55 protein-coding genes and 1 pseudogene (2 of these 56 only partly in view) are annotated in these 55,525 nt (G+C 57.0%); 14 read left to right on the forward strand and 42 right to left on the reverse strand.

What is annotated here, in order from left to right; genetic code table 11:
• Positions 1-1,024: the 5' portion of an alanine racemase gene (gene alr, locus INF73_RS05070; protein ID WP_193540829.1), read on the reverse strand. It extends 56 nt beyond the left edge of the window; the window shows 1,024 of its 1,080 coding nt (coding positions 1-1,024); it begins with the start codon at positions 1,022-1,024; its stop codon lies off the left edge, out of view.
• Positions 1,025-1,040: 16 nt separating this feature from the next.
• A complete protein-coding gene (gene dnaB, locus INF73_RS05075) occupies positions 1,041-2,453 on the reverse strand; it encodes a replicative DNA helicase (RefSeq protein ID WP_008503375.1) in 1,413 nt (470 codons plus the stop codon).
• A 66-nt stretch (positions 2,454-2,519) separates the two neighbouring features.
• Here dnaB and INF73_RS05080 point away from each other — a divergent pair, with 66 nt between their 5' ends.
• Entirely contained in the window at positions 2,520-3,503 is a 984-nt protein-coding gene (locus INF73_RS05080) for a quinone oxidoreductase (protein ID WP_193540831.1), read from the forward strand.
• A 184-nt stretch (positions 3,504-3,687) separates the two neighbouring features.
• On the opposite strand, the gene pspG is transcribed toward INF73_RS05080, so the two are convergent.
• Positions 3,688-3,930 (reverse strand): envelope stress response protein PspG, encoded by a 243-nt coding sequence (gene pspG / locus INF73_RS05085; RefSeq protein WP_028015168.1) that lies wholly within the window; start codon positions 3,928-3,930, stop codon positions 3,688-3,690.
• Positions 3,931-4,065: 135 nt separating this feature from the next.
• Positions 4,066-5,061: a tRNA dihydrouridine(20/20a) synthase DusA gene (gene dusA / locus INF73_RS05090; RefSeq protein WP_126327278.1), complete on the reverse strand. Its 996-nt coding sequence runs from the start codon at positions 5,059-5,061 to the stop codon at positions 4,066-4,068.
• 147 nt (positions 5,062-5,208) lie between these two features.
• Here dusA and INF73_RS05095 point away from each other — a divergent pair, with 147 nt between their 5' ends.
• Both INF73_RS05095 and INF73_RS05100 read left to right on the forward strand, forming a co-directional pair.
• Positions 5,209-5,472 (forward strand): type II toxin-antitoxin system HicA family toxin, encoded by a 264-nt coding sequence (locus tag INF73_RS05095; protein WP_072163882.1) that lies wholly within the window; start codon positions 5,209-5,211, stop codon positions 5,470-5,472.
• The gene (locus tag INF73_RS05100; RefSeq protein WP_222423582.1) at positions 5,469-5,804 is read left to right on the forward strand and encodes a type II toxin-antitoxin system HicB family antitoxin; all 336 of its coding nucleotides are present in this window, start codon (positions 5,469-5,471) and stop codon (positions 5,802-5,804) included. The genes INF73_RS05095 and INF73_RS05100 overlap by 4 nt, the downstream gene beginning before the upstream one ends.
• Before the next feature lie 32 nt (positions 5,805-5,836).
• Here the strand turns inward: INF73_RS05100 and traF are convergent, their stop codons facing one another.
• Together traF and INF73_RS05110 are read right to left on the reverse strand one after the other, a co-directional pair.
• Entirely contained in the window at positions 5,837-7,096 is a 1,260-nt protein-coding gene (gene traF / locus INF73_RS05105) for a conjugal transfer protein TraF (protein ID WP_227412991.1), read from the reverse strand.
• A gap of 223 nt (positions 7,097-7,319) precedes the next feature.
• Positions 7,320-7,808 carry a cupin domain-containing protein gene (locus INF73_RS05110; RefSeq protein ID WP_045260944.1) on the reverse strand — a complete coding sequence of 163 codons (489 nt, stop codon included), beginning with the start codon at positions 7,806-7,808 and terminating at the stop codon, positions 7,320-7,322.
• Positions 7,809-7,923: 115 nt separating this feature from the next.
• Between INF73_RS05110 and zur the strand changes: the two genes are divergently transcribed.
• Positions 7,924-8,436, forward strand: a complete 513-nt coding sequence (gene zur / locus INF73_RS05115; RefSeq protein ID WP_193540835.1) for a zinc uptake transcriptional repressor Zur — start codon at positions 7,924-7,926, stop codon at positions 8,434-8,436.
• 47 nt (positions 8,437-8,483) lie between these two features.
• Here the strand turns inward: zur and INF73_RS05120 are convergent, their stop codons facing one another.
• The 5 genes and pseudogenes from INF73_RS05120 to INF73_RS05135 form a co-directional block, all read right to left on the reverse strand.
• Positions 8,484-8,693 carry a CsbD family protein gene (locus INF73_RS05120; RefSeq protein WP_024906712.1) on the reverse strand — a complete coding sequence of 70 codons (210 nt, stop codon included), beginning with the start codon at positions 8,691-8,693 and terminating at the stop codon, positions 8,484-8,486.
• Positions 8,694-8,742: 49 nt separating this feature from the next.
• A pseudogene (locus INF73_RS22260) lies at positions 8,743-8,817 on the reverse strand (hypothetical protein); the annotation flags it as partial.
• Positions 8,814-10,151, reverse strand: coding sequence for an MATE family efflux transporter DinF (gene dinF / locus INF73_RS05125; RefSeq protein ID WP_193540837.1), 1,338 nt, complete (start codon positions 10,149-10,151; stop codon positions 8,814-8,816). The pseudogene INF73_RS22260 and the gene dinF, both read right to left, overlap by 4 nt.
• 63 nt (positions 10,152-10,214) lie before the next feature.
• Positions 10,215-10,823 (reverse strand): transcriptional repressor LexA, encoded by a 609-nt coding sequence (gene lexA / locus INF73_RS05130; protein ID WP_028015162.1) that lies wholly within the window; start codon positions 10,821-10,823, stop codon positions 10,215-10,217.
• Positions 10,824-10,931: 108 nt separating this feature from the next.
• Complete coding sequence (locus INF73_RS05135) at positions 10,932-11,300, reverse strand: diacylglycerol kinase (protein ID WP_014830281.1); 369 nt, start codon at positions 11,298-11,300, stop codon at positions 10,932-10,934.
• 154 nt (positions 11,301-11,454) lie between these two features.
• Here INF73_RS05135 and plsB point away from each other — a divergent pair, with 154 nt between their 5' ends.
• Entirely contained in the window at positions 11,455-13,875 is a 2,421-nt protein-coding gene (gene plsB, locus INF73_RS05140; protein ID WP_028015161.1) for a glycerol-3-phosphate 1-O-acyltransferase PlsB, read from the forward strand.
• A 103-nt stretch (positions 13,876-13,978) separates the two neighbouring features.
• On the opposite strand, the gene gntU is transcribed toward plsB, so the two are convergent.
• The 5 genes from gntU to INF73_RS05165 form a co-directional block, all read right to left on the reverse strand.
• Entirely contained in the window at positions 13,979-15,319 is a 1,341-nt protein-coding gene (gntU, locus tag INF73_RS05145) for a gluconate transporter (protein WP_047366855.1), read from the reverse strand.
• Positions 15,320-15,322: 3 nt separating this feature from the next.
• Positions 15,323-15,850 (reverse strand): gluconokinase, encoded by a 528-nt coding sequence (gene gntK, locus INF73_RS05150; protein WP_045260947.1) that lies wholly within the window; start codon positions 15,848-15,850, stop codon positions 15,323-15,325.
• A gap of 126 nt (positions 15,851-15,976) precedes the next feature.
• The gene (gene gntR, locus INF73_RS05155) at positions 15,977-16,972 is read right to left on the reverse strand and encodes a gluconate operon transcriptional repressor GntR (RefSeq protein ID WP_014882133.1); all 996 of its coding nucleotides are present in this window, start codon (positions 16,970-16,972) and stop codon (positions 15,977-15,979) included.
• Between the two features lie 91 nt (positions 16,973-17,063).
• Entirely contained in the window at positions 17,064-17,759 is a 696-nt protein-coding gene (locus INF73_RS05160) for a pirin family protein (protein ID WP_003861565.1), read from the reverse strand.
• Positions 17,760-17,882: 123 nt separating this feature from the next.
• A complete protein-coding gene (locus INF73_RS05165) occupies positions 17,883-18,920 on the reverse strand; it encodes an oxidoreductase (RefSeq protein WP_045260948.1) in 1,038 nt (345 codons plus the stop codon).
• Positions 18,921-19,176: 256 nt separating this feature from the next.
• Here INF73_RS05165 and yhhY point away from each other — a divergent pair, with 256 nt between their 5' ends.
• Positions 19,177-19,665 carry an N-acetyltransferase gene (yhhY, locus tag INF73_RS05170; protein WP_028015158.1) on the forward strand — a complete coding sequence of 163 codons (489 nt, stop codon included), beginning with the start codon at positions 19,177-19,179 and terminating at the stop codon, positions 19,663-19,665.
• A gap of 48 nt (positions 19,666-19,713) precedes the next feature.
• On the opposite strand, the gene ggt is transcribed toward yhhY, so the two are convergent.
• Positions 19,714-21,459, reverse strand: coding sequence for a gamma-glutamyltransferase (gene ggt / locus INF73_RS05175; protein WP_074171895.1), 1,746 nt, complete (start codon positions 21,457-21,459; stop codon positions 19,714-19,716).
• Between the two features lie 123 nt (positions 21,460-21,582).
• Here ggt and INF73_RS05180 point away from each other — a divergent pair, with 123 nt between their 5' ends.
• Entirely contained in the window at positions 21,583-21,954 is a 372-nt protein-coding gene (locus INF73_RS05180) for a DUF2756 family protein (protein WP_182034401.1), read from the forward strand.
• Here the strand turns inward: INF73_RS05180 and ugpQ are convergent.
• From ugpQ to livK, 10 genes are all read right to left on the reverse strand, one after another.
• Complete coding sequence (gene ugpQ, locus INF73_RS05185) at positions 21,944-22,684, reverse strand: glycerophosphodiester phosphodiesterase (RefSeq protein WP_069733686.1); 741 nt, start codon at positions 22,682-22,684, stop codon at positions 21,944-21,946. The genes INF73_RS05180 and ugpQ overlap by 11 nt on opposite strands.
• Complete coding sequence (locus INF73_RS05190) at positions 22,681-23,751, reverse strand: sn-glycerol-3-phosphate import ATP-binding protein UgpC (RefSeq protein WP_193540839.1); 1,071 nt, start codon at positions 23,749-23,751, stop codon at positions 22,681-22,683. The genes ugpQ and INF73_RS05190 overlap by 4 nt, the downstream gene beginning before the upstream one ends.
• 1 nt (position 23,752) lies before the next feature.
• Positions 23,753-24,598 (reverse strand): sn-glycerol-3-phosphate ABC transporter permease UgpE, encoded by an 846-nt coding sequence (gene ugpE, locus INF73_RS05195; protein ID WP_193540841.1) that lies wholly within the window; start codon positions 24,596-24,598, stop codon positions 23,753-23,755.
• Positions 24,595-25,482 carry a sn-glycerol-3-phosphate ABC transporter permease UgpA gene (gene ugpA / locus INF73_RS05200; protein ID WP_193540843.1) on the reverse strand — a complete coding sequence of 296 codons (888 nt, stop codon included), beginning with the start codon at positions 25,480-25,482 and terminating at the stop codon, positions 24,595-24,597. Before ugpA ends, ugpE begins: the two co-directional genes overlap by 4 nt.
• A gap of 106 nt (positions 25,483-25,588) precedes the next feature.
• Positions 25,589-26,905 (reverse strand): sn-glycerol-3-phosphate ABC transporter substrate-binding protein UgpB, encoded by a 1,317-nt coding sequence (gene ugpB / locus INF73_RS05205; RefSeq protein WP_023310025.1) that lies wholly within the window; start codon positions 26,903-26,905, stop codon positions 25,589-25,591.
• Between the two features lie 256 nt (positions 26,906-27,161).
• Positions 27,162-27,875 (reverse strand): high-affinity branched-chain amino acid ABC transporter ATP-binding protein LivF, encoded by a 714-nt coding sequence (livF, locus tag INF73_RS05210; protein ID WP_008500102.1) that lies wholly within the window; start codon positions 27,873-27,875, stop codon positions 27,162-27,164.
• 1 nt (position 27,876) lies between these two features.
• Positions 27,877-28,644 carry a high-affinity branched-chain amino acid ABC transporter ATP-binding protein LivG gene (gene livG, locus INF73_RS05215; RefSeq protein WP_046886787.1) on the reverse strand — a complete coding sequence of 256 codons (768 nt, stop codon included), beginning with the start codon at positions 28,642-28,644 and terminating at the stop codon, positions 27,877-27,879.
• Positions 28,641-29,918: a high-affinity branched-chain amino acid ABC transporter permease LivM gene (locus INF73_RS05220; RefSeq protein ID WP_045631383.1), complete on the reverse strand. Its 1,278-nt coding sequence runs from the start codon at positions 29,916-29,918 to the stop codon at positions 28,641-28,643. Before INF73_RS05220 ends, livG begins: the two co-directional genes overlap by 4 nt.
• Positions 29,915-30,841, reverse strand: a complete 927-nt coding sequence (gene livH / locus INF73_RS05225) for a high-affinity branched-chain amino acid ABC transporter permease LivH (protein ID WP_028015147.1) — start codon at positions 30,839-30,841, stop codon at positions 29,915-29,917. The genes INF73_RS05220 and livH overlap by 4 nt, the downstream gene beginning before the upstream one ends.
• A 46-nt stretch (positions 30,842-30,887) precedes the next feature.
• A complete protein-coding gene (gene livK / locus INF73_RS05230) occupies positions 30,888-31,997 on the reverse strand; it encodes a high-affinity branched-chain amino acid ABC transporter substrate-binding protein LivK (protein ID WP_028015146.1) in 1,110 nt (369 codons plus the stop codon).
• Positions 31,998-32,421: 424 nt separating this feature from the next.
• Here livK and panM point away from each other — a divergent pair, with 424 nt between their 5' ends.
• Positions 32,422-32,811: an aspartate 1-decarboxylase autocleavage activator PanM gene (panM, locus tag INF73_RS05235; protein ID WP_155026468.1), complete on the forward strand. Its 390-nt coding sequence runs from the start codon at positions 32,422-32,424 to the stop codon at positions 32,809-32,811.
• A 95-nt stretch (positions 32,812-32,906) separates the two neighbouring features.
• Here panM and livJ read toward each other — a convergent pair whose 3' ends face one another.
• The 6 genes from livJ to ftsY all read right to left on the reverse strand — a co-directional run bounded on the left by livJ (position 32,907) and on the right by ftsY (position 39,892).
• Entirely contained in the window at positions 32,907-34,007 is a 1,101-nt protein-coding gene (gene livJ / locus INF73_RS05240; protein WP_072201786.1) for a branched chain amino acid ABC transporter substrate-binding protein LivJ, read from the reverse strand.
• A gap of 197 nt (positions 34,008-34,204) precedes the next feature.
• A complete protein-coding gene (locus tag INF73_RS05245) occupies positions 34,205-35,470 on the reverse strand; it encodes a 4-aminobutyrate--2-oxoglutarate transaminase (RefSeq protein WP_069733688.1) in 1,266 nt (421 codons plus the stop codon).
• 136 nt (positions 35,471-35,606) lie between these two features.
• Entirely contained in the window at positions 35,607-36,464 is an 858-nt protein-coding gene (gene rpoH / locus INF73_RS05250) for an RNA polymerase sigma factor RpoH (protein WP_028015143.1), read from the reverse strand.
• A 251-nt stretch (positions 36,465-36,715) separates the two neighbouring features.
• The gene (gene ftsX, locus INF73_RS05255; RefSeq protein ID WP_028015142.1) at positions 36,716-37,771 is read right to left on the reverse strand and encodes a permease-like cell division protein FtsX; all 1,056 of its coding nucleotides are present in this window, start codon (positions 37,769-37,771) and stop codon (positions 36,716-36,718) included.
• Positions 37,758-38,429 (reverse strand): cell division ATP-binding protein FtsE, encoded by a 672-nt coding sequence (ftsE, locus tag INF73_RS05260; protein ID WP_003861525.1) that lies wholly within the window; start codon positions 38,427-38,429, stop codon positions 37,758-37,760. The genes ftsX and ftsE overlap by 14 nt, the downstream gene beginning before the upstream one ends.
• 2 nt (positions 38,430-38,431) lie before the next feature.
• Positions 38,432-39,892: a signal recognition particle-docking protein FtsY gene (gene ftsY, locus INF73_RS05265; RefSeq protein ID WP_193540845.1), complete on the reverse strand. Its 1,461-nt coding sequence runs from the start codon at positions 39,890-39,892 to the stop codon at positions 38,432-38,434.
• Positions 39,893-40,019: 127 nt separating this feature from the next.
• Here ftsY and rsmD point away from each other — a divergent pair, with 127 nt between their 5' ends.
• Positions 40,020-40,622, forward strand: coding sequence for a 16S rRNA (guanine(966)-N(2))-methyltransferase (gene rsmD / locus INF73_RS05270; protein WP_028015140.1), 603 nt, complete (start codon positions 40,020-40,022; stop codon positions 40,620-40,622).
• Complete coding sequence (locus INF73_RS05275) at positions 40,606-40,887, forward strand: DUF1145 family protein (protein WP_014882110.1); 282 nt, start codon at positions 40,606-40,608, stop codon at positions 40,885-40,887. The genes rsmD and INF73_RS05275 overlap by 17 nt, the downstream gene beginning before the upstream one ends.
• 60 nt (positions 40,888-40,947) lie before the next feature.
• Here INF73_RS05275 and INF73_RS05280 read toward each other — a convergent pair whose 3' ends face one another.
• The gene (locus tag INF73_RS05280) at positions 40,948-41,304 is read right to left on the reverse strand and encodes a DUF2500 domain-containing protein (RefSeq protein WP_028015139.1); all 357 of its coding nucleotides are present in this window, start codon (positions 41,302-41,304) and stop codon (positions 40,948-40,950) included.
• 129 nt (positions 41,305-41,433) lie between these two features.
• On the opposite strand from INF73_RS05280, the gene INF73_RS05285 reads away from it, so the two are divergent.
• Positions 41,434-42,060 carry a lysoplasmalogenase gene (locus INF73_RS05285; protein ID WP_193540847.1) on the forward strand — a complete coding sequence of 209 codons (627 nt, stop codon included), beginning with the start codon at positions 41,434-41,436 and terminating at the stop codon, positions 42,058-42,060.
• Between the two features lie 76 nt (positions 42,061-42,136).
• A complete protein-coding gene (zntA, locus tag INF73_RS05290) occupies positions 42,137-44,308 on the forward strand; it encodes a Zn(II)/Cd(II)/Pb(II) translocating P-type ATPase ZntA (protein ID WP_193540849.1) in 2,172 nt (723 codons plus the stop codon).
• Between the two features lie 93 nt (positions 44,309-44,401).
• Here the strand turns inward: zntA and INF73_RS05295 are convergent, their stop codons facing one another.
• The 8 genes from INF73_RS05295 to malK form a co-directional block, all read right to left on the reverse strand.
• The gene (locus INF73_RS05295) at positions 44,402-45,688 is read right to left on the reverse strand and encodes a TRAP transporter large permease (RefSeq protein WP_126327287.1); all 1,287 of its coding nucleotides are present in this window, start codon (positions 45,686-45,688) and stop codon (positions 44,402-44,404) included.
• A 10-nt stretch (positions 45,689-45,698) separates the two neighbouring features.
• A complete protein-coding gene (locus INF73_RS05300) occupies positions 45,699-46,208 on the reverse strand; it encodes a TRAP transporter small permease (RefSeq protein WP_045260961.1) in 510 nt (169 codons plus the stop codon).
• 12 nt (positions 46,209-46,220) lie between these two features.
• Complete coding sequence (locus INF73_RS05305) at positions 46,221-47,192, reverse strand: TRAP transporter substrate-binding protein (protein ID WP_028015134.1); 972 nt, start codon at positions 47,190-47,192, stop codon at positions 46,221-46,223.
• Between the two features lie 200 nt (positions 47,193-47,392).
• A complete protein-coding gene (gene ubiA, locus INF73_RS05310) occupies positions 47,393-48,262 on the reverse strand; it encodes a 4-hydroxybenzoate octaprenyltransferase (RefSeq protein WP_028015133.1) in 870 nt (289 codons plus the stop codon).
• Between the two features lie 12 nt (positions 48,263-48,274).
• Complete coding sequence (ubiC, locus tag INF73_RS05315) at positions 48,275-48,772, reverse strand: chorismate lyase (protein WP_014882105.1); 498 nt, start codon at positions 48,770-48,772, stop codon at positions 48,275-48,277.
• A gap of 181 nt (positions 48,773-48,953) precedes the next feature.
• Entirely contained in the window at positions 48,954-49,907 is a 954-nt protein-coding gene (malM, locus tag INF73_RS05320) for a maltose operon protein MalM (RefSeq protein ID WP_045631390.1), read from the reverse strand.
• Between the two features lie 113 nt (positions 49,908-50,020).
• Positions 50,021-51,364 carry a maltoporin gene (locus tag INF73_RS05325; protein WP_028015131.1) on the reverse strand — a complete coding sequence of 448 codons (1,344 nt, stop codon included), beginning with the start codon at positions 51,362-51,364 and terminating at the stop codon, positions 50,021-50,023.
• 71 nt (positions 51,365-51,435) lie between these two features.
• Positions 51,436-52,545 (reverse strand): maltose/maltodextrin ABC transporter ATP-binding protein MalK, encoded by a 1,110-nt coding sequence (gene malK, locus INF73_RS05330; RefSeq protein WP_028015130.1) that lies wholly within the window; start codon positions 52,543-52,545, stop codon positions 51,436-51,438.
• Positions 52,546-52,915: 370 nt separating this feature from the next.
• Between malK and malE the strand changes: the two genes are divergently transcribed.
• Together malE and malF are read left to right on the forward strand one after the other, a co-directional pair.
• Positions 52,916-54,106: a maltose/maltodextrin ABC transporter substrate-binding protein MalE gene (malE, locus tag INF73_RS05335; protein WP_032644952.1), complete on the forward strand. Its 1,191-nt coding sequence runs from the start codon at positions 52,916-52,918 to the stop codon at positions 54,104-54,106.
• A gap of 120 nt (positions 54,107-54,226) precedes the next feature.
• On the forward strand, positions 54,227-55,525 hold the 5' portion of the coding sequence (gene malF, locus INF73_RS05340; RefSeq protein WP_193052749.1) for a maltose ABC transporter permease MalF. Its footprint extends 246 nt past the window's final position; only the first 1,299 of its 1,545 coding nucleotides appear in the window; the start codon lies at positions 54,227-54,229; its stop codon lies beyond the right edge, outside the window.

Here is a 55,525-nt window from a genome sequence, read left to right on the forward strand (position 1 = left end):
CACTCACTTTTGTAATCTCAGCAATGCGTTCAACGGGCAGACCTTCACCCCACATCACCGCATCGTCGCCCGCTTTATCCTGCGCGCCGGGCCCAAGATCCACGCAAATCATGTCCATCGCCACGCGGCCAACAATTTTCACTTCACGACCATTGACCAGCACTGGCGTGCCCGTTGGTGCCGCGCGCGGATAGCCGTCGCCGTAGCCCATCGCCACCACGCCAAGCCGCGTGTCGCGCTCGCTGGTCCAGGTACCGCCGTAACCCACCGGCTCGCCCGCTTTGTGCCCCCGCACGGCAATCAGCTTTGATACCAGCGACATCACCGGCTTAAAGCCTAAGTCCGGCCCCCAGGGTTTATTCTCAAGCGGGGAAACGCCATACAGGATAATCCCCGGACGCGCCCAGTCGAAGTGGGATTGCGGCCACAGCAGAATGCCGCCGGATGCCGCAATGGAGCGCATTCCCGGCTTGCCTTCGCAGAAGGTGTTGAAGATATCAAGCTGCTGCTCGGTTGCGCCACATTCGGGCTCATCGGCACGGGCGAAGTGGCTGACGATATTGACCGGCTGACGCACATTTTTGCACTGGCACAAACGCTGATAAAACGCCTCCGCGTTTTCCGGACGCACGCCCAGCCTGTGCATGCCCGTGTCGAGCTTCATCCAGACGGTGACCTGCTCGCTCAGTTCAGCCGTTTCCAGCGCGGCCAGTTGTTCTTCGTTGTGTACCGCCGTGTGCAGCTGCTGGTCTGCAATGGTCGGCAGATCCGAGGCTTCAAAAAAGCCTTCAAGGAGCAGAATCGGTTGCGTAATGCCGCCTGCGCGCAGGCGGAGAGCTTCTTCGAGACGGGCGACGCCAAAGGCGTCGGCATCGGGGAGCGTTCGCGCGGTCTCAAGAAGACCGTGTCCGTAAGCGTTCGCTTTCACGACTGCAACGAGCCTGCTGGCGGGTGCCAGTTCACGCAGACGTTGCAGGTTGTGTCGCAGAGCGCGGCGGTTAATCACAACAGTTGCCGCTTGCATTTGAATTCCTTAGAAATTACTCATCATCATATTGAGGACCGGCATAGTTGTCGAAACGCGACCACTGTCCGTTAAAGGTCAGACGTACCGTACCGATGGGGCCATTACGTTGCTTACCAATAATAATTTCGGCGATCCCTTTCAGGTCGCTGTTCTCGTGATAGACCTCATCACGGTAGATGAACATGATTAAGTCGGCATCCTGCTCAATGGAGCCGGATTCACGCAGGTCGGAGTTGACCGGGCGTTTGTCTGCACGCTGTTCCAGGGAGCGGTTAAGCTGCGACAGCGCCACTACCGGCACGTGCAGCTCTTTGGCTAACGCCTTGAGCGAGCGGGAAATCTCTGCAATTTCCAGCGTACGGTTGTCGGAGAGCGACGGGACGCGCATCAGCTGAAGGTAGTCGATCATGATAAGGCCGATGCCGCCGTGTTCACGGGCGATGCGGCGCGCGCGGGAGCGCACTTCCGTCGGCGTCAGGCCGGAGGAGTCATCGATGTAGATGTTCCGTTTTTCCAGCAGAATGCCCATGGTGCCGGAGATGCGCGCCCAGTCCTCGTCGTCGAGCTGGCCGGTACGGATGCGGGTCTGATCCACGCGCGACAGGGATGCCAGAGAACGCATCATGATCTGCTCAGAGGGCATCTCAAGGCTGAAAATAAGTACGGGCTTATCCTGCAACATCGCCGCATTTTCGACGAGGTTCATCGCAAATGTCGTTTTACCCATCGACGGACGCGCCGCGACGATAATTAAATCCGACGGCTGTAAACCGGCAGTTTTTTTGTTCAGATCGTCATAGCCTGTGTTCACCCCGGTCACACCGTCGTGCGGCTGCTGGAAAAGCTGCTCTATACGCGCAACGGTGGCGTCGAGCACGTCGGCGATGTTTTTCGGGCCTTCATCTTTGTTGGCACGGCTTTCGGCGATTTTAAAGACGCGGGACTCAGCAAGGTCGAGCAGGTCTTCGCTGGTGCGGCCCTGCGGGTCGAATCCGGCTTCGGCGATTTCGTTCGCTACCGAGATCATCTCGCGAACGACGGCACGTTCGCGCACGATGTCGGCGTAAGCGCTGATGTTCGCCGCACTTGGCGTGTTTTTTGACAGCTCTGCCAGGTAGGCAAAGCCGCCGACGCTGTCCAGCTGCCCCTGACGCTCCAGCGACTCTGCGAGCGTAATCAGGTCAATCGGGCTGCCGGACTCCTGCAGGCGCGCCATTTCGGTAAAGATATGGCGGTGCGGACGGGTGTAGAAATCTTCAGACACTACGCGCTCGGCGACGTCGTCCCAGCGTTCGTTATCCAGCATTAAACCGCCCAACACCGACTGTTCCGCTTCAATCGAGTGCGGCGGGACTTTTAACCCTGCGACCTGGAAATCACGCTCGCGAGGTTCAGTCTGTTTGTTGAAGGGTTTGTTTCCTGCCATAGTGAATGGAGTTACCGAGATAAAGAGTGGGTCGAAAGATTACCATATTTTTCTTACGGAGGGAGCATGGCAACGCGCATTGAGTTCCAGAAACACGGCGGTCCTGAAGTGCTGAAAGCGGTGGAGTTCACCCCCACCGCGCCTGGCGAAAACGAAGTGCAGGTGGAAAACAAAGCCATCGGCATAAACTACATCGATACTTATATTCGCGGCGGGCTCTACCCGCCTCCGTCAATGCCGAGCGGCCTGGGCACTGAAGCGGCCGGTATCGTCAGCAAAGTGGGCAGTGCGGTTAAGCACATCAAAGAAGGCGATCGTGTGGTGTATGCACAGTCTGCCCTGGGCGCCTATAGCTCCGTCCACAACGTCCCGGCGGACAAAGCCGCCCTGCTGCCTAACGCCATCTCCTTTGAGCAGGCGGCGGCCTCCTTCCTGAAAGGCTTAACCGTTTACTACCTGCTGCGTAAAACCTACGAGATTAAACCCGACGAGCAGTTCCTGTTTCATGCCGCGGCGGGCGGCGTCGGGCTCATCGCCTGCCAGTGGGCGAAAGCCTTAGGCGCGAAGCTGATCGGCACCACAGGCAGTGCGCAAAAAGCCCAGCGTGCGCTGGACGCGGGCGCGTGGCAGGTGATCAACTACCGGGAAGAGAGCATCGTCGAGCGGCTAAAAGAGATTACCGGCGGCAAAAAAGTACGCGTCGTGTATGACTCGGTGGGGAAAGACACCTGGGAAGCGTCGCTGGACTGCCTGCAGCGTCGCGGGCTGATGGTGAGCTTTGGTAACGCCTCAGGCGCTGTCACCGGCGTCAATCTCGGCATTCTGAATCAGAAAGGGTCGCTGTACGTGACGCGCCCTTCTTTGCAGGGTTACATCACCAACCGGGAAGAACTGGAGGAAGCCAGCAACGAGCTGTTCTCGCTAATAGCCAGCGGCGTGATTAAGGTGGATGTGGCGGATGCACAGAAATACCCGCTAACCGATGCGCAGCGCGCGCATGAGGTGCTGGAAAGCCGGGCGACGCAGGGTTCAAGTTTGCTAATTCCCTGACCCCCAAAAAGAAATTGGGCTTCCCGTGGGAAGCCCTTTCTTTTTTTAGTTCGGCTGTATGTAGGGTACAGCTCGATGAATTCTGTAGCGGCAGCCATAGTGACAGATTCGATAAGTAAATCCTATTCTGTTCTAAGCCATGCTGCCGGAAAAGTTACAAGTATGTGACGAACCCCTCAATACCTTAGTAACGGAAGCGGTTATTGCGCTGATAAGTCGGCAGTTTTGGCGCTTTAATCGCCCGTATTACCCACACCACGGCGATAGCCAGCAGCAGCCACGGCAGCAGTTTGATCGTCAGGGCAAATAATCCGCCGATAAACATAACCACCGTGGCCACAACGAGCGCGGCCAGAATGCCGAGCAGCGAAACGCCCGTGACCATCAGCATGACAAAAAAGCCAATCACAAAAAGTAGTTCAAGCATGGTGCTCTCCCACGAGTTCCCGAATGATGCTGCAATCATTACAAGAATCATGCCAAAGCTAACGTATTGTTCTTAAAGCAAAACGCCCCGCGAGGATTCGCAGGGCGTGGTGAATTTGACGATCTTTTAGCGAAATTATTGCTTATCCGCCACCAGCCGCAGCGCATGTTCCAGCACCTCAATATCGGCACCGGCTTTATGCGCGTTCTCACTGAGGTAGCGACGCCACTGGCGTGCGCCCGGAATACCCTGGAACAGGCCAAGCATATGTCGGGTGATGTGGCCAAGATAGGTACCATTGCTCAACTCGCGCTCAATGTAAGGGTACATGGCACGCACGACGGCAACCGGGTCGGTGTCTGCGCCTGCAACGCCAAAGATTTCGCGGTCGACGGTCGCCAGAATGCCCGGATTTTGATACGCCTCGCGCCCGACCATCACGCCATCCATATGTTCAAGGTGCGCTTTGGCCTCTTCCAGAGACTTGATGCCGCCGTTGATTGACATCGTCAGGTGCGGGAAATCACGTTTCAACTGGTACACGCGCGGGTAGTCCAGCGGCGGGATCTCACGGTTCTCTTTCGGGCTAAGGCCTGAAAGCCAGGCTTTGCGGGCGTGGATGATAAACATCTCACACTCGCCTTTCCCTGACACCGTATTGATGAAATCGCACAGGAATTCGTAGCTGTCCTGGTCGTCAATGCCGATACGGGTTTTGACCGTCACCGGAATGGAGACTACATCGCGCATCGCCTTGATACAGTCCGCCACCAGCTGTGCGTTGCCCATCAGACAGGCGCCGAACATGCCGTTTTGCACGCGGTCGGAAGGGCAGCCGACGTTCAGGTTGATCTCGTCGTAGCCGCGTTCTTCCGCCAGCTTTGCGCACTGGGCCAGCGCGACCGGATCGCTGCCCCCCAACTGCAGCGCAACCGGATGCTCTTCTTCACTGTATGCCAGGTAGTCGCCCTTCCCGTGGATGATTGCGCCCGTGGTCACCATTTCGGTGTACAGCAGCGTATGGCGGGAGAGCTGGCGCAGGAAGTAGCGGCAGTGTCTGTCCGTCCAGTCGAGCATCGGCGCAATGGAGAAACGGTGTGCAGGGAAAGCGGTCTGGTGTTCTGACGACATGGCGAAGTTTTAAGCATCTGGTGGAAAAGGGGCGCTACTATAGCACAGGCTCAAAAAGGATACGATCCGGCTTGATATGATATCAAAAAGTGATATCATCCATTTTAGCTTTGGCGGGGAAGAAAATTAAAATGGAATCTATCAGCTATGAAAACATTGAACGCCCGCCACCAAAAAACATTGCAGTTGATTTTCTCTGTGCCAACGCCCAGTTCTCTGGAATGGCGCAGGATTGAAGCGCTTTTTATCGCATTGGGGGCGAAAGCCTCAGAAGGTAACGGCTCAAGGGTAAGATTCGAAATCAATGGAGTTGTGGCTTCGTTTCATCGTCCTCATCCGGATAAAGAAGCGAAGGTTTATCAGGTTCGCGACGCAATGGCTTTTCTCATCGCAACAGGGGTATCTCCATGATTAATACTATGACTTATAAAGGCTATGCCGCAAAAATAGATTACAGCGACGAAGATCTTTGCTTCGTTGGGCATGTTGCTGGCATAAGAGATGTTATCGGTTTTCATGCTGATAACGTCGCTGCCCTGCGTAAAGCGTTTGAAGAAGCCGTTGATGACTATCTGGCTTATTGTTCTGAGCAGGGCCGAGAGCCTCTGCGACCCGCAAGTGGAAAAATCAGTCTGCGCATCTCGCCTGAGGTCCATTCCGCAATTAACATTGCCGCTGAAGTGTCAGGTAAAAGCGTGAATCAATGGATCAACGATACACTGGCTAAAGCAGCACACGGATAAGTATAAAGGGCACCAGCAGGGTGCCCTTTATGTTAGAACGTCATGCTCAGCTGAGCCCCTGCGCCCCAGGTTTCGTCCTCGCCATACAGACCCATCAGGTCAACATGAACGGTATTGAACGGCGCGAAACCGACACCGCCGGTAAAGACGTTGCTGTCGTTCCCTTTCATATCCGCACGATAACCGGCACGCACCGCCAGCCAGCTCAGCGGAGTCACTTCAGCACCGACCCCAACATACTGCGACGTATCTTCGCTCTTAAAGCCTTTGGTTTCGGTCAGATCGCCATCGGCGGTCAGGGTCACCAGATCGTTGTGCCAGGCAGCGCCCGCGGTCACCAGCGGACGGATCTGGTAGGTGTCTTTATAGCTCACCACTTCCCCCGTACGCCCGTTGCGGATGCGGATATCTTTGGTGTCGATATCGCGCGACATCAGGTTTTGCCCGCTCACGCCGACCGTCCAGTTTTCGCCAAAATCAGCGGCAATACCGGCATCGACGTTAAAGCCGGTATCGTCTGTACGGTAGCGGCTATCGTTCCACTTATTACTGTCGTAATCGTAGATCGAGGTGGTGTAGTTATAGAGCCAGGTTTTTTGCAGTTTTGGCGTCACGCCCACGGAAACCGGAACGCCGCCAAGGTCAAACTGGCGGGCAACGGCAATACCGTAGTCGGAAACAATCGCCGCCCGGCCAGACGCCGTTGAGTTAAGGTTTTGAGTGATCTGGTCCGTGCCGTTTAGCGCCGCATCCAGGGCTACACCGGCAGCAAACACATTGTTTCTTTGAATACGACGCAGATAATCAATATCCTGCTGGTCGATAGACGAGCTCACCCGGCCATGGGCGTACCCTTTTGCCATAAAGGCCACGGAAAGCACATCGTTAGGGATACTCACCGCAAGCCCTGCCCCTGCCGTCGCGCGAGCGGTTTTGCCCTTGAGATAGTCCAGCTCATCAGCCAAATCTTTGGCCGCGCCCTGGAACTGGTTGATGGAGCCTAAAGGATTAGTGATGACCTGAATTGGCGTAAGATTATCAACCACATCCTTGTAGTGATTGATTTTGTCGTTGATGGTATCAATCTCATCCTGAAGATTGTCCTCATCCGTTACCTGCACCCCAACGGACGGCAAAATGACCGTCACGTCATCGTCCGGCTTTGCCTTTGCCAGCAGCGCGGGGTTGATTAACGCCCCACTGCCATAACTGCCCGAAGCAACGCCGGTGCCGCCCATGGCGTCGCTGCGTGATTCTGTCCAGGTATTGGCTGCTCCCGCCTGATTTGCCATAAACACAGAGACGGCAATGCTAACCACCGAAAATTTAAAATGTTTTTTCACAGTATGCCCGTTATAGTCTGTTATGAAATAACCCCTGTCTGTTATCACCCAAACAGGAACGAACTATTGCTGTGAATAAGGAGTAAAAGACCCGCTATTTCTTTCCCTAAGTAAAACTCCCTTACGGCCTGTTATATTTTGTGACGGCCCTCAATATTTATAGAAGAGGAAATTATTTTTTCCCAGGTTTTCCATCGTGCGGCCCAAAAAACTGTGGCGGATGGTCTACCCAGCGATCTTCCCGCGTGGCGGCATAAACCGGATTGAGCGGATAGTAGATGCGGTTGTGCTTCTTGTTGGCCTCCCCCACCACCAGTAGCCGAACCTCTTCCTCGGTGTTGTTGATAAAGGTGTGGCAGACGCCGGTCCCGGCGGGAAAGCCCACGCTGTCTCCGGGTTCGAGTTTCCACAAATAGCCATTAATCCAGGCTTCAGGATAGCCCTCAAGCACGTAGATAAACTCTTCTTCGTCACTTTCTGCATGGGGATAGGACGTCCGACGCCCCGGCGGTAAACGTTCATGATGAATGCCTATACGCCTGAGGCCCAGGCTGCGCGCCAGCGGCGATCCGATGGAAAAAAGCTCGTTACTGTCGGGGTAGGTGGCGTCATCTGGCCCTTCTACGTCGCGCCAGTGCTTGATACAGTCTGGTTTTTTCATGGTTACATTCCCGGTTTGCGATGCGTCAGGTATAGCACAGCCTGGCGGATATCGGTGTTTTTGCCAGAACATGATAAAGTGAGGGTTTTACTTCCCAGAACATCCGAGGTGCTAAATGGATAAGTCCACAAAAGAGCTGTTAGCGCAGGCCGAAAAGCTATGCGCGCAACGCAATGTGCGCCTGACCCCGCAGCGCCTTGAAGTCTTGCGCCTGATGAGCCTGCAACAGGGGGCGATCAGCGCCTACGATCTGCTCGACCTGCTCCGCGAAAGCGAGCCGCAGGCTAAACCGCCCACGGTGTATCGCGCGCTGGATTTCCTGCTGGAACAAGGGTTTGTGCATAAAGTCGAATCCACAAACAGCTATGTCCTGTGCCATCTTTTCGATCAGCCAACGCATACATCGGCCATGTTTATCTGCGATCGTTGCGGCGTAGTGAAAGAAGAGGGAGCGGAAGGCGTAGAGGACATTATGCACACGCTGGCGGCAAAAATGGGTTTTGCCCTGCGTCATAACGTGATTGAAGCGCACGGGCTGTGTTCAGGCTGTGTAGAGGTGGAAGCCTGTCGACATCAGGATGCGTGTCAGCACGACCACTCTATTCTGGTGAAGAAAAAGCCGCGCTAAGGGCAAAAAAAAGGCGGCTTAGAGCCGCCTGTGTGGGTCATTCAGCGCTACCAGCGGTAGTCGTTACGGGTTTCCCAGTCTTTGACTTCGTTTTCCGCCTGATCTTTTGCGTAGCCGTAACGTTCCTGAATTTTACCGACAAGCTGATCGCGCTTACCTTCAATGACGGTCATATCGTCATCAGTCAGCTTACCCCACTTTTCTTTCGCTTTACCTTTGAACTGCTTCCAGTTGCCGCCGATTTCGTCTTTATTCATCATCGTGTCCTCTTAGTTAAGCGTCGGGTCGTAACGTCCGTTACGTTCTTTTCTGCTGGACGTGATAATAATTGTAGCTAAGGATTCGGCGGTTGATTTCATATTCGGAATCTTTAACCGTCACGATATATCGTGACGGGAAGGAAGCCAGGTATTATTTTGCCAGTGGCGATGCCAGATAAAGGCAAGCGAGAGGCCGCGCAGCGAGAGAAAGACCGCAAGCGCCAGCCACAAACCGTGATTACCCAGCCACGGAAGCGTCAGCAGCGTCAAACCAAACCCCGCCGCCGCAACCGCCATACTGTTGCGCATTTCCGCTCCGCGCGTCGCACCGATAAACATGCCGTCCAGCAGATAACACCACACCCCCACCACCGGCAAGGTAACCTGCCAGATGATGTAGTGGTCCGCCAGTTCGCGTAAAGCCGGGATCGAAGTGAGTAATGCAATAATGTCACGGCCAAAACAGGCATAAATCAGTGCAAACGCCAGCGCGACCAGTCCCGCTTGTCGACAGGCTGCCCGCCAGACATCCCTAAGCTGGCCACTTTCCCGCGCGCCGTACGCCTGCCCGGAATGCGCCTCAACGGCGTAGGCGAAGCCGTCCAGCGCGTAGGCGGTAAACGTCAGCAATGTCATCAGGACCGCATTCACCGCGACGATCTCAGGCCCAAGACGGGCACCAAAAACCGTCAATGCGCCAAAACAGAGTTGTAGCAGAAGCGAGCGCAGCATGATGTCACGGTTGAGCGCCAGCAGTTTACGGATATTGCCGCGCCATGCGGTTTTCAGCATTACGAGGGATATCCCGCGCAGAGCCAGCACGCGCCAGACCATCCACAGCCCAATGAGTAAGGTTCCGTATTCGGCAATCGCCGTCGCCAGTGCCGCCCCGCGCACGTCCATATGCAGGCCCATCACCAGCCAGAGATCGAGCACAATGTTGAGAAGGTTTCCCACGACCAACAAAATCACTGGCGCACGGGCGTATTGCACACCCAGTAACCAACCCAGCAGAACCAGGTTTGCCAGCGAAGCGGGCGCGCTGAGCCAGCGGATTTCCAGGAAGCGACGCGCCTGCTCCAGTACCGCCTCGCTGCCACCAACAACATGGAGCGCAAGGTCTATCAGGGGCGTGCGCAGTAAAACAATGAGTACCCCCGCGCCAAGCGCCAGGATCAGCGGCTGCACCAGCGCACGCGCCAGACGTAACGGATCTTTCGCACCATACGCCTGTGCGGTGAGCCCGGTGGTGCTCATACGCAAAAAGAGCAGCAGCATGAACAGAAAGCTGGTTGCCGTCGCGCCAATCGCCACGCCGCCAAGATAAACAGGGGAATCGAGATGACCAATAACGGCCGTATCGACCAGACCCAGCAAGGGCACGGTGATATTGGAGAAAATCATCGGCAGGGCAAGACGCCACAATGCCTTATCAGATGCCGTCAGCAGTGACATGAGAGATACCGGGAAGGGTAAATGAAGCAGGCTACAGCGGAAGCGTAGCCTGTCAGGAAGAGATTACAGCCATTCGCCGTTACGAATCACGCCAACAGCCAGACCTTCAATAGAGAAGCTCTGTTCGCGGAGGTCGACCACAATCGGGGTGAACTCGTTGTTTTCGGGCAACAGCTGAACAGTGTTACCCTGTTTTTTCAGGCGCTTAACGGTCACTTCGTCATCAATGCGCGCAACCACCACCTGGCCGTTTCGCACATCCTGCGTTTTGTGAACGGCCAGAAGGTCGCCATCAAGAATGCCGATGTCTTTCATCGACATCCCGCTAACGCGCAGCAGAAAATCAGCGCTCGGCTTGAACATACCAGGATCGACCTGGTAGTGACCTTCAATATGCTGTTGTGCCAGCAGCGGTTCACCTGCAGCAACGCGGCCTATCAGCGGAATGCCCGTCTCTTCTTCCACCAGCAGGCGGATACCACGCGACGCGCCTGACACAATCTCAATCACACCCTTACGCGCCAGCGCTTTCAGGTGTTCCTCGGCAGCATTCGGAGAACGGAAACCCAGACGCTGCGCGATTTCCGCACGCGTGGGTGGCATACCCGTCTGGCCGATATGATCCCGAATGAGATCAAACACCTCTTGCTGCCTGGTCGTTAATGCTTTCATTCCGCCCCCTGGGTGTATATACAGTTATGCTGTGAGTATATACAGTCAAAGGCGATTTTGGAACCAAAAACTGCACAAAAAACCAGGGACTTAATTATTCCTCGAGCATCATCGGAAATGTGACCAAAGCAGCGTGACCCAGGTAATGGCTGCGGTGATAATCGCCAGCAGGACAGCGGCGGAGCCCATATCCTTCGCGCGGCCAGAGAGCTCGTGAAAATCAGAGCCGATCCTGTCGACCACGGCCTCAATAGCGCTATTGAGAATTTCCACTATCATCACCAGAAGTACGGAACCGATGAGAAGCACGCGGGTAATGGCATCTACATCAAGGAAACAGGCGATGATAACCGCGACGATAGCGGCGACACCTTCCTGGCGAAAAGCAGCTTCATTAACCCACGCGGCACGGAAACCTTTCCATGAATAGCCGGCGGCTTTGATGATACGCGTCAACCCAGTGGTATTATTGGCCATTAAAAGAACCTTTTTTAAAAAAGAGCGTCAGTAACAGGAGCTGCAGCGCGTTTCGCTGCCGCCTGAAGTATGACGGGTAACAACAGAAATTTTGCGCGCTTTCTGTTATCCTTGCGCCGCAATTGCATTATTAACCAGAGGCTTTACATCGTTTATGTCCGGCTGGCCACGAATTTACTACAAATTACTTAATTTACCATTAAGCATACTGGTAAAAAGCAAGTCTATCCCAGCAGAACCCGCGCTGGAACTGGGGCTCGATACCTCGCGCCCTATTATGTACGTTTTGCCTTATAACTCTAAGGCAGACCTGCTAACGCTTCGTGCCCAGTGTCTGGCGCATGATTTACCCGATCCGCTTGAACCACTGGAAGTTGACGGCACTTTGCTGCCGCGCTACGTGTTCATTCACGGCGGGCCGCGCGTGTTTACCTATTACACACCGAAAGAAGAGTCCATCAAGCTGTTCCACGACTATCTCGACCTGCACCGCAGCAATCCTGACCTGGATGTGCAGATGGTGCCGGTATCGGTGATGTTTGGTCGCCGTCCGGGCCGTGAAAAAGGTGAAGAGAACCCGCCGCTGCGCATGCTTAACGGCATCCAGAAGTTCTTCGCGGTCTCCTGGCTGGGACGCGACAGCTTTGTGCGCTTCTCCCCTTCCGTCTCCCTTCGCCGAATGGCGGACGAGCACGGTACTGACAAGATCATCGCGCAAAAACTGGCGCGCGTGGCGCGTATGCACTTCGCCCGCCAGCGCCTGGCGGCCGTAGGGCCACGTCTTCCGGCGCGTCAGGACCTGTTCAACAAGCTGCTGGCCTCCAAAGCGATCGCCCGCGCCGTTGAAGACGAAGCGCGCAGCAAGAAAATTTCCCATGAGAAAGCCCAGCAGAACGCCATTGCGCTGATGGAAGAGATTGCCGCGAACTTCTCTTACGAGATGATTCGCCTGTCCGATCGTATTCTCGGCTTTACCTGGAACCGCCTCTATCAGGGCATCAACGTCCATAACGCCGAGCGCGTGCGTCAGCTGGCGCACGATGGTCATGAGATTGTCTATGTCCCCTGCCACCGCAGCCACATGGACTACCTGCTTCTCTCCTACGTGCTCTATCACCAGGGGCTGGTACCACCGCACATTGCCGCCGGTATTAACCTGAACTTCTGGCCAGCAGGCCCGATTTTCCGCCGCCTGGGTGCGTTCTTTATTCGTCGTACCTTCAAGGGCAACAAGCTCTACTCCACCGTGTTCCGCGAGTATCTCGGCGAGCTGTTCAGCCGCGGCTACTCCGTAGAGTACTTCGTGGAGGGCGGGCGCTCCCGTACCGGTCGTCTGCTCGATCCGAAGACCGGCACGCTGTCAATGACCATTCAGGCGATGCTGCGCGGCGGTACGCGTCCAATCACGCTTGTGCCAATTTACATTGGCTATGAGCACGTGATGGAAGTGGGCACCTACGCGAAAGAGCTGCGCGGTGCGACCAAAGAGAAAGAGAGCCTGCCGCAGATGCTGCGCGGCCTGAGCAAGTTACGCAACCTGGGTCAGGGCTACGTAAACTTTGGCGAGCCGATGCCGCTGATGACGTATCTGAACCATCATGTTCCGGATTGGCGCGAGTCTATCGATCCTATCGAAGCGGTGCGTCCGGCCTGGCTGACGCCAACGGTGAACGGTATCGCGTCCGAGCTGATGGTGCGCATTAACAACGCCGGTGCGGCCAATGCGATGAACCTGTGCTGTACGGCGCTGCTGGCTTCACGTCAGCGTTCCCTGACCCGTGAACAGCTCACGGAGCAGCTGGACTGCTATCTGGACATGATGCGCAACGTGCCATACTCGGTTGATTCGACAGCTCCTTCTGCTACCGCCAGCGAGCTTATCGATCACGCGCTGCAGATGAACAAGTTCGAAGTCGAGAAAGATACGATCGGCGATATCATCATTCTGCCGCGCGAGCAGGCCGTACTGATGACGTACTACCGCAACAACATCGCTCATATGCTGATGCTGCCATCGCTCATGGCGGCCATTATCACCCAGCATCGCCGTATTTCACGTCAGGAGCTGTTGCGCCACGTTGAGACGCTCTACCCGATGCTTAAAGCGGAGCTATTCCTGCGCTGGAGCAAGGAAGAGCTGGCCGTTGAGCTGGATAAACTGACGGAAGAGCTGCGCCGTCAGGGGCTGATCACCGTTGCGAACGACGAGCTGCACATCAATCCGTCACGCTCCCGCACCCTGCAGCTGCTGGCGGCCGGTGCGCGCGAAACGCTGCAGCGCTACGCCATTACGTTCTGGCTGCTGAGCGCGAACCCGTCCATCAACCGCGGCACGCTGGAGAAAGAGAGCCGGACGCTGGCACAGCGTCTGTCCGTGCTGCACGGCATTAACGCCCCGGAATTCTTCGACAAGGCGGTATTCAGCTCGCTGGTGCTGACGCTGCGTGACGAAGGCTTCATCAGCGATACGGGCGATGCCGAGCCGGAAGAGACGCTGAAGGTTTACCAGATGCTGGCTGAACTGATTACCTCAGACGTGCGCTTGACGATTGAGAGCGCCACGCAGGGCGAGTAACACAATGCCGGGTTATGGCCCGGCCTGATGCCCTGGATAATAAAAAAGGCCCGGTAAGCGCTGACGCTACCGGGCCTTTTTTTGCCTTGTTAAATCATTGCATTCAGCTCAGCAGCGTAAAGGCAATCATCCCGACAATCGCACCCGTCGTGCCGAGGATGGTTTCCATCAGCGTCCAGGTTTTCAGCGTTTGCGCTTCGGTGGCGCCGGTAAACTTACCGAACAGCCAGAAGCCGGCGTCGTTAACGTGCGAGACGACAATCGAACCGCCCGCGATGCAGATAGACAGCGCGGCCATCTGGGCACCGGAGTAGTTCAGCTGTTCAATCACCGGCATCACCAGACCCACGGCGGTTAAGCACGCCACGGTGGCGGAACCCTGAATGATACGCACCGCCGCAGCCAGCACGAAGCAGGTTACCGCAATCGGCAGGCCCATTCCGGTCAGTGCTTCACCCAGAGCCGGGCCCACGCCGGAATCCACCAGCACCTGCTTGAACACGCCGCCGGCACCGATCACCAGCAGGATAATACCCGCAGGCTGCAGCGCGGCACCACAGATCTCCATCACGCGGTCTTTCGGCATACCCTGGCGCATCGCCAGGCCGTAAATCGCCACCAGACACGCCACCAGAATCGCCGTGAACGGGTGACCGATGAACTCAAACCATTCGTACGCGGCAGAACCGACCGGCACAAAGCGCGCGGCGATGGTTTTCAGGCCCACCAGCACCAGCGGGAGCAGGATCAAAGAAAGGCTAAAGCCGAATGACGGCATTTTGCCTTCGCCCAGGTGCGGCTCGGTGATGTCGTCCGGGATGTGCAGCTCAACGTAACGGCTGATGAAATTGCCCCACAGCGGACCGGCGATAATCATCCCCGGGATGGCCGCACACAGGCCAATCAGGATCATCCAGCCAAAGTCCGCGTGCATCTGGGAGGCCAGCAGCATCGGCGCCGGCCCTGGCAGCAGAAACGCCGCAGCCGCCGCCACGCCCGCAAACAGCGGAATGACCAGCTTCACGAGGTTAGTGCCGGTATGGCGCGCCATGGAGAAGGCGACGCTGATGAGCAGCACCACCGCCACTTCGAAGAACAGCGGCAGTGCGCAAATCAGACCGGCCAGGCCAATCGCGTAGTGCGCGCGGCTGTGGCCGAAGGATTTGAGCATTTTGACGGCAATCTGGTCGACCGCGCCCGTCTCATGCAGAATCTTGCCAAACATCGCGCCCAGCGCGACCACAATCGCCAGGAAGCCCAGCGTGCCGCCCATCCCTTTTTCCATCGTCGCGGCGATCTTGTCGAGCGGCATACCGGAAAAGAGACCTGCACCAATAGAAACCACCATCAAAGCAACGAAGGCGTGCATACGCGCCTTCATCACTAAAAACAGCAGCAGCAATACCGAACCCACTGCTGTCAAAACTAGCGTTAATGTACTCAAAACTTACTGCCTTTTGTTAATGACCTCGATGGTGCTGGCTACAACACCTTCCAGCGGCTGATCGATATCAACCACTAAGACGTCTTTTTCATCTTCACCCGGCTCCTGAAGCGCTTCGAACTGCGTCACCAGCATCTGGGTTTTAAAGAAGTGGCCTTTACGCGCTTTCAGACGGCTTTCAATCACCCCAAAATCGCCTTTCAGATAGATGAACGAGAGGTTCGGATTGCCGTCGCGCAGCAGGTCGCGGTAGGTTTTTTTCAGCGCGGAGCAGACGATCAGGGAAACTTTGTTGGTGCGCTGCATCGCGAACGCGGCGTCATTCAGCGCCTGCAACCACGGTTTGCGGTCGTCATCGTTCAGCGGTTCGCCGGAGGCCATTTTCATGATGTTGCTGCGCGGATGGAGGAAGTCACCATCAAGAAACGCAGCCTGAAGTTGATGCGCCACTTCGCTCGCCACGGCAGATTTACCGCTACCGGACACGCCCATCAGGACGTAAACGTGGTGATCGTGATTAGTCGTGCTCAAAGGGTGTCCCTCAGTCAATTGTTACGGGTAACAGTTATCGGTAACATTGTCCTGCTGGGGCAAAAGAGAAGCAATATCCAAACGTGCGCGAAGTGAATAAGTGTGAGCTACTTCAAATTTGTCAGTTCAAATAGATCCACCCGGTGACAAGGTGAAACCTAAATCTAACATTTTAGGGGTAACCGTCTCTCCACGAATGCGCGCCAGCAGGCGTTCTGCGCCAATGCGGCCCATGCGTTCACGCGGTGTCAGAACGCTCGCCAGACGCGGCTCCATCACCTGACCAATATCGTGGCCGTGGAAGCCGGCAATCGCCATATCCTCAGGGATCTTCAACCCCAGACGCTGGCATTCGAACGCTGCACCGACCGCAAGGTCATCGTTGGTACAGAAAATACCGTCCAGTTGCGGATACTCGCGTCGTGCCTGACGCATCAGCTCAATACCCGAGGTGTAAGATGAGGACTGCTCCACCATCACGCTGTACGGGGTTAAATTTGCGTCGAGCATCGCCTGCTCGTATCCCTTCTGTTTGATGATAGTACGTTCATCAAGACGCGCACCCAGATAGGCAATATGACGATGACCGCGGGCGATGATCGCCGCTGTCATCTGACGAGCCGCTTCAAAGTTATCGAACCCAACGGCGATGTCGAGGCATGGCGACTGGCTGTCCATGAGCTCCACCACCGGAATACCGGCGACTTCAATCATTTTGAGCGTGCGGGCAGTGTGGGTTCGTTCGGTTAAAATCAGGCCGTCAATGTTCCAGGAAAGCATTGATTCAAGACGTTCCTCTTCCAGTTCCGGCTTGTACCCATAGTGAGCGAGCATGGTCTGGTAGCCAAACGCATCGGTGACGCTTTCAATGCCGCGCAGAACTTCAGCGAAAACCTGGTTGGTCAGGGAAGGAAGCAGAACGCCCACCGCACGGCTGGTCGCATTGGAGAGAATATCGGGTGCGCGGTTGGGAATATAACCCAGTTCATCAAGGGCGGCGGCAATCTTGCCACGCAACGCCACGGAAACCTGTTCCGGGTTACGTAAAAAACGGCTGACCGTCATTTTGGTCACACCGACGCGATCGGCGACATCCTGAAGTACGGGGCGTTTCTTTTTCATCGTCCTGAGAAATCTTGAAGTGAGAGATTTGCTCAGTTTATCACGGACAAAGCTCAACCTTCCCCGTTTAAAGGGAAGGTTGAGAAATTATTTAGACCGGAGGCAGGTCAAACAGCAGGATTTCGCTTTCGCTGTCGGCGTGCACGGAGAGCGCCTGCTCATCCCAGACGGCCAGACCATCGGCGGTGGTGGCTTTGGTGCCGTTGATAGACACTTCCCCTTTCACCACCTGGATCCAGACGCGGCGGTTGGCGGCAATCTGGTGCACGGACTGTTCGTCTTTCGCCAGCGCCCAGCGGTACAGCTCCATATCCTGATGCACTTTCAGGGAACCTTCACGCGCGTCCGGGGACAGCACCAGCTGTTTGCCCTGTTTCGCGTCGAAGCGGCGCTGCTCGTAGCGTGGCGTGATGCCGGTCTCTTCTGGAATGATCCAGATTTGATACAGGTGCAGTTTTTCCGTTTTGCTCGGGTTGTACTCAGAGTGACGCACCCCGGTACCCGCGCTCATAATCTGGAACTCGCCCGCCGGCACCTGCTCTTTGTTGCCCATGCTGTCCTGGTGCTCAACCGCCCCTTCCAGCACATAGGTCAGGATTTCCATGTCTTTGTGCGGGTGGGTACCGAAGCCCTGGCCTGCATCAATCACGTCGTCGTTAATCACGCGCAGCGCGGAGAAGCCCATGAAGTTCGGGTCGTAGTAGTCGGCAAACGAGAATGAATGCCATGAGTCCAGCCAGCCATGATTTGCGTGACCGCGTTCGTTTGCTTTGCGTAAGTAGATCATTGTTTTCACCCTCAGTTCGTTTCGATGGAGTAAGTGTGGACTCAAACGGTCGGGGATCATAGAGGGTGAAAATTGACTCCTCTGTTCAAAAATTATGAACAAGCCCAGAGGAGCCGTTTTTGCTTATTTCGCGAGGGTTACCGTGGCAGGAGAAGCCTGCTCGAATGCCCGTTCAAGGATTTCCAGGTTGGTCAGAACGTCAGATTCCTTGACGTAATTCGGCGCGCCGTTGATTAGGGTTTCATATAGCGCATCGTAGACGCGGCCATAGTCGCCGGTTTCCGGTTTCAGCTCTTCTTTGACCGTTACGCCCTCATCGTTCACGTACTCCAGCACGCCCACGGAATCGTCCGCCGCAAAGCCCGGTTCGCCCGGCATGATGTTGGCCTTCAGGCTGGTCTCCTGCTGGTCAATGCCGTACTTAATGAACGAGCCTTTGGTGCCATGAACGATAAATTTCGGGTAGTCGATTTTCACCAGATGACTGGTTTTAACGATAGCCTTAAGGTCGCCGTAGAACAGCTGCGCCTCGAAGGTGTCGTCCGGGTTGGCTTTATTGCGCAGGCTGCGGATGTCGTAAGCCACGTGGTCCGGGCGGCCAAACAGGGAGATGATCTGGTCCATGGTGTGCACGCCCAGACCATAGAACGAGCCGTCCTGCGGCAGGCCGGGCTGGGTTTCCGCCACCGGGCGGTAGTAATCGAAGTGGCTTTCGATTTCCACAATGTCGCCAAGCTTGCCGCTCTCAATCGCCTTTTTCGCCGTCAGGAAACAGCTGTCAAAGCGACGGTTCTGATACGGGGTAACGGTCAGCCCTTTGCTTTTCGCCAGCGTAAACAGCGCTTTCGCTTCGGCAATGGTCGGGGTGAACGGCTTTTCCACCAGCACGTTCTTGCCCGCTTCGAGCGCGCGTTTCGCATAGTCAAAATGGCTGTCGGCGTGGGTGCAGACAACCACCAGCTTTACCTGCGGGTCATTCAATACTTCATCGAGATCGCTGGTGAAGTGAATGTGGGAGTACTGCGGGGATTGCTCTTCCGGCTTCGCGCGGCGGCGGTAAATATGGGCCACATGCCAGGTGTCTTTACGGTGGAGGACATACGGAAGGTGGTAACGCGTGGTGCTTTTGCCAAATCCAATAAATGCGCAATGTAGTGTCATGGCTCAGTCCTTTTGGAAGGTTACTGAGTTTAACCATAACAAAAAAAAAGCCAGCGAGAAGCTGGCTAAAGTAATACTGGAAGCAATGTGAGCAATGTCGTGCTTTCAGGTTCCCGTAGGGGTCCTCCTGAATGCAAAGCAATAATAATCATTCTCATTCGCACTTGTCCAATACTTTTTGCAAAAAATAGCGGTTGACTCAAATTTTAAAGTCATTGATGTTGGAGGGGACTTTTAACCGACTGAGGAACAAGGAATGAGTGAGATAGTGATACGCCACGCGGAACCGAGAGATTACGATGCCATTCGTCAGATCCACGCCCAGCCGGAGGTGTACCACAACACGCTACAGGTTCCTCATCCCTCAGAGCAGATGTGGCATGACCGGCTAACCGATCAGCCCGGCATTAAACAGCTGGTGGCTTGTATCGACGGGACCGTCGCCGGGCACCTGTGCATTGCCGTCGCACAACGCCCGCGTCGCAGCCACGTTGCCGATTTCGGTATTTGTGTGGGTGCGCAATGGCAAAATCGGGGCGTTGCCAGCGCGCTGATGCGAACCATGATTGATATGTGCGACAACTGGCTGCGCGTCGATCGCATTGAGTTAACGGTATTTGTTGATAACGAACCGGCAATCGCGGTGTACAAAAAGCACGGGTTCGAAATTGAAGGCACCGGCAAGCGCTACGCCCTGCGCAACGGCGAATATGTGGACGCGTACTTCATGGCGAGAATGAAGTGACACACTCCCCTCTCCCCTATGGGGAGAGGGTTAGAGTGAGGGGAATAATCAGTACCCCGCCGTCAAATCATCCACCGAACGCGGATCCGACGCGCCAAACAGCGCGCCGTCTGGCCCCACCATAATGCTCTGGGTGCTGCCCATCGCCTCTTTCACAGCCACCTTCTGTCCGCGCTGCTCCAGCAGCTTGATGGTGTCCGGGCTAAAGCCCTTCTCCACGCGCAGCTCGTCCGGCAGCCACTGATGATGGAAACGCGGCGCATTGGTCGCCTCGGCGACGTTCATGCCAAAGTCGATGCTGTTCACCACCATCTGTAGCACGGTAGTTATGATGCGGCTCCCGCCAGGGCTGCCGGTCACCAGCCAGGTTTTCCCGTCTTTCACCACGATGGTTGGCGACATGGACGACAGCGGACGCTTCTTCGGCCCCACCGCATTCGCATCGCCGCCGACCAGTCCGTAGACGTTCGGCACGCCCGGCTTAGCGGAGAAGTCATCCATCTCGTTGTTCAGCAGAATGCCGCTGTTGCCCGCTACGATCCCGGTACCAAAGGTAGTGTTGAGCGTGTAGGTCACCGCCACCGCATTGCCGTCTTTATCCACCACCGAGAAGTGGGTGGTCTGGTTGCTTTCATACGGCGCCAGCTTGCCGGGGCGGATCTCGCTCGACGGCTTAGCCTTGTTGATGTCGATCTGATCGGCAATGGATTTTGCATACGCCTTGTTGGTCAGCGCCTGCCACGGCACCTTCACGAAGTCCGGATCGCCGAGGTATTCCGAACGGTCGGCATAGGCGCGTTTTTCCGCCTCCGCCATCACCTGCATGGCATCCGCGCTGCCGAAGCCGAACTTGTGCATATCAAAGTTTTCAAGAATATTGAGGATCTGCACGATGTGAATGCCCCCGGAGGACGGCGGCGGCATGGAGAACACCTCGTAGCCGCGATAGGTGCCGCTAATCGGCTCGCGCTCCACCGCCCTGTATTCCGCCAGATCCGCTTTGGTGATAAGCCCGCCGTTCTTCTGCATCTCTTCGGCAATCTGGTCGGCAATCGCCCCTTTGTAGAAGGCGTCCGGGCCGTGCTCCGCAATCAGCTCCAGGCTTTTGGCGAGATTCTTCTGCACCAGCTTATCGCCCTTCTTCAGCGGTTCACCGTCCTTCCAGAAGATCGCCTTGCTGTTTTCGTGATTGGGAATGACTTCACTGCCGTAGGTCTTGAGGTCGTCCGCCAGGGCGTCATTGACCACAAATCCCTCCCGCGCCAGCCTGATGGCAGGCTGCACCACCTTGTTCAGCGGCATCGTGCCGTATTTTTCCAGCGCCAGCGAGAAGCCCGCAACGGTGCCCGGCGTGCCGGAGGCGAGGTGCGAGGTCAGGGATTTTTTGCTGTCCGGGTTCCCCTGGTCGTCGAGGAACATATCGCGGGACGCCTGAGAAGGCGCCATTTCGCGGAAGTCGATGGCCGTGGTTTTACCGTCTTTGGTGCGCAGCATCATAAAGCCGCCGCCGCCCAGATTCCCCGCCTGCGGATGCGTTACCGCCAGCGCATAGCCGACGGCGACCGCTGCATCCACCGCGTTACCGCCCTGCTTAAGAATATCGACGCCCACTTGGGTCGCCAGCGCGTCAACCGAGGCCACCATGCCGTGCGTGGCCCGCACGGGGTGAAAAACATCCTCCTCCACGCCGTAAGAGACGGGAGGAGCGGCGGGCGGGTTGGCCGCCACGGTAAATGTGCCGCCTGCCATCAGCGCGGCGATGGCGACCCAGCGCAAGAAGGTTGGTTTCATCATTATTGTTCTCCAGGTGAAGGGATCCATATTCCCCGCTTAAGCCTGGTTCACAACTCCTAAAAAATCATCGTCATGGTGAAATCAGAGTAAACTTAAGAGAGGCCTCAAGAGGAGGAAATGACAATGAAACGCTTGATGATTCTTGCGGCGCTGATCCCGTTTGCCGCGCTCGCACAGCCACTCAACACCATGAATAACCCGAACCAGCAGGGTTATGTCATCCCGAGCCAGCAGCGTATGCAGACCGAGATGATGAGCCAGCAACAGCAGCAGAAAGGGATGCTCAATCAGCAGCTGAGAACGCAGACCCAGATGCAGCAGCAGAGCCTGCAAAACCAGATGAACGCCAACACCCAGCGCGTGCAGCAGGGACAGGTGCGCGAGCAGCCGCTGCCAAATAAAAACGGCGGGATGTTAGGGGGCGGGATGTCGCAAAGCAGCGGTCAGCAGCATATGCTGCCGACCCAGCAGAACGGCAGTATGCTCAATAAATAAATTTCGGGCCGATCTGGTCAATCGCATCGGTACAGATACTGTCCACGCCCCAGCGCAGCAGCTCGGCTGCGCGCTGGGGTTTGTTAACGGTGTAGACCAGAATATGCAGACCCGCGTCTTTCAGCATTTTCACCCGCGCCTCATCCAGCAGCTTGTGGTTCAGATGGATAGAGACGCAGCCTAAGCGGCCCGTCAGTTCACGCCAGTCCTCACGCCACTCGTCCAGCAGCAGCCCGCGCGGCAGCTCAGGTACAGCTGCCTGTGCGGCCTCCAGCGCGTCGATGTCAAACGACGACAGCAGCGGCGCGGTCATGCCTTCCCACAGCTCGCGCGCGGCAAGGGCAATCACTTTGCCCGTCAGCGGCCCGGTGCCGGTGGTCGGTTTGATTTCGATGTTCGCCATCATGCCGTGCTGGCGACAGCGATCGGCCACTTCCGCCAGCAGGGGCAGCGGTTCGCCTTTGAACTCGCCGCTATACCAGCTTCCGGCGTCCACCTTCAGCAGATCGCGCCACGGCAGTTCACCCGCCACGCCCCAGCCGTTGCTGGTGCGTTCAAGATTGTCGTCATGCAGCAGGAAAATTTCGCCGTCCTTCGACAGCTTGGCGTCGAACTCGATCATCGTGTGGCCGTAGCGCGCGCCGACATCGATCGCCGCCAGGGTGTTTTCCGGGGCCAGCTTACCGCCGCCGCGGTGGGCGACGACGTGGGGGTAAGGCCAGTTGCTCATACTCGTTGTCCTGTTTCACCGTCAAAAAGGTGCAGATGGTTTTCCGGCAGGTGGAGCCACAGCGTGCTGCCCGCTTTCGGGCGCTCCTGATGCGCCAGGCGCACCACAATTTTTTGCTCGCCCCAGCGCCCGTGCGCCAGGTTATCTGCACCCAACATCTCCAGCGTGTCCATCACCAACGGCACGCCGCCGTCCGCCTGAGACGTTAAGCCAATATGCTCCGGGCGGATGCCGAGCGTCATCTTACGCCCGGCGTAGCCACGATAGTACCAGTTGATCGGCAGCGCCATCCCGCTTTCCAGTTCAAAGTGGGTTCCCGCAGCATTGATCCGCCCGTCCAGCAGGTTCATCGCCGGGCTGCCGATAAAGCTCGCCACAAAGCGGGTGGCCGGTTTTTCGTACACTTCCACCGGGGTGCCAATCTGCTCGGCAACGCCTTTGTTCATCACCATTACGCGCTGGGCGAGAGTCATGGCTTCGACCTGATCGTGGGTCACGTACAGTGACGTGGTTTTCAGACGACGGTGCAGCTGCTGCAATTCGAGGCGCATCTGCACGCGCAGCTTGGCGTCGAGGTTAGACAGCGGCTCGTCGAACAGGAATACCGCCGGGTCACGCACGATAGCGCGCCCCATTGCCACGCGCTGGCGCTGGCCGCCGGAGAGCTCGCGCGGGCGGCGCTTCAGCAGGCCGTCGAGTTCCAGAATGCGGGCGGCTTCTTTCACGCGCTCCTCGATATGGCCTTTGCCCATGCCGCGAATTTTCAGCCCCCAGGCCATGTTCTCTTCCACGCTCATGTGCGGATAGAGAGCGTAGTTCTGGAACACCATCGCGATGCCCCTGTCTTTCGGCTCCATCTCGGTGACGCGCTGACGGTCAATCCAGATGTCCCCCGAGGTTACGCGCTCCAGCCCCGCCACCATGCGCAGCAGCGTGGACTTCCCGCAGCCGGACGGGCCGACCATCACGATAAATTCGCCGTCCGCCACGTCGAGCGTCAGCGGCTGAATGACCTGGGTTTTACCGTCCCAGCTTTTGGTAACTGCCTGAAGTTTTAAACCTGCCATCTTATTTCTCGCTATCGACCAGGCCGCGGACAAACGCGCGCTGCATGGCTAAAACAATGACTACGGGTGGGATTAGGGTGAGCAGCATCGCCGCCATCACCTGGTTCCAGAGGGTGGTGCCTTCGCCGGTGGCAATCATGCCTTTGATGCCCGCCACGGCGGTGCCGAGGTTGACGTCCTGAATAATCAGCAGCGGCCACAGGTACTGGTTCCAGCCGTAGATAAAGGTGATCACAAACAGCGCCGCAAGGTTGGTTTTCGACAGCGGCAGCACGATGTCGCGGAAGAAGCGCATCGCCGAGGCGCCGTCGATGCGCGCGGCCTCAATCAGCTCGTCCGGCAGGGTCATAAAGAACTGGCGGAACAGGAAGGTGGCGGTCGCCGAGGCCATCAGCGGCAGGGTTAAGCCCGCGTAGCTGTCCAGCATCTTCAGGTTGGCGATCACCTCCACCGTCGGGAAGATACGCACCTCCACCGGCAGCATCAGGGTGATGAAAATCATCCAGAAGAACAGGTTACGCAGCGGAAAGCGGAACCAGACGATGGCGAAGGCCGACAGCATCGACACCGTGATTTTGCCCACCGTAATGCCGAACGCCATGATGAAGCTGTTGAGCATCATCAGCCAGAACGGCGCGCTGTTGGCGCCCACGCCCTGGGTCCAGATGGTTTTCATGTTCTCGAAAAGATGCCCGCCCGGGATCAGCGTCATCGGCGTGTCGAACACCGCTTTGGTGTCCAGCGTGGCGGCGACAAAGGCCACGTACAGCGGGAACAGGATGACGATAATCCCTAAAATCAGCATGGTATGGCTGAAAATCGTCAGCCCGCGACGGTTCTCAATCATTGGTAGCGCACCTTACTTTCAACATAGCGGAACTGCACCACCGTGAGGATGATGACGAGGAACATCAGCACGACGGACTGCGCGGCAGAAGCAGAGAGATCCAGCCCCGCAAAACCTTCGCGGTAGATCTTATAAATAAGCGTCGTTGTCGCCTGCACCGGGCCGCCCGCGGTGGCCGCGTCAATCACCGGGAAGGTGTCGAAGAAGGCGTAGACGAGGTTAACCACCAGCAGGAAGAAGCTCACCGGGGCGATCAGCGGCAGCGACAGCCTGAAGAAGCGCCGAATCGGCCCTGCGCCGTCAATCGCGGCGGCCTCCACCAGTGAACGCGGGATGGACTGCAGCGCGGCAAAGAAGAACAGGAAGTTATAGCTGATCTGCTTCCACACCGAGGCGAACACCACCAGGAACATCGCCTGACCGCTGTTCTGGGCGTGGTTCCAGTCGTAGCCGAACTCTGCCATGAAGTGAGTAATCAGCCCGCGTCCGGGGTTAAACAGGAAGATCCACAGTACGGCGGCGACGGCGGGGGCCACGGCGTAAGGCAACAGCATCAGGGTCTGATACAGGCGGCTGCCGCGCACCACGTAGTCCACCAGCGCGGCGAAAAACAGCGAGGCAACAAGGCCGCTGACGGTCACCAGCGCGCTGAACCTGATCGTCGTCCAGAAGGAGTCCAGGTAGTAGCTGTCATGGAATAGCGCGGTAAAGTTGTCCAGCCCGACGAACTGGCTGGAGAGCCCGAACGGATCGACGCTTTGTACCGAGTACCACAGCGCTTCGCCCGCAGGCCAGATAAAGAAGATAACGGTGATGACCAGCTGAGGCGCGACCAACAGGTACGGCAGCCAGCGGGAGCGAAACACCGGACGGGATGAGGACATGGAGATTGGGTTCCTGAACAATGCCGGGTGGCGGCTGCGCCTTACCCGGCCTGGATGGGGCACGTCGTAGGCCCGGTAAGCGCAGCGCCACCGGGTGAATCACAAATTACGATTTCGTCGACTGCTCAAAGCGGCGCAGCAGCTGATTCCCGCGCTCTACTGCGGAATCCAGCGCCTGCTGTGGCGTTTTCTTCCCGGTCCACACGCTTTCAAGCTCTTCATCCACGATGGTGCGGATCTGCGGCATGTTGCCCAGACGGAGGCCTTTAGTGAACGGCAACGGCGGCTTGTTCAGCATCTGACGCGTCGCGATGTCCGCACCCGGGTTTTTGCTGTAGAAGCCCTGCTCGCGGGTCAGATCGTACGCGGCTTTGGTGATCGGCAGGTAGCCGGTCTTCTGGTGCCACTCGGCGGCATTTTCCGGCTTCGCCAGGAAGTCGAGGAACTCGGCGACGCCTTTGTAGGTGCCCTTATCTTTACCCTGCATCACCCACAGGCTCGCCCCGCCGATGATGGCGTTCTGCGGCGCGCCTTTTACGTCGGCGTCGTACGGCATCATGCCCACGCCGTAGTTGAATTTGGCGTAGTGGCGGATATCCGCCAGCGAGCCGGACGAGGCGGTGGTAATGGCGCAGTCGCCGTTGTAGAACTTCTCGGTGGATTCGTCTTTACGCCCGAAGTAGCTGAAGTCGCCCTTCTTGTTCAGATCGGCAAGCAGCGCAATGTGCTTCACCTGCTCCGGTTTGTTGAACTCGAGTACCGCATCGGTGCCGTCGAAGCCGTTGTTTTTGGTGGCAACCGGCAGGCCGTGCCAGGCGCTGAAGTTCTCAATCTGGATCCAGCCCTGCCAGCCGCTGGCGTAGCCGCACTTCATGCCCGCCGCTTTCAGCTTCGCGGTGTATTCGGCCAGGTCCTGCCAGGTTTTTGGCGGCTGCTCCGGATCTAAACCGGCTTTTTTGAAGGCGTCTTTGTTGTAGTACAGCACCGGTGTGGAGCTGTTAAACGGCTGGGACAGCAGGTGACCGGTTTTGGAATCGGTATAGTAACCCGCTACGGTCGGCACGAACTGGGATTCATCGAAGTTGATGCCCGCCTCTTTGAACACTTCATACACCGGCTTGATGGCTTTGGAGGCCATCATGGTGGCGGTGCCCACTTCATAAACCTGTAACAGTGCAGGCGCGTTGCCGGTACGGAAGGCGGCGATGCCCGCGCTCAGGCTCTGCTCGTAGTTACCTTTGTACACCGGCACAATTTTGTAATCCGGATGGGTGTCGTTGAAACGCTGCGCCAGGGAGTCAACCTCTTTACCCAACTCCCCTTCCATGGAATGCCAGAACGGAATGGTGGTCACAGCCATTGCGTTCGTCGCAAAAGCCAGACCCAGTGCCAGACCCAAAGCTGTGTGTCGTAACGATGTCATTGTCATCTCTCTTATTGTGCCGGATGCGCGATATCACGCGTTTTATGCTCGCGAGGTAACATGACATGCTCGAATGACAGAAAAATAACTGTTTGTTTACAGATAAGTGACAGTAAAGGGTCAGGGGGATGATGGTTGTGTGAAGGGAATTAGGTGCTTCATTGGGTGCGGTCTGGTGCCCTCACCCCGGCCCTCTCCCACAGGGAGAGGGAGAAAACACTAAAAAAGGCAACTTGCGTTGCCTTTTTGCTTTTATCTAACCGCCTAAATACGCGCTCCGCACCGCTTCGTTCGCCAGCAGCGCGTCGCCGGTGTCTTCCAGCACCACGCGGCCGTTCTCCAGCACGTAGCCACGGTCAGCGAGCTTCAGCGCCTGGTTGGCGTTCTGCTCGACGAGGAAGATGGTCATCCCCTCTTTACGCAGCTGTTCGATGGTGTCGAAGATCTGCTGGATGATGATCGGCGCCAGGCCGAGCGACGGCTCGTCCAGCAGCAGCAGGCGCGGCTGGCTCATCAGCGCGCGGCCAATCGCCAGCATCTGCTGTTCACCGCCGGACATGGTGCCCGCACGCTGAATGCGGCGCTCCCACAGGCGCGGGAAGAGTTCGTACACCCACTTGATGCGGGTCTGGTATTCATCGCGGTGAGCGAAGAACCCGCCCATCGCCAGGTTCTCTTCCACCGTCATACGCGAGAAGACGCGACGCCCTTCCGGGACAATCGCCACCGCCTCACGCATGATTCTGGCCGTCTGCCAGTCGGTAATGTCCTTACCATCGAACACAATCCGCCCGCTGGTGGCGCGCGGGTCGCCGCACAGGGTGCCGAGCAGCGTGGTTTTACCCGCGCCGTTGGCGCCAATCAGGGTAACGATTTCACCCTGATTGATGTGCAGGCTGACGTCGTGCAGCGCCTGGATCTTGCCGTAGTGCGCGTTGACCTTGTCGAACGTTAACATCGCTTTTTCCATCTTATGCCTCACCAAGGTATGCGCGGATCACGTCCGGGTTGTTGCGGATCTCTTCCGGCGTGCCGTTTGCCAGCGGCGTGCCCTGGTTAACCACGTAGATACGGTCCGAAATACCCATCACCAGCTTCATGTCGTGCTCAATCAGCAGGATGGTGGTGTCGTGATGATCGCGCAGCTCGGCAATCAGCTCGTCCAGCTCTTTGGTCTCTTTTGGGTTGAGGCCGGCCGCCGGTTCGTCGAGCATCAGGATCTCCGGCTGGGTCACCATGCAGCGCACGATCTCCAGTCGACGCTGGTCGCCATAGGCCAGGTTGCTCGCCTGACGGTTGGCGTGCTGGAGCAGGCCGATACGGTCGAGCCAGGTGGCAGCGCGATCGAGCGCCTCCTCCTGCGCGCGGCGGAAGGCCGGGGTTTTCAGCAGGCCGGAGAACAGGCCGGTTTTCAGCTGCTGATGCTGTGCCACCAGCAGGTTCTCAATCACCGTCATCTCGCGGAACAGGCGCACGTGCTGGAAGGTACGTACCACGCCCATGCGGGCAATCTGCTGGCCCGGCAGCCCTTCAAGGTGCTGTTCGCGCAGCATGATGGTGCCGCCCGTCGGCTTGTAGAAACCGGTCAGGCAGTTAAAGACCGTGGTTTTCCCCGCGCCGTTCGGGCCAATCAGGGAGACGATCTCTTTTTTATGCAGGTCCAGGTTCACGTTGTTGACCGCCAGCAGGCCGCCAAAACGCATCATCAGACCGTTTACGGATAATAATGGCTGACTCATGCCTGCTCTCCTTTCGCTTCCACATTCTTAAGCTTCAGCTGTGGACGCGTCATCGGCAGCAGACCCTGCGGACGCCAGATCATCATCAGCACCATCAAACCACCCAGCATCAGCATGCTGTATTCGTTAAAGTCGCGCATCAGCTCGCGGGAGACCACCAGCAGGATGGCCGCGAGGATAACGGCGAACTGCGAGCCCATTCCGCCGAGTACCACAATCGCCAGCACAAAGGCCGATTCGGCAAAGGTGAACGACTCGGGGCTGACGAAGCCCTGACGCGCGGCGAACAGCGTGCCGGCGAAACCGGCAAACGCGGCGCTGATGGTGAACGCGGTCAGCTTGATGCGGGTCGGGTTCAGGCCCAGAGAGCGGCAGGCGATCTCATCTTCGCGCAGCGCTTCCCACGCTCGGCCCAGCGGCATGCGCAGCAGGCGGTTGATCACGAACAGGGTGATGACCACCAGCAGCAGCGCCACCAGATAGAGCCAGATCACGCGGTCGGACGGGTCATATTTGATGCCAAAGAAGTTGCTGAAGGTATCCCAGCCGCCTTCGCGGGCGGTACGGCTGAACTCCAGGCCAAAGAAGGTCGGTTTTGGGATCTGGCTGATGCCGTTCGGGCCGCCGGTCACTTCGGTGTTGTTGAGCAGCAGGATACGGACGATTTCACCGAAGCCTAAGGTCACAATCGCCAGGTAGTCACCGCGCAGGCGCAGCACCGGGAAGCCGAGCAGGAAGCCTGCGGCGGCAGAGACCAGCCCCGCCAGCGGCAGGCAGGTCCAGAAGCCCAGGCCGTAATAGTGGTTCAGCAGCGCAAAGGTATAAGCGCCGATAGCGTAGAAACCGCCGTAGCCCAGCACCAGCAGGCCGGACAGCCCCACCACCACGTTCAGACCGAGGCCGAGGATCACGTAAATCATGGTCAGGGTGGCGATGTCCACCGTGCCGCGCGACACCATAAACGGCCACGCCACGGCAGCCACCAGCAGCGCCACGAGGAACAGCTTCTGTTTTACCGTTGTACCGTCGATCGCCGGCAGGACGAATTTCGGTCCGGAGACATTTTTCAGCGTCTTCTGGAACAGCGGGCGCAGCAGCTGGAACAGGAACACCACGGCGGTGCCGATAAAGACCCACTGCCAGCGAATATCAGCTGCAGTATCGACAACGAGTTTGGTGCCATTCAGCTCAAGCTGGACGCCCATAAAGACGCTGGCCAGCACGAAGAACATGGCGGCAGAGAGCAGCGCCATTGCAAAATGCATCGGTTTCATACTTTCTCTACCTCCGGACGGCCCAGAATACCAGTAGGCATCACCAGCAGAACCAGAATCAGCAGGGCAAACGACACCACGTCTTTATATTCGGTGCTCAGGTACGCCGAGGAGAGCGCTTCCGCCACGCCCAGGATCAGGCCGCCAATCATCGCGCCAGGGATACTGCCGATGCCGCCCAGTACCGCCGCGGTGAAGGCTTTCATCCCGGCCATAAAGCCGATGTACGGATTAATTACGCCGTAGAACTGGCCGAGCAGCACGCCAGCCACCGCCGCCATCGCCGCGCCAATCACGAAGGTCAGGGCGATTACGCGGTCGGTGTTGATGCCGAGCAGGCTCGCCATCTTCAGGTCTTCCGCACACGCGCGGCAGGCGCGTCCCATGCGGGAGTAGCGGATGAACAGGGTCAGGGCGAGCATGGCGACAAAGGTCACGACCCAGATCACCAGCTGCATCGTGGTAATAGAGGCAGAGAAGTTTTCGCTGGCCCCCACAATCCACTGGCCGTTAAACAGGCTTGGCAGCGCCACGTCGCGCGAACCTTCGGTCAGGCTGACGTAGTTTTGCAGGAAGATCGACATCCCAATCGCGGAAATCAGCGCAATAAGACGCTTGGAGCTGCGCACCGGCCGGTAGGCCACGCGCTCGATGCTCCAGCCGTAGGCGCTGGCGATCACAATCGCGCCAACAAACCCGGCGGCGACCAGCAGCCAGCTGCTGTCGATGCCCATCATCATCAGCGCGGCGATAATCATAAAGGAGACGTAGCTACCGATCATGTACACCTCGCCGTGGGCGAAGTTGATCATGCCGATAATGCCGTAAACCATCGTATAGCCGATGGCGATCAGCGCGTAGGTGCTTCCCAGCGTGACGCCGTTAAACATCTGCTGCAAAAAGTAGAGAAACTGCTCGGACATATGCAAACCTTTTTATACCCGCCCGGTGAGCCGGGCGGTGGGATAATTATTTGGCGACCGAGGACGAACCGTCGGCGTGCCACTTAAAGACACCAAACTCAAATCCCTTCAGATCGCCTTTCTCATCCCAGTTCAGCGGCCCAATCACGGTGTTCGCCCCGTGTGCTTTTAAATCTTTCACCAGATCCAGCGGCTCTTTGCTGCCGGTACGCTCCAGCGCGGTTGCCAGAGACTGCACGGCCGCGTAGGTGATCCAGACGTATGGACCACTCGGATCTTTCTTCTGCGCCTTGAGCGCATCCACGATAGCCTTGTTGGCCGGATCCTGGTCATAGCGTTTTGGCATCGTCACCAGCATGCCTTCGGCAGAATCCCCTGCGATGTTCGACAGGGAGGCGTTGCCCACGCCCTCTGGCCCCATAAACTGGGTTTTCAGACCGGTGGCGCGCGCCTGGCGCAGCATCTGGCCCATTTCCGGGTAGTAGCCGCCGTAGTAGACGAAGTCGATGTTCTCTTTTTGCAGACGGGCGATCAGCGCGGAGAAGTCTTTTTCGCCTGCGGTAATGCCGTCGAAGAAGACGATGTTCGCGCCGCCCTTTTTCAGGCCGTCCTGCACGGAGCGCGCCAGGCCTTCGCCGTACTGCTGCTTGTCATGAATGATGGCGATACGCTGTGGCTTAACGGTCTCGAGGATGTATTTGGCCGCGGTTGGCCCCTGGGAGGAGTCCAGCCCGGCGGTACGCATGATGTGCTGGTAACCGCGCTGGGTCAGCTCCGGGTTGGTGGCGCCCGGAGTGATCATCAAAATACCTTCGTCTTCGTAGATATCGGACGCGGGCTGGGTGGAGGATGAGCACAGGTGGCCGATGACGTACTGAATCCCGTCGTTGACGATTTTGTTGGCGACCGCAACGGCCTGTTTCGGATCGCAGGCGTCGTCATACTCCACGCCTACCAGCTTGTCGCCCTTGATGCCGCCTTTGGCGTTGATGTCTTTGATGGCCTGACGCGCGCCGTTAAACTCCATGTCACCCCACTGGGCAACAGGGCCGGACATCGCACCGACTACCGCAACTTTAATCTCTTCCGCCATGGCCGCATGCGAGATCGCCAGTGCAACCATTCCCGCGATAAATGTCTTCGCGTTCCTTTTCATCTCAGAATCCCCATTCGTGATGTCGTGTTTATATTTTGTTTTATTATGGTTAAAAAGCATTCTGTACTTTTAATGAACAACGCTATTTTTACCAGTGCCTTTAATGGTTTAGCGCAGTTTTTTGTCAAAAACCAGACTAAAATCTCTATTTTTCAGGAGATTAAGGAAAGATAATATTCTGAAATCAGGCAGAGATAAACAAATAAAAGTGCAGTTTGCAGCATAAAATAACGGTACAAAGCGCCGAATAAATCACTGCCATTCAGGTTAAAATTCTGCTTATTTTTCGATCCATGTGTTTTCACACTGCCCATTGCATTGCTAAAAAACTAATCACCTGGTTAATGAGAATAAAAAGAGGAAGCCGCTGAGTGAATAAATTGAGTACACTGCCTCTACTCAATTTGATTTGGACAAGCTGCTAATGAAACTGACTATCGTGCGTCTGGTGACCTTTAGCGACCAGGATCATATCGACCTGGGCAAGATCTGGCCGGAATATTCCCCTTCGTCGCTGCAAGTCGACGAGAACCATCGCATTTATGCCGCGCGCTTCAACGAGCGCCTGCTGGCCGCGGTTCGCGTGACCCTGAGCGGCACGGAGGGAGCGCTGGACTCGCTGCGCGTACGTGACGTGACCCGTCGTCGCGGTGTGGGACAGTATTTAATTGAAGAAGTGATCCGCGAAAACCCGAACGTAAACTCATGGTGGATGGCCGACGTGGGCGTGGAAGACCGCGGCGTGATGGCAGCGTTTATGCAGGCGTTAGGGTTTACGGCGCAGGAGAGCGGGTGGGAGAAGCGTTTGGGATGAATTGTGCGGTGCGGCATGATGCCCTCACCCCGGCCCTCTCCCACGGGGAGAGGGTGCAAACACTAAAATGGCAACCTTACGGTTGCCATTTGCGTTTATTTGGCGTCTGTCGCCGTTCCGTTAGCATGCCAGTCAAACACGCCGAACTCAAAGCCCTTCAGATCGCCTTTTGCGTCCCAGGAGAGCGGCCCCATCACGGTTTCCACCGTGTTGGCTTTCAGCCAGGTGGCAATCTCAGCCGGATCGGCTGACTGATTCAGACCTGCCTGCAGAGACTGCAGCGCTGCGTAGGTGGTCCAGACGAACGCGCCGCTTGGATCCTGCTTCTTCGCCTTGATGGCATCTACGATAGGTTTGTTCGCTGGCACCTGGTCGTAGTTCTTCGGCTTGGTCACCAGCAGACCTTCGGCAGATTCACCCGCGATGTTAGACAGGGAAACGTTCGCCACGCCTTCCGGGCCCATGAACTGGGTTTTCAGACCCGCCGCGCGCGCCTGGCGCAGGATCTGGCCCATTTCCGGGTGGTAGCCGCCGTAGTAAACGAAATCGATATTCTCTTTCTTCAGACGCGCCACCAGGGTGGAGAAGTCTTTCTCGCCAGCGGTGATCCCATCAAAGAAGACCACGTTGGCATTGCCTTTTTTAAGACCGTCCTGCACCGCACGGGCCAGACCTTCACCATACTGCTGTTTGTCGTGAACAATCGCGATACGCTGCGGCTTCACTTTTTCCAGAATGTACTTAGCCGCCGTTGGGCCCTGATCGGAGTCCAGACCGGTGGTACGCAGGGTCAGCTTGTAGCCGCGCGCGGTCAGCTCCGGTGCGGTCGCAGCCGGGGTGATCATCAGGATACCTTCGTCTTCGTAGATGTCAGACGCGGGCTGAGTAGAAGAGGAACACAGGTGACCGATAACGTATTTGATGCCGTCGTTGACCACTTTGTTCGCCACCGCGACCGCTTGCTTCGGGTCACAGGCATCGTCGTATTTTACGATCTGCAGTTTTTCGCCCTTGATGCCGCCCTTAGCATTAATGTCTGCAACTGCCTGTTCTGCGCCCGTAAATTCCTGGTCGCCGTACTGTGCTACCGGACCGGACATTGCGCCCACCACGGCCACTTTAATATCTGCCTGCGCCATGGTGCTGAATGCCAACGCGATACATCCTGCCAGTAACGCTTTACCCTTCATGTTCATCCTGAGATTCCCCATTATTATGGTTATTACGATTGTTGTGATGTTGTTGTGCAGCGCTTTATTTCAGTTATTGGTGTGCTGTTCGCGCTTTTTCAGCATACTCTGCTAAAACATACCCCATTTTTATGATTTTGGAATAGCTAATTTGAAATGAATATATGATAAGCCCGACAGGATTTACCGCCGGGCTGGTGGCTTTAACGTGTCAGCGACGCGGAGATAATGTCCAGCGCTTTACGGAACTGCGCTTCGGGGATGGTAAGCGGATAAAGGAAGCGGATCACGTTGCCGTAAACGCCGCAGCTCAGGAGCAGCAGCCCTTCGTTCAACGCGCGCTCCTGCACCTGACGGGTAAATTCCGGCGACGGTTGTCCGGATTGCGGATCGTTAAACTCTACCGCGACCATCGAGCCCTGGGCACGGATGTCGGCGATGAACGGGCAGTTTTCCTTCGCTTTGTTGAGCACTTCTACCAGATGATGGCCGAGATGCGCCGAGCGCGTGCAGAGATCTTCCTCATCAATCACGTCCAGCACCGCGTGGGCCGCGGCAATCGCCAGCGGGTTACCTGCGTAGGTACCGCCCAGACCGCCAGGTGCAGGCGCGTCCATCACCTCGGCGCGGCCCGATACCGCTGAGAGCGGCATCCCGCCCGCGAGGCTTTTTGCCATGGTGATCAGGTCCGGCTTCACGCAGTGGTGTTCCATCGAGAACAGCTTGCCGGTGCGGGCGAAGCCGCTTTGCACCTCGTCGGCAATCAGCAAAATTCCGTGGGTATCGCACAGGGCGCGCAGCGCCTGCATAAAATCAGCGGGCGCAATGTTGAACCCGCCCTCTCCCTGAACCGGTTCGAGAATAATGGCCGCCACCTGGTCTGGGGCGATATCCGCCTTAAAGATGCGCTCCAGGCTTTTTAATGCTTCCGCCGTGCTGATGCCGTGCAGATCGTCAGGGAATTGAGCGTGGTATACCGAACCGGGGAACGGGCCGAAACCCAGCTTGTACGGCGCGACCTTACCGGTCAGCGCCATGGTCATAAAGGTGCGACCGTGGAACGCGCCGCCGAAGGTGATAAGGCCGGGGCGTCTGGTATACGCGCGGGCAATTTTGACCGCGTTTTCGACCGCTTCAGCACCCGTCGAGAAGAAGGCGGTTTTGGCCGGGCCGTCAATCGGCACGCGCTGGTTGATGCGCTCGGCAAGCGCCACATAGCCCTCATACGGCACAATCTGGTAGGCCGTGTGGGTAAAAGCGTGGAGTTGTTTTTCGATAGCGGAGATAACTTTCGGATGGCGATGGCCAGTATTCAGCACCGCGATCCCGGCGGCGAAGTCGATGTACTCATTGCCTTCCACGTCCCACACCGTGGCGTTTTCGGCTTTATCAGCATAGAAGTTACACATCACGCCGATGCCGCGCGGCGTCGCCTGTAAACGCCGGTCGTTCAGTTCGTTATTTTTCACCCTGTCCCCCTGAGAAAATCGCCTGCTTAGCGCATCAGTAAGTGTTTGCCAGGGGGGAGAAATTCGCCAGAGCGGGCGCTAAAAAAACAGAACCCCCGAATTTGCATTCGAGGGCTCTCGGTGTACTTCGCGGTAATTACGCTTCGATAGCAGCGCGAAGTTTTTTCATGGCGTTCTTTTCAAGCTGACGGACACGTTCAGCAGAAACGCCGTAGCGGTCGGCCAGCTCCTGCAGCGTGGACTTGTTGTCTTCGTCCAGCCAGCGGGCGCGGATAATGTCCTGGCTACGCTCGTCGAGGCCTTCCATCGCATGGGTCAGCTTGTTCGCGGCCTGATCTTCCCAGTTGTCCTCTTCAATGCCGTCGGCAAAGTTAGAGGTTTTATCCTGCAGATACAGAACCGGTGCCATCGGCTGGCTGTCAGATGCGTCGTCGTCGGAGGACATATCAAAGGTCATGTCCTGCGCGGCCATACGGGATTCCATCTCACGGACGTCTTTGCTGGATACACCCAGCTCGCGCGCCACCATTTCCACTTCATCCTGATTGAACCAGCCCAGACGCTGCTTGGTTTTACGCAGGTTGAAGAACAGCTTACGTTGCGCTTTTGTCGTGGCGACTTTCACGATACGCCAGTTGCGCAGCACGTATTCATGAATTTCTGCTTTGATCCAGTGTACGGCGAAGGAGACCAGTCGCACGCCCACTTCCGGGTTAAAGCGACGTACAGCCTTCATCAGGCCGATGTTACCTTCCTGAATCAAGTCCGCCTGCGGCAGGCCATAGCCCGCATAGTTACGAGCAATGTGAACAACAAAGCGCAGGTGAGACAGGATCAGCTTTTTCGCTGCTTCCAGATCGCCCTGGTAATGCAGCTTTTCAGCAAGCTCCTTTTCTTCCTCGGCCGTTAACATCGGCCAGGTGTTCGCAGCCCGGATGTAAGATTCCAGGTTACCAACAGGGGCTAAAGCTAAAGTTTGCATTTCTTTGGTCATTCATTCCTCTCAATGTTTCTTCTGGTCCAGGCTGTCCCCGTCAGGCAACAACCATGCCAAAGCGTTTGAGCAACGAGATTAGCATTCACTCTTTTATCAGACAGTGATTTTATCCACAAGTTCCAGGTGCAACGGTGAATAAATTACGCACAAAATGTGACATGGAGATGATAACAGGGGAAGAGACAACAGGGACGCTTTCCCTGCAGAGCGAACATCTCGGTGCAGGGAAAGATTATATCACGCTTTTATTAGTCGGGAGTAAAGTGGCGTAAATGTTGAACCGTTGCCAGCCATGCGGCAATCCAGCCGATCATGGAGCACACCAGCAGCAATAGCAGGCACTCATCGAAGCCTAAGCCACTGATATCAAACTTAGTTCCGAAAACCTGCGCCACTTCTGTGACGGCAGACGAAAGCCGCATCACCAAAATTTCTGACAATATCAGTGAAAGAAATGCGCCGGAGAAACCGAGAAGTGCGCCACCGTAGAGGAACGGACGCAGGATGAAACCATCCGTTGCGCCAATCAGTTTCTGCACGTTGATGGTATCGCGACGCGCAAAGATGCTCAGACGCACGCTGTTACCGATGACGAGGAATACCGCCGCCACCATCAGCACGCCGATCATCGCCGACACGCGCCCCACCAGCCCGGTCAGCGCCGCAAGACGGGCAAACCAGCTGTCGTCCATGCGCACTTCATCAATCCCGTTGATGCGTGTGATGCGGTCGCGCAGGGTGTTGAGCGAATCGGTTCCCTGGAAATCCAGCTTCGGGATCACCACCGCCACGGCGGGCAGCGGGTTCTCTTCCAGCATGTCCAGCGCGCCGCCAAAGCCTGACCAGTTACGGAACTCGCCCAACGCTTCTTCACGGGAGAGATAATTCACCTTCTCCACGCCCTGCTCGGCCTGAATTTGCCCGACCACCTGCGCCGCCGCGTTATCGTCGAGCGCTTTATCCAGATAAACGGTGATCTGCGGTGACGGGTAATACTGCGACGCCGCCTGGTTGACGTTCTTATAGACCATGTAGCAGACGCTTGGCAGCGTCAGGGAGATGGCAATCACCATCACCGTCAGGAACGTCGCCAGCGGTTTGCTTTTCAGGTCCTGCAGCGCGCCGTGGAAGGCGTAGCGCACCTGTTCGTTAAACACGTTGGTCTTGCGGGAGGCCGGTTTCGGCGCCGCTTTCTGGCGCTTAGGCGCATTACGATTGCCGTCACCGCCGCCCTGCGGCTTACGGAAACGGTCGAACCGGTTCCCGAACTGCCGAATCTGGTTCATTGCATCACGCTTGTTCACCGTGGCCTCCGTGCAAATGCCCGTCGCTCAGGGTCAGCATGCGGTACGAACGACGGGAAATCAGCCCCATGTCGTGCGTCGCCATCAGTACCGTTACCCCTACGCGGTTGAATTCCTCAAACAGACGCAAAATCCCTTCGGACAGGGCATCGTCCAGGTTACCGGTCGGTTCATCCGCCAGCAGTACGGCAGGCTTGTTCACCACCGCGCGGGCGATGCCCACGCGCTGCTGTTCACCGCCGGAAAGCTGGATCGGGAAGTTCTTCGCTTTGTCCAGCAGCCCGACCTTGTCCAGCGCCGCAGAGACGCGACGGCGGATATCGTCATAGCTGGCGCCGGCAATAATCAGCGGGATCGCCACGTTATCGAAAACGGTGCGATCCATCAGCAGGTGGTGATCCTGGAAAATCATGCCGATCTGACGACGCAGAAACGGCACTTCGCGGTTTTTCAGACGGCTAATTTCGTGGCCGCTGAACCAGATTTTCCCGGCGCTTGGCCGTTCGATCCCACAGATAAGCTTGAGCAGGGTACTTTTCCCCGCGCCGGAATGGCCGGTCAGGAATGCCATCTCGCCTGGCTGCAGGTGGAACGTCACCCCCTGCAGCGCTTGTCTCCCACCGAGATAGGCCTTGCTGACGTGTTCAAAGCGAATCATTGTTAGTCCTCTCGGGCAAATAATGCCTCAATAAAGTCGTCCGCCTTAAACGGACGCAAATCCTCAATACGCTCGCCCACACCGATGTAGCGGATAGGAATGCCGAACTGGTCGGCCACGGAGAAGATCACCCCGCCTTTCGCGGTGCCGTCCAGTTTGGTCAGCGTGATCCCCGTCAGCCCTACCGCTTCATGGAACAGCTTCGCCTGGCTAATGGCGTTCTGCCCGGTGCTGGCGTCGATAGTCAGCATAATTTCATGCGGTGCATCTTCGTCCAGCTTCTTCATGACGCGGACGATTTTCTTCAGCTCTTCCATCAGGTGCGATTTGTTTTGCAAACGCCCTGCGGTGTCGGCAATCAGCACGTCCACGTTGCGCGACTTCGCCGCCTGGATGGCATCGAAAATCACGGATGCGGAATCCGCGCCGGTGTGCTGGGCAATCACCGGAATGTTGTTGCGCTGGCCCCACACCTGGAGCTGCTCAACCGCTGCCGCACGGAAGGTATCGCCCGCCGCCAGCATCACCGATTTGCCCTGCTGCTCAAACTGGCGCGCCAGCTTGCCGATGGTGGTGGTTTTACCCACGCCGTTAACGCCAACCATCAGAATAACAAATGGCGTTTTGCCTTCAATATTAAGCGGTTCGTCAACTTTTGCGAGAATTTCACCCATCTCGTCTTTCAGCAGGCCGTACAGCGCCTCGGCGTCGCGCAGCTGTTTGCGGCTCGCCCCTTCGGTCAGGTTGGCGATGATCTTACGGGTAGTTTCCACGCCCACGTCCGCAATCAGCAACTGCTCTTCCAGCTCTTCAAACAGATCGTCGTCGATCTTCTTGCCGCGGAAAAGACTGATAAATCCGGAACCTAAGTTTTCTTTGGTTTTTAACAGGCTGCGCTTCAGGCGCGCGAAGAAACCTTCTTTGGTCGGTTTTTCCTGCTCCTGAACGATCTCTTCTTCGGCCTGCTCTTCCACCGGCACGACAATTACCGCTTCTTCAGCCGCTTCCGCCGCCAGCGCCTGAGCTTCCAGCTCTTCGTCGGTCAGCTCTGGCTCAAGTGCCGCCTCTTCTTCCACCGCCTCAACGATTTCAACGGTTTCCGCTTCGGCCTGCCACTCTTCGGCAGAAACCTCTTCAGCTTTAACCTCTTCGGGCAGCGGCAGCGCTTCGTGTTCGATAGCGGCCTGCGGCGCTTCGGTAAGGGTTTCTACGATAACCGGCTCTGGCTTCTCGCTCTCCTGAACCTGCTCAGTGACCTCAACCACCTCTTCAGCAAAGGATTCAATCTCTTCTTTGCTGTGCGCTGGTTCTTCCGCTTCGACAATCGCAGCGGTTTCGACAGGCGTTTCAAGCTGTGACTGCTCTTCTACAACCTGTTGCTCTTCGGTTTTCTGTTCTGTTTCTTGCTCTTTTTCACCGAAACCCAACCAGGAAAAGAAGCCACGTTTTTTTTGTTTTGCCATCTGCGACTACACTCCTCGCGGCGCTATATACAGGGAAGCTAAAAAAATGATGAAATAGTCTAACACTTTACTTAATTGACATCACCGCCCGCAATCGCAGGGCTATGGTTAACAGAGCTTTCCTGAGATGAAGAAACCCACCCGCGCCCCGGCCGGACAAATTCGCATTATCGGCGGTCAGTGGCGAGGCCGGAAATTACCGGTGCCGGACAGCCCCGGTTTACGCCCTACAACTGACCGCGTTCGCGAGACGCTGTTTAACTGGCTTGCCCCATCAATGGTAGACGCCCACTGCCTGGACTGCTTCGCCGGAAGCGGTGCCTTAGGGCTAGAGGCGCTATCGCGCTACGCCGCCAGCGCCACGCTGCTGGAGATGGAGCGCGGCGTTGCGCAGACGCTGCAGCAAAATCTGGCGACGCTGAAGGCGACGAACGCGAAAGTGGTCAACACCAATACGCTGAGCTTCCTCGCGCAGCAGGGTACGCCGCATAACGTGGTCTTTGTCGACCCGCCGTTCCGCAAGGGGTTGCTGGAAGAGACGTTATCCCTGCTGGAGCACAATGGCTGGCTGGCGGATGACGCGCTGATTTATGTAGAAAGCGAAGTGGAAAACGGCCTGCCACCCGTTCCCGTTCACTGGGATCTGCACCGCGAGAAGGTCGCAGGCCAGGTGGCTTATCGTCTGTATCACCGTCAGGCACAAGGAGGATCCGATGCCGGTACTGATTAACCTGGGACGCTTGCTGATGCTGGGCGTCTGGGCATTTTTGATTTTGAATCTGGTGCACCCGTTCCCGCGCCCGTTGAACATCTTTGTTAACGTGGCGCTGATTTTCACCTCGTTCATGCACGCCCTGCAGATGGTGATGCTGAAAAACGGCCTGCCGAAAGATGGCCCGCCGATGACCGGCTGGCAGCAGCTGCGGGTGTTTATTTTCGGCGTGTTTGAACTGCTGGTGTGGATGAAGAAGTTTAAGGCGCAGGTGAAGAAGTAAGGTGCGGTGTTATGCCCTCACCCTAACCCTCTCCCACGGGGAGAGGGGACCGATCGCGCATTATTCAGCCCTAAAACCTACAAAACGCGACCCTTTATAGCTCAGCGTGCCTTTCTCTCCCACCGTCAGCTGATGGTATTGCTGCGCCTCCAGGCGGAAGGTCATCTCCAGACCACCGGTTTCCGGCTTAAAGCTGGCTTCATAGCGCATGCCAGTGCCCGCAGGCGTCACCTGCTGCTGGCGAGAGCGGCGGTCATTAAGCGGTTTCTCGCGTTTGTTCGCCACCACTACGCGCTTTTGCATCAGCGGCGCGGCGTCGTTGTCCGCCTTTTCGCGGCGCTGCTGCACGAACCGAAACGAGGCGGCAATGACGATAATCGCCACCACGATAATGAAAAACAGCGGCATCTTGCTCATTGAAACATCCCATCAGATTATGCGGAATTCAGGATACCTCGCCTGCCCCGGCATTGCCAAACGCCCGCTCGCGTCACTACACTGGATCAGAAACTGATTATTCAGCCTCAACAGTTACAGGGAGTTAATATGCTTTGGTCATTTATCGCTGTCTGTTTTTCCGCATGGCTTTATGTCGATGCGTCCTATCGCGGTCCAGCCTGGCAGCGCTGGTTGTTTAAACCCGTCACGCTGCTGTTGCTTCTGCTGCTCGCCTGGCAGGCTCCGATGTTTAACGCCATCAGCTATCTGGTGCTCGCCGGGCTGTGTGCCTCCCTGATTGGTGATGCCTTAACCCTGCTGCCGCGTCAGCGCCTGCTGTATGCCGTGGGGGCATTTTTCCTCTCCCATCTGCTGTATACCATCTACTTTGCCAGCCAGATGACGCTCTCCTTCTTCTGGCCGCTACCGCTGGTGCTGCTGGTGATTGGCACGCTGCTGATTGCGGTGATCTGGTCGCGTCTAGAAGAGATGCGTCTGCCGGTATGCACGTTTATCGCCATGACGCTGGTGATGGTGTGGCTGGCCGGTGAACTGTGGTTCTTCCGCCCGACATCTCAGGCGATGTCCGCGTTCTTCGGCGCGGCGCTGCTGTTAATCGGCAATATCGTCTGGCTGGGCAGCCACTATCGCCGCCGCTTCCGCGCGGATAACGCGATTTCGTCCGCCTGCTACTTTGCCGGGCACTTCCTGATCGTGCGTTCATTGTATATCTAAATAACGCTTGACTCTGGAGTCGACTCCAGAGTGTATGCTGCGGTTAATGAGAAAATTATCATTACCGGAGACTGCCATGTCGACTCCAGAAATTCCAAAAAAAGTCCCACAATTCTCGGCGCTTAAGCTCAGCCCGGTTCCGCCGAAAGACGACTGCTGCTGCGAGGGCGCGTGCGAAACGCAGGTCGACGCGCTGCCTGAAAACGGCAACCGCTACAGCTGGGTCGTCAACGGCATGGACTGCGCGGCCTGCGCCCGCAAAGTGGAAAACGCGGTGAGGCAGGTACCGGGCGTGAACCACGCTCAGGTCCTGTTCGCCACCGAAAAGCTACTGGTCAGCGCCGAAAAAGACGTCAGTAAGCAGGTTGAAGCTGCCGTCAGCAAGGCGGGCTATACCCTGCGCAGCGAAACGGCACCTGCCGAAAAAACCTCTCCCCTGAAAGAAAACCTGCCGCTTATTACCCTCATCATCATGATGGCCCTGAGCTGGGGTCTGGAGCAGATTAACCACCCGTTCGGCAACCTGGCGTTTATTGCCACTACCCTGGTCGGGCTGTTCCCGATTGCCCGTCAGGCACTGCGCCTGGTGAGAAGCGGCAGCTGGTTTGCCATTGAAACGTTGATGAGCGTGGCGGCCATCGGCGCGCTGTTCATTGGCGCGACGGCGGAAGCGGCGATGGTGCTGCTGCTGTTCCTGATCGGCGAACGGCTTGAGGGCTGGGCAGCGAGCCGGGCGCGCAAAGGGGTGAGCGCGCTGATGGCGCTGAAGCCAGAAACCGCCACGCGGGTCAATGAAGGCAAACGTGAAACGGTCGCCATCAACACGCTGCGCCCGGGCGACGTGATTGAAGTCGCCGCGGGCGGCCGTCTGCCTGCCGATGGGGCTCTCGTTACCGCCACCGCGAGCTTTGACGAAAGCGCCCTGACCGGTGAATCCATTCCGGTGGAGCGTGCGGCAGGCGAAAAAGTCCCTGCCGGTGCCACCAGCGTCGACCGCCTGGTGCAGCTCAAAGTCCTGTCCGAGCCGGGCGACAGCGCCATCGACCGTATCCTGAAGCTGATTGAAGAGGCCGAGGAGCGCCGCGCGCCGGTCGAACGCTTTATTGACCGCTTCAGCCGGATTTACACCCCCGCCATCATGCTGGTCGCCCTGCTGGTCACCGTCGTTCCACCGCTGTTCTTCGGCGCGCCGTGGGAGGGCTGGATTTATAAAGGGCTGACCCTGCTGCTGATTGGCTGCCCGTGCGCGCTGGTGATCTCTACGCCCGCGGCGATTACCTCGGGGCTGGCGGCAGCGGCACGTCGCGGGGCGCTGATTAAGGGCGGCGCGGCGCTGGAACAGCTGAGCCAGGTTCAGCATATCGCCTTCGATAAAACCGGCACGCTGACGGTTGGCAAGCCGCAGGTCACCGGCGTCTATCCGCAGGACATCAGCGAAGACGAACTGCTGATAATGGCCGCCGCCGTTGAGCAGGGCTCCACTCACCCGCTGGCGCAGGCGATAGTGCGTGAAGCGCAGAGGCGCGGGCTGGCTATCCCTTCGGCAACCGCCCAACGGGCGCTGGTCGGGTCAGGGATTGAGGCCGTCGTCGACGGCAAAAAGGTGCTGATTGTTGCGGCGGGCGCGTTCTCTCATCCACAGGTTGAGGCGTTAGAGCAGGCCGGGCAGACGGTCGTTGCCGTGATGCAGGACGGCGTGTCGAAGGGCATGCTGGCACTGCGCGACACTCTGCGCGATGACGCCAAAGACGCCGTGGCGGCGCTGCATCAGCTGGGCGTACAGGGCGTGATCCTCACCGGCGATAACCCGCGCGCGGCGGCCGCGATTGCCGACGAGCTGGGGCTGGCGTTTAAGGCCGGATTACTGCCAGCGGATAAGGTCAGCGCGGTAACCGAACTGAACAGCCGCGCGCCGCTGGCGATGGTCGGTGACGGAATTAACGATGCCCCGGCGATGAAGGCCGCCACCCTCGGTATTGCCATGGGCAGCGGCACCGACGTGGCGCTGGAGACCGCCGACGCGGCGCTAACGCACAACCGCCTGACCGGGCTGGCGCAGATGATCGCTCTTGCGCGGGCGACGCGCGCCAATATTCGCCAGAACATCGGCATTGCGCTGGGTCTGAAGGGGATATTTCTCGTCACCACGCTGCTCGGCATGACTGGCCTGTGGCTGGCGGTGCTGGCGGATACCGGGGCGACGGTGCTGGTCACGGCTAACGCGTTGAGATTATTACGGCGGAAATAAAAACGCCCGGTAGCGGCTGCGCCTTACCGGGCCAATAACAACTCTGAACCGTAGGCCGGGTAAGGCGCAGCCGCCACCCGGCAAAAAACGGCGTTACTGCATCCCTAACATCCTCGGCAGCCACAATGATATCGCCGGGATATACGTCACCATCCCCAGCACCACCAGTAGGATGCCGTAAAATGGCAGCATCGCCCGCACCACGGTTTCAATCTTCTGCTTACTCACCGCGCTCGCCACAAACAGCACCGATCCGACCGGCGGGGTGATCAGCCCGATCCCCAGGTTAACCATCATGATCATCCCGAAGTGCACCGGGTCGATCCCCAAAGAGTTGGTCACCGGCAGCAGCACCGGCGTCAGGATCAGAATGATCGGCGCCATGTCCATCAGCGTGCCGATCAGCAGCAGCATGATGTTGAGATACATCAGGATCACGTACTTATTATCAGAGAGCGACGTGAAGAACTCGGTGATGCGCATCGGCAGCTGCATGTAGGTCATCACCGCGCCAAACGCCGCGGCAAAGCCGATTAAAATCATCACGATGGTGACGGTTTTCACCGTGCGGCACATCAGCTTCGGCAGTTCGCTCCATTTGTAGTCGCGGTAGATAAACATGGTGACGAAGAATGCCCACAGGCAGGCCACGGCGGCGGATTCCGTCGCCGTAAATATCCCGGACAAGATCCCGCCGAGGATAATCACCACCGTCATCAGCCCCCACAGGGCATCAAGTAAAATCTTCACCGCCTGCTTAAACGGGATTTTCTCACCCTTCGGGTAACCGCGCTTGTGGGCGAATCCGAGACAGAGGATCATCAGGCACAGCCCCAGCAGCAGCCCCGGCAGCACGCCGGCGATAAACAGCGTGGCGATGGAGACCGTTCCCCCCGCCGCCAGGGAATAAATCACCGAGTTGTGGCTGGGCGGGATCAGAATCGCCTGCACCGACCCGCTGGCCGTGACCGCCGCCGCGTATTCGCGCGGATAGCCCTTCTTCTCCATCTCCGGGATCATCACGCTGCCGATGGACGCTGTATCCGCCACCGACGAGCCAGAAATCGCGCCGAAGAACGTCGAGGCGACGATGTTCACCAGCGACAGCCCGCCGCGGATAAAGCCGACAAACACATAGGCGAAGTTAACCAGCCGTCGGGCAATGCCCCCTTCCGCCATGATCGCTCCGGCGAGGATGAAGAACGGGATCGCCAGCAGGGTAAATTTGTTCACCCCACTGGTGATCTGGATCATCAGCGCCTCCAGCGGTAAATCAATCCACAGCGCACCTGCCACGGCGCTCAGCCCCACGGCGAAGGCCACCGGCATCCCCAGCGCCAGCAAAATGGCGAGGGTGAATAACAAAACAAAAGCATCCATTGTTCACCCCTTAACTGTGATTGCCGATCAGCACGACCGGACGGTTTTCCTGCGCGCCAAACAGCAGGCGTTCAAGCACGAACAGAATCAAAATCGCCGACCCGATCGGCAGCGGCAGGTAGCTTTCGCCGGAAGTCAGGATCGGGAACTCCGCCACCGGCTGCTCCCACAGCTCGACGCACAGCCAGTAGCTGTACCAGCACATCAGACCGGAAATCAGCAGCATCAGCAGATCAACCACACGTACACACAGCTTTTGCAGCGACGCGGGCAGACGGTCGGTGAGCATATTGACCGCAATGTGCGACCCGGCGCGGTAGCTCACCGCCGCGCCGATGAAGGTGAACGTTACCATGCAGATAATGGCGACGGGCTCCGGCCAGGATTCGCCGCGGTTGAGCACGTAGCGTGAAAAGATGCCGATGGGGATGACAATCGTCATCACCAGCAGCGAGACACCCGCCACCGCCATGGCGAGCAGGTACAGACGGTCCATCCACTTCAGGTAGAGTTCGGACATACGTGCTCCGTATTACTGGACGTCAGCGATGGCTTTCATCAGATCCTGATGCTTGTCGCCATACTGGGCGCGCACCGGCTCTGTGGCCTTGATGAATACCGTCTTATCGATATCGTGGAACTGCACGCCGCCCGCCTTCATTTTCGCCAGCGCCTGGTCGTTATACGCATTCCACAGCTTGCGCTGTTCGAACTGCGCTTCACGGGCCAGGGTCAGGATTTTTTGCTGTTCATCAGCGCTCAGCTTGTCCCATTTCACTTTTGAATAGAGCAGCATTTCCGGGGTGATAAAGTGGCCGCTGAGGGTGTAGTTTTTAGCAACCGGCATGTAGTTGTGGGCGATAAAGGTGGGCGGGTTATTCTCCGCGCCGTCGATCACGCCGGTCTGCATGCCGCTGTAAACCTCGCTAACGCCCATCGCCACCGAGTTCGCCCCCATGTCCTTCAGCGTGGCGAGTGCCACCGGGCTGCCCTGCACGCGGATTTTCTTCCCTTTCAGATCTTCAGGTTTGACGATCGGCTCTTTGGTGATCAGGTTGCGGGTGCCGGAATCCATCCAGCCGAGGAACACCAGGCGGGATTTCGGGTTCGCGGTCAGCTTGTCGCCGATCTGCTTGCCGATATCCCCGTCGATCACTTTATGCATATGATCCTCATCGCGGAAAACGTACGGCAGGGTGAAGACTTCGATATCCGGCAGGATGGCGGCAACCGGCGCCATGGAGACGCGGATCATGTCAATCGCCCCCATCTGCGCCTGCTCAATCATCTGCTTTTCATCCCCCAGCACGCCGCCGGGGAAGACCTTAATCTCCAGCTTGCCGTCGGTTTGTTGTTTGAGTTTTTCACCCATGTGCTGAACCGCGACCACGTTCGGGTAGCCTTCAGGATGCACATCGGCGGCTTTGATGGTTTGGGCAGAAACGGTGCAGGCAAAAGCAGACAGGCACAGCGCGGCCAGTAACGGCTTGAGGGTCGTATTCATTGAGTCAGCTCCAGGGTAGCGATGTCAGCGTTAAAACAGTGTTTTATTTTTTTACGCTTAGAAAATAGACTAGCCCGGAAGAAGCGTAGGTGAAGCGCCTCACAAAAGCGCGAATTTATGAAACGATGGTTTAAATTTGTGAGGGCGGTAATGCAGGGTAACGATGCGGCCATACCCGGCGGAGCATGACCGCGCGTCAATCAGGAAAAATAGCTCATGACCAGGCCTAAAAACAGCACCAGTCCGACATAGTTATTGTTCATAAACGCTTTAAAGCAAGCTTCACGTTCGCGTTTTGCAATCAGCTTCTGCTGGTAGGCAAACAGCAGTCCTGCTACCAGTATCGACCAGTAAAATTCCCAGTTCAGCCCGTTCAGGCGCGCAATCGCGACCATCAGCGCCAGTACCGCAACCTGCAGAATGCCAATGATAAGTTTGTCCTGACGTCCAAAGAGAATGGCGGTGGATTTAATGCCAATTTTCAGGTCATCGTCGCGGTCAACCATCGCATATTGCGTGTCATACGCCACGGCCCAGAGGATGTTCGCCAGGAACATCAGCCAGCAGCTAAGCGGTAAGGACTCACTAACTGCCGCAAACGCCATCGGAATCGACCAGCCAAACGCCGCCCCCAGCACCACCTGAGGCAGATGGGTGTAGCGCTTCATAAAGGGATAAACCCAGGCCAGAGCAAGCGCCGCGACGGACAGCAGAATCGTCATGGTGTTCAGGGTTAATACCAGCAGGAAAGAGAGCAGCACCAGAACGATGAACAGTACGCGCGCTTCTTTCCCGGTCACCTGGCCGCTGGGTAGCGGGCGGTTGGCAGTGCGCTTTACGTGGCCGTCAAATTTACGATCGGCATAGTCATTCACCACGCAGCCCGCCGCGCGCATCAGCCAGACGCCGGCAACGAATACGCCCAGGATCCACAGCGGCGGCATGCCCGGCGTGGCCACCCACAGCGCCCATAAGGTCGGCCACAGCAGCAGCAACGCGCCAATGGGTTTATCGGTACGCATTAAGCGGTGATACGCCAACAGCTTATTCTGCGTCAGGGTCCACTCCATTTTTTCTTCCTCTTAGTACAACGGTGATGCCGGTAAAAATAGCTCCGTCAGGATTAACGGCTTACCGCTCAGGCGAAGGCGGGAACGGCGCCCCCACAGTTCGGCATCACGCCCAATTTCAATGAAATCCCTGGTCAGCTCAGATGAGGTGAAAAGATAACGTCCCAGCGGCGTTTTCCCCAGCCGCTGCAGCGCCAGCTCAGGCCCGGATAGGGTAGATTCGGGCACCACCGTCCGCCCGGCAAGCCAAGGTTCGCCATCGGCACAGAGTAAAATTTCACGCAGCCAGTAGCGTTCCTCTTGCGGCAACAGCGGCAGCTCGCTGGCGATCTCATCGCCGGAGACAAACCCTTCCTGTATCAGGGTTACCGTGACCGTTTTACCCTGTTGCTCAAAACGTTTTGTCATGGAATCTTCCAGCAGCAACCAGTCCAGCTGCTGCGGATCAAGCGCAGGTATTTGGTCGAAATAGCGCAGCGCACGCAGTTGCGTTAGCGCGGGGTGTGACATGCCAGACTCTCCGATACATAACGTAATGGCATTGTATCGCAGAAACGGGCAATGAGGGGGGGGCCAAACGTTATTTAACGATCACTATCGCAACATGGGCGCAACAGCCTGGCGAATACGAAAAAAAGTGCGCCCACTCAGGCGCACTAAACTACTAACAAATCAGCACTGTGGGGAACAGTTACCCCTTGCCTTTTACACTGCTGATAAAGGTGGAACGGGCAGTGGTTGAACCTAAACGTTCGGCTTCATCAAGCAGTTTCAGCGCTTTATCGACATCGCCGCGCTTCACCGCCTGCTTAATGGCGTTGTTGAAGTACTCTTCGGTGTCGTTCAGTACGGGCTCGGCTTTCTTCGCCGGGGCTGGCGCTGCTGCGGCGACCGGTGCGGCTGCCGTGGCAGCAGGCGCGGTGTAAGCAGGTGCTGCGGTATTGCCCACGGTCACAGGGCCGTTACCGGAGGAGCCAAACAGCGGGCCGACCAGCACGCTGGAACCGCTGTTCGTTTTCACCTTCAGCTTTAACGTTCCGTCGGTGACGTGACGAGCAATAGGGTCCGGAATATCAGGAATCGCGTTACCGGTGCCTTTTGCGTAGGCTTTAGCCGGATCGAGCAGCGTGGTGGTCTTCTGGAGATCCTGCTCGGTGGTAAAGACCAGCACGTAGAGTTTTTGCTGGCCCAGCGCAGGGGTCAGGCGCATGACGCCTTCCAGACGATCGGCGCTCATCACGCCAGGCTCCTGGTAGGTAAAGTATTCGCTTGGGAAAAAGGCTGATGGCGTCATGTTCTGATCGAGAATCAGCACGTTAGGCGCAAATACGCTCGTCTGCTTGTTGACTTCACTGGTCAGGGTAATGGCCAGTTCACCGATATTGGCGGGTACGCTATACGCAGCAACCGGGCCGGTAATACCCGGAACATTAAGCGACTGGCCGCCCGTTGAGAGCTGGGTGGTCTGGGTTTTAGACTGATCGACAGGCGTCCAGACAAGCTGTTGCAGTGCCGCTGTCGGAATAGCTGGTGCAGATGTTGTGTTTTGCGGAACGAAGTTGACGTTAGCGAGCGTTACGGCAGGCGCGCTTGCCAGCAGCCCTGCGGATAAACAAAGGGCAAGGAGAGTTTTGTTCATTTTCATTGTTATCACCTCAAAATGCACAGGTTCAGCGGTAGCCAGGCAATAGCGCGCCGTCCCAAGGATTGAGGGGCTTGCGCCCCTCAGTTTGGTCATTACGTCAGATTAAGACGGGATTACCACCAGATTTCCATCTGGGCGCCGAAGGACCACTCGTCGTTGTCGCCACGACCGAAGGAGCTTCCATTGAAACCATCTTTGAACGCTTTACCGTAGTTAGCGTTGTTAGATGGGTTACCGTTGTAGTCATAACCCCACTTCTCATCCCACTTGGCGTAGGTTGCGAATACACGGATTGCCGGGCGAGACCAAATGCTGTCGCCTGCCTGCCACTGTTGTGCCAGGGTGATTTTGTACTGGTTGTTGGTTTCGTCAGCGCTTTGTGATTTCACGTTGTCGTAACCCACTTCCAGCAAGGTGCTCATGATAGGCGTCCATTTGAACATCGGACGTACACCCACGGTCCACCACTTGGTCCCGTTGTTGTTATCCCAGTCGATGTCCTGGTACATACCGACATACATCAGGTCCCAGCGATCGCCCAGAGAGATTGCACCGTGGTCGAGAATACGCAGCAGGCTACCGTTGTTGTTAATGTCGTAGGCATAACCCGAGTTAGAATCGATGCCTACACCAGAACCTTGAGACAAGCCTTTACCCTGAGACGTCATTGAGTCAGTGGCATACTGAACCACAAACTTGTTATAGCCCTTCAGCATGCTCTGTGTGTGCTCAGCGGTGAACATCCAACCATCTTTTGAAGCACCATCAACCAGGCGATAATCATCACGCGGGTTAGCACGACCGTAATCAACACCCAGTTCCAGAGTGCCACCTGGGTTGATTTCCATCTGTGCCAGGCGCACGTCAAAGACATCGTTCGCTGTACGAGTGGTGTAATCATAAATACTATTGCTGGCGAAAGAGGATGAACCGCCTGCTTCGGAAGAACGGGTTGCTGCCAGAGAGAGCTTACCAAAACCGACATCGATGTTTTCCAGACCCGCACCAGGACCAGAGATATCCCAGTAGTAGAAGTCGATCATGTGTACGTCATGACGCTGATAGAAGCGCTTACCGGCCCAGATGGTGGAACCTGGCAGCCATTCGATCAGGTTTTTACCCTGCACGTTAGCTTCACGGAACGCCGGGTCAGTGGCTTCCCAGTCGTTCTGCTGCGCCACGGAGTACGCTACGTTGGTGTCGAAGTAGAAGCTCTTGTCGCCTTCTTTCCACACTTCCTGGCCCAGCTTCAGTTCCGCATAGGTTTCACATTCGTTACCAAGACGGTATTTACTTTGGGCACCGGTTGCCTGGAAGCACTGTTGTTCGCCGCCACTACCCGTCCAGCCGATACCGGAACGAGCATAACCATGGAAATCCACGGCCAGCGCCTGAGCAGACATTACGCCCGCTGCGACGGCAACTGCCAGAGGAAGTTTGCGCAGAGTAATCATCATTCTATCTCCTGAGATCATTGCTTTTCTTTGAACACTTCACCTGTCGGTTTCGTGTCTTCTTTTGGGATTGCTTAAACGCCTGGCTCTTTGTGCAGCCGACGACATGCGGTGCCATCCTCACGGAACAGATGGCAGCGCTCTGGCGGCAAGCCGATAGCGAATGTGGCACCCTCTTCTACCAACACCACGTCGTTCTGGCGGTAGACCAGGTTCTGACGGATGGCGGGGATCTGGATATGAATCTGTGTTTCGTGACCAAGCTGTTCGACGACCTGAACTTCACCTTCCAGCGTCACATCCGCAATGTGGCTTGGCAGTAGATGCTCAGGACGGATACCGAGGGACATATTTGCCCCGACCTGTACGTTGGCGCTGTCGACCGGGAGCCAGACCTGCTGGCGGTTTGGCAGCTCCACCTGTACCTGTTCAATGGCTGTCGCCGTCACTTTGACGGGCAGGAAGTTCATCTTTGGCGAGCCAATGAAGCCCGCAACAAAGCGGTCTGCCGGGTAGTGATACAGCTCCAGCGGTTTGCCCACCTGCGCCACGCGACCGGCGTCCAGCACCACGATTTTGTCGGCGAGGGTCATCGCTTCGACCTGATCGTGGGTGACGTAAATCATCGTGCGGCCAAGGCGCTTGTGCAGACGGGAGATTTCAATACGCATCTGGACGCGCAGGGCGGCATCCAGGTTAGAGAGAGGTTCATCGAGCAGGAACACGCGCGGCTCGGCCACCAGCGTACGGCCAATCGCCACGCGCTGACGCTGACCGCCGGAAAGCGCTTTCGGTTTACGCTCCAGCAGGTGCGCCAGCTGCAACACTTCAGCCACCTGCGTGACACGCTGGTTAATGACCTCTTTTTTCGCCCCGGCCAGCTTCAGGCCAAAGGACATGTTCTCGGCAACGGAAAGATGGGGATAAAGCGCATAAGACTGGAACACCATGCCTACGCCGCGTTCGGCTGGCGGGATGTCGTTCATTCGGGTATCACCGATCAGCAGGTCGCCGCTGGTGATGGTTTCAAGACCGGCAATCATACGCAGCAGAGTTGATTTACCACAGCCTGATGGGCCGACAAACACCACAAATTCGCCTTCAGTGATGTCCAGATTGATGTCTTTCGACACCACTACGTCGCCCCAGGCTTTCGTTACATTACGCAGCTGTACGCTCGCCATGCCCTTCTCCCTTCGTTACAACCTGTCACCGACAGAAACATTCAAGATAAGTTCACTATGGGGTATCCATTACTTTCGTGAATCCTCCACCCCCCGCCTTTTTTATGGGGGAGGAGGCGGGAGGATGAGAGAACAGGCTCTGCGACCGCAGCCGGGGGGCTGAGGCGAAATTCGTGAAGCCGCCTGCAAAATTCGGTGGGTTTTTATGTGCGCCAGCACTCATAACTTAAATTTATGCAACGGAGATCACACAAACGGGGGGTGGGGCGTAGGGGTTGGGAGGATGGAAAGAGGATGTCAAATAAGGAGACTGAGTCACGTTGAACCACCTTATGTATCCACGAGCACATCACCAAAAAGGATGGCAGATATGAATATCAAGACTGGCGCACGCGTTTTCGCATTGTCCGCCCTTGCAGCAATGATGGTTTCCGCCCCAGCGCTCGCCAAAATTGAAGAAGGCAAGCTGGTTATCTGGATTAACGGCGACAAGGGCTATAACGGCCTGGCCGAAGTGGGCAAAAAATTCGAGAAAGACACCGGTATCAAAGTTACCGTAGAGCACCCGGACAAACTGGAAGAGAAATTCCCGCAGGTTGCGGCAACCGGTGACGGCCCGGACATCATCTTCTGGGCACACGACCGTTTCGGCGGTTACGCGCAGTCTGGCCTGCTGGCTGAAGTCACGCCAGACAAAGCTTTCCAGGACAAACTGTTCCCGTTCACCTGGGACGCCGTTCGCTATAACGGCAAGCTGATCGCCTACCCAATCGCGGTTGAAGCCCTGTCACTGATTTACAACAAAGACCTGGTGCCAAACCCACCGAAAACATGGGAAGAGATCCCGAAACTGGATAAAGAGCTGAAGGCGAAAGGTAAATCCGCCCTGATGTTCAACCTGCAAGAGCCGTACTTCACCTGGCCGCTGATTGCTGCCGACGGCGGCTACGCGTTCAAGTTTGAAAACGGCAAATATGACGTGAAAGACGTGGGCGTGGACAACGCGGGCGCGAAAAAAGGCCTGACCTTCCTGGTTGACCTGATTAAGAACAAACACATGAACGCGGATACTGACTACTCCATCGCGGAAGCGGCGTTCAACAAAGGCGAAACCGCGATGACCATCAACGGTCCGTGGGCCTGGACCAATATCGACAAGAGCAAAATCAACTACGGCGTGACCCTGCTGCCAACCTTCAACGGCAAGCCGTCTAAACCGTTCGTGGGCGTGCTGAGCGCGGGCATCAACGCCGCCAGCCCGAACAAAGAGCTGGCGAAAGAGTTCCTGGAAAACTACCTGCTGACCGATCAGGGTCTGGGTGAAGTGAACAAGGACAAACCGCTGGGCGCCGTGGCGCTAAAATCCTTCCAGGATCAGCTGGCAAAAGATCCACGCATCGCGGCAACCATGGATAACGCTCAGAAAGGCGAAATCATGCCGAACATCCCACAGATGGCCGCGTTCTGGTACGCCACCCGTACCGCCGTTATCAACGCTGCAAGCGGTCGCCAGACTGTCGATGCCGCGCTGAAAGATGCTCAGGGTCGTATTACTAAGTAAGAAGAAAAACGGCGGGTGGCGCGTGCGCTTACCCGCCCTACGACTACGGCACGATCCGTAGGTCAGGTAAGCGCAGCGCCACCTGACGAAAAGTTTCCACCGTTGTAGAGGAAGAACCCCATGGATGTCATTAAAAAGAAGCACTGGTGGCAAAGCGACGCGCTGAAGTGGTCAGCGATCGGTCTGCTGTGTCTGCTGGTGGGTTACCTTGTTGTTTTAATGTACGTACAAGGGGAATATCTGTTCGCCATCATGACGCTGATCTTAAGCTCTGCTGGCCTGTATATTTTCGCCAACCGTAAAGCCTATGCCTGGCGCTATGTCTACCCGGGCGTGGCCGGGATGGGGCTGTTTGTCCTGTTCCCGCTGATCTGCACCATCGCCATTGCGTTCACCAACTACAGCAGCACCAACCAGCTCGCGCAGGAGCGCGCCACTCAGGTGCTTCTGGATCGCTCTTATCAGGCGGGTAAAACCTTTAACTTCGGCCTGTATCCTGCAGGTGACGAGTGGAAGTTAGCGCTCACTGACGGTGAGAGCGGCAAAAACTATCTTTCCGACGCGTTCAAATTTGGCGGCGAGCAGAAGCTGATCTTAAAAGAGGCCGCGGCCCTGCCGGAGGGTGAACGTGCGAACCTGCGTATCATTACCCAGAATCGCCAGGCGCTGACCCAGCTCACCGCCGTGCTGCCCGATGAAAGCAAAGTGACCATGAGCTCGCTGCGCCAGTTCTCCGGCACGCAGCCGCTTTATACCCTGGCGGACGACGGCACGCTGACCAACAACCAGAGCGGCGTGAAGTACCGTCCGAATAACGACATTGGTTTCTATCAGTCTATAAATGCCGATGGCAAATGGGGTGATGACAAGCTCAGCCCTGGCTATACCGTCACCATCGGCTGGGACAACTTTACCCGCGTGTTTACCGACGAAGGTATCCAGAAACCGTTCTTCGCCATCTTCGTCTGGACGGTGGTCTTCTCGGTGCTGACGGTGATCCTGACCGTTGCCGTAGGCATGGTGCTGGCCTGCCTCGTGCAGTGGGAGTCCCTGAAAGGCAAAGCGATTTACCGCGTGCTGCTGATTCTGCCTTACGCCGTACCGTCGTTTATCTCGATTCTGATTTTCAAAGGGCTGTTTAACCAGAGCTTCGGTGAAATCAACATGATGCTGAGCGCGCTGTTCGGTATCAAACCGGCCTGGTTCAGCGACCCGACCACCGCCCGCTCGATGATTATCATCGTCAACACCTGGCTGGGCTATCCGTACATGATGATCCTGTGCATGGGGCTGCTGAAGGCGATTCCGGACGATCTGTATGAAGCCTCGGCGATGGACGGCGCGGGTCCGTTCCAGAACTTCTTTAAAATTACGCTACCGCTGCTTATTAAGCCGCTGACGCCGCTGATGATTGCCAGC

This window comes from Enterobacter cloacae complex sp. P6RS (assembly GCF_014982245.1).
In the GTDB taxonomy this organism is placed as follows: Bacteria; Pseudomonadota; Gammaproteobacteria; order Enterobacterales; family Enterobacteriaceae; genus Enterobacter; species Enterobacter bugandensis.

What these genes read in the sequence shown, in the direction of transcription:
- dnaB (WP_008503375.1), bottom strand. Translation starts at nt 2,453, where the DNA reads ATGGCAGGAAACAAACCCTTCAACAAACAGACTGAACCTCGCGAGCGT.
- INF73_RS05080 (WP_193540831.1), top strand. Translation starts at nt 2,520, where the DNA reads ATGGCAACGCGCATTGAGTTCCAGAAACACGGCGGTCCTGAAGTGCTG.
- pspG (WP_028015168.1), bottom strand. Translation starts at nt 3,930, where the DNA reads ATGCTTGAACTACTTTTTGTGATTGGCTTTTTTGTCATGCTGATGGTC.
- dusA (WP_126327278.1), bottom strand. Translation starts at nt 5,061, where the DNA reads ATGTCGTCAGAACACCAGACCGCTTTCCCTGCACACCGTTTCTCCATT.
- INF73_RS05095 (WP_072163882.1), top strand. Translation starts at nt 5,209, where the DNA reads ATGAAAACATTGAACGCCCGCCACCAAAAAACATTGCAGTTGATTTTC.
- INF73_RS05100 (WP_222423582.1), top strand. Translation starts at nt 5,469, where the DNA reads ATGATTAATACTATGACTTATAAAGGCTATGCCGCAAAAATAGATTAC.
- traF (WP_227412991.1), bottom strand. Translation starts at nt 7,096, where the DNA reads ATGGCAAATCAGGCGGGAGCAGCCAATACCTGGACAGAATCACGCAGC.
- INF73_RS05110 (WP_045260944.1), bottom strand. Translation starts at nt 7,808, where the DNA reads ATGAAAAAACCAGACTGTATCAAGCACTGGCGCGACGTAGAAGGGCCA.
- zur (WP_193540835.1), top strand. Translation starts at nt 7,924, where the DNA reads ATGGATAAGTCCACAAAAGAGCTGTTAGCGCAGGCCGAAAAGCTATGC.
- INF73_RS05120 (WP_024906712.1), bottom strand. Translation starts at nt 8,693, where the DNA reads ATGAATAAAGACGAAATCGGCGGCAACTGGAAGCAGTTCAAAGGTAAA.
- dinF (WP_193540837.1), bottom strand. Translation starts at nt 10,151, where the DNA reads ATGTCACTGCTGACGGCATCTGATAAGGCATTGTGGCGTCTTGCCCTG.
- lexA (WP_028015162.1), bottom strand. Translation starts at nt 10,823, where the DNA reads ATGAAAGCATTAACGACCAGGCAGCAAGAGGTGTTTGATCTCATTCGG.
- INF73_RS05135 (WP_014830281.1), bottom strand. Translation starts at nt 11,300, where the DNA reads ATGGCCAATAATACCACTGGGTTGACGCGTATCATCAAAGCCGCCGGC.
- plsB (WP_028015161.1), top strand. Translation starts at nt 11,455, where the DNA reads ATGTCCGGCTGGCCACGAATTTACTACAAATTACTTAATTTACCATTA.
- gntR (WP_014882133.1), bottom strand. Translation starts at nt 16,972, where the DNA reads ATGAAAAAGAAACGCCCCGTACTTCAGGATGTCGCCGATCGCGTCGGT.
- INF73_RS05160 (WP_003861565.1), bottom strand. Translation starts at nt 17,759, where the DNA reads ATGATCTACTTACGCAAAGCAAACGAACGCGGTCACGCAAATCATGGC.
- INF73_RS05165 (WP_045260948.1), bottom strand. Translation starts at nt 18,920, where the DNA reads ATGACACTACATTGCGCATTTATTGGATTTGGCAAAAGCACCACGCGT.
- yhhY (WP_028015158.1), top strand. Translation starts at nt 19,177, where the DNA reads ATGAGTGAGATAGTGATACGCCACGCGGAACCGAGAGATTACGATGCC.
- ggt (WP_074171895.1), bottom strand. Translation starts at nt 21,459, where the DNA reads ATGATGAAACCAACCTTCTTGCGCTGGGTCGCCATCGCCGCGCTGATG.
- INF73_RS05180 (WP_182034401.1), top strand. Translation starts at nt 21,583, where the DNA reads ATGAAACGCTTGATGATTCTTGCGGCGCTGATCCCGTTTGCCGCGCTC.
- ugpQ (WP_069733686.1), bottom strand. Translation starts at nt 22,684, where the DNA reads ATGAGCAACTGGCCTTACCCCCACGTCGTCGCCCACCGCGGCGGCGGT.
- INF73_RS05190 (WP_193540839.1), bottom strand. Translation starts at nt 23,751, where the DNA reads ATGGCAGGTTTAAAACTTCAGGCAGTTACCAAAAGCTGGGACGGTAAA.
- ugpE (WP_193540841.1), bottom strand. Translation starts at nt 24,598, where the DNA reads ATGATTGAGAACCGTCGCGGGCTGACGATTTTCAGCCATACCATGCTG.
- ugpA (WP_193540843.1), bottom strand. Translation starts at nt 25,482, where the DNA reads ATGTCCTCATCCCGTCCGGTGTTTCGCTCCCGCTGGCTGCCGTACCTG.
- ugpB (WP_023310025.1), bottom strand. Translation starts at nt 26,905, where the DNA reads ATGACATCGTTACGACACACAGCTTTGGGTCTGGCACTGGGTCTGGCT.
- livF (WP_008500102.1), bottom strand. Translation starts at nt 27,875, where the DNA reads ATGGAAAAAGCGATGTTAACGTTCGACAAGGTCAACGCGCACTACGGC.
- livG (WP_046886787.1), bottom strand. Translation starts at nt 28,644, where the DNA reads ATGAGTCAGCCATTATTATCCGTAAACGGTCTGATGATGCGTTTTGGC.
- INF73_RS05220 (WP_045631383.1), bottom strand. Translation starts at nt 29,918, where the DNA reads ATGAAACCGATGCATTTTGCAATGGCGCTGCTCTCTGCCGCCATGTTC.
- livH (WP_028015147.1), bottom strand. Translation starts at nt 30,841, where the DNA reads ATGTCCGAGCAGTTTCTCTACTTTTTGCAGCAGATGTTTAACGGCGTC.
- livK (WP_028015146.1), bottom strand. Translation starts at nt 31,997, where the DNA reads ATGAAAAGGAACGCGAAGACATTTATCGCGGGAATGGTTGCACTGGCG.
- panM (WP_155026468.1), top strand. Translation starts at nt 32,422, where the DNA reads ATGAAACTGACTATCGTGCGTCTGGTGACCTTTAGCGACCAGGATCAT.
- livJ (WP_072201786.1), bottom strand. Translation starts at nt 34,007, where the DNA reads ATGAACATGAAGGGTAAAGCGTTACTGGCAGGATGTATCGCGTTGGCA.
- rpoH (WP_028015143.1), bottom strand. Translation starts at nt 36,464, where the DNA reads ATGACCAAAGAAATGCAAACTTTAGCTTTAGCCCCTGTTGGTAACCTG.
- ftsE (WP_003861525.1), bottom strand. Translation starts at nt 38,429, where the DNA reads ATGATTCGCTTTGAACACGTCAGCAAGGCCTATCTCGGTGGGAGACAA.
- ftsY (WP_193540845.1), bottom strand. Translation starts at nt 39,892, where the DNA reads ATGGCAAAACAAAAAAAACGTGGCTTCTTTTCCTGGTTGGGTTTCGGT.
- rsmD (WP_028015140.1), top strand. Translation starts at nt 40,020, where the DNA reads ATGAAGAAACCCACCCGCGCCCCGGCCGGACAAATTCGCATTATCGGC.
- INF73_RS05275 (WP_014882110.1), top strand. Translation starts at nt 40,606, where the DNA reads ATGCCGGTACTGATTAACCTGGGACGCTTGCTGATGCTGGGCGTCTGG.
- INF73_RS05280 (WP_028015139.1), bottom strand. Translation starts at nt 41,304, where the DNA reads ATGAGCAAGATGCCGCTGTTTTTCATTATCGTGGTGGCGATTATCGTC.
- INF73_RS05285 (WP_193540847.1), top strand. Translation starts at nt 41,434, where the DNA reads ATGCTTTGGTCATTTATCGCTGTCTGTTTTTCCGCATGGCTTTATGTC.
- zntA (WP_193540849.1), top strand. Translation starts at nt 42,137, where the DNA reads ATGTCGACTCCAGAAATTCCAAAAAAAGTCCCACAATTCTCGGCGCTT.
- INF73_RS05295 (WP_126327287.1), bottom strand. Translation starts at nt 45,688, where the DNA reads ATGGATGCTTTTGTTTTGTTATTCACCCTCGCCATTTTGCTGGCGCTG.
- INF73_RS05300 (WP_045260961.1), bottom strand. Translation starts at nt 46,208, where the DNA reads ATGTCCGAACTCTACCTGAAGTGGATGGACCGTCTGTACCTGCTCGCC.
- INF73_RS05305 (WP_028015134.1), bottom strand. Translation starts at nt 47,192, where the DNA reads ATGAATACGACCCTCAAGCCGTTACTGGCCGCGCTGTGCCTGTCTGCT.
- ubiA (WP_028015133.1), bottom strand. Translation starts at nt 48,262, where the DNA reads ATGGAGTGGACCCTGACGCAGAATAAGCTGTTGGCGTATCACCGCTTA.
- ubiC (WP_014882105.1), bottom strand. Translation starts at nt 48,772, where the DNA reads ATGTCACACCCCGCGCTAACGCAACTGCGTGCGCTGCGCTATTTCGAC.
- malM (WP_045631390.1), bottom strand. Translation starts at nt 49,907, where the DNA reads ATGAAAATGAACAAAACTCTCCTTGCCCTTTGTTTATCCGCAGGGCTG.
- INF73_RS05325 (WP_028015131.1), bottom strand. Translation starts at nt 51,364, where the DNA reads ATGATGATTACTCTGCGCAAACTTCCTCTGGCAGTTGCCGTCGCAGCG.
- malK (WP_028015130.1), bottom strand. Translation starts at nt 52,545, where the DNA reads ATGGCGAGCGTACAGCTGCGTAATGTAACGAAAGCCTGGGGCGACGTA.
- malE (WP_032644952.1), top strand. Translation starts at nt 52,916, where the DNA reads ATGAATATCAAGACTGGCGCACGCGTTTTCGCATTGTCCGCCCTTGCA.